A 57,671-nucleotide genomic window follows, 5' to 3' on the forward strand; every position below is an offset into this window, starting at 1 on the left:
ATTAAACTATTTGACACCAAAACAATATAAGGAGTACTATGCTCAGTTTTGAGTGTATAAAAAATGAAAAAAGTGTCTACTTTTTGTTGACTAGTGCAAAAAAATGAAATTTGGGCAGATGGAAATATTGATATTGAAAATGCCCACAAAATAAAGCAGATTTTGGCAGAGAAGGGGAGATACTTTCTATCTGCCCAATATGGGATTACAGCATTTGAAATCTGGAAGATTTTACGGAAAAAGAGCCTGTTATTGGGTATCAGGAAATAGTTATGATCTATCTGCCCAATCTCCGGGACAGCACATAACAACTGGCACTTCAAAACCGGCATAGTAAGATTGCGGAATTTCCCGTTACATCTGCCACTGGGACTTTGGAGTGTTGACAAAATTACAATTCCCCATAGACAATCGTTCAAAATTACGCTACAATAGAACATACGGCAAGTAAGACAGACAATCGCGGCTGATTTTATCAGGTGAGGAAAGTCCGGGCTTCACAGGGCAGGATGCCGGATAACGTCCGGTGGAGGTGACTCCAAGGCCAGTGCAACAGAGATATACCGCCAGCACCGCAAGGAGCTGGTAAGGGTGGAAAGGCAGTGTAAGAGACTACCGCCCGACTGGTAACAGGCGGGGCACATGTAAACCCCATCCGAAGCAAGACCAAGCAGAAGCATATGGTGGCCCGCCAGCTTCAGGTAGGTTGCTTGAACGTGCCGGTAACGGTACGTCTAGATAGATGATTGTCCAACGACATAACCCGGCTTATCGTTTTGCTTGCTGTAAAAATAAGATTGATAAAGACGCAGGGCGGCTTCTACAAAAGGAAGTTCCCTGCGTTTTTTATATCAGGAGAGGAAGAATATCCATGGTACGATTACGTCCATATAAGAAATGTGATGCGGCCACGATTGTGGGATGGCTTACCGATGAAGCCGGATTCTGGAAATGGTGTGCTGGAAGATATGATCACTATCCGATTACAGCAGAGGATATGAATGCTTTTTACAACCAGTTTGAACAGAATCCCCGCCATTTTCAGATGACGATGCTGGATGGAACAGAAGTAAAGGGGCATCTCATCATGCAGTTCCTCGATGAGGAGATGAAAAATCTGAAATTTGGCTGTATTATCGTGGATTCTGCAGTCCGTGGAAAAGGGTATGGTTACCGGATGCTGGCACAGGCACTTGATTATGCATTTGGAATTCTGAAAGTGGATCGGGTATCACTGGGTGTCTTTGAAAATAATCCGGCGGCAAAGCGGTGCTATGAGAGACTGGGACTTACTGCAACCGGAAAATATGAAGTGTATCATCTGATGGGAGAGGACTGGAACTTTCATGAGATGGAAATCAGCAGAGAAAAATGGACAGGGGGAGAACAGCGATGACAAAATTATATTCCTGGAATGTAAATGGCCTGCGTGCCTGTATGGAAAAAGGTTTTCGGGAGTTTTTAGAGAGGGAACAGCCGGATGTGCTGTGCCTGCAGGAAACCAAGATGCAGCCGCATCAGGCAGAGTTTGAGTTTCCGGGCTATGAGATCTACTGGAACAGTGCAGTGAAAAAAGGATACTCCGGAACAGCAGTGCTTACGAAAGAAAAGCCGGTAAGTGTCTCCTATGACCTTGGATTTGAAGACAGGCATAACACGGAAGGACGTGCCATTACAGTAGAGTACCCGGATTATTATCTGGTGTGTGTCTATGTTCCCAATGCCCAGGACGGATTAAAACGAATTGACTATCGGATGGAATGGGAAGATGATTTCCGCGCCTACGTGGGTGGCCTGAAAGAAAAGAAGCCGGTCATCATTACCGGTGATATGAACGTGGCAAAGGAAGAGATCGATCTGAAAAACCCCAAGAGTAATCGTGGAAATGCAGGATTTTCCGATCAGGAGCGGGATAAAATGAGGGAGCTTCTGGCATCCGGTTTTGTGGATTCCTTCCGGTATCTCTATCCGGATCTGAAAGATGCCTACAGCTGGTGGTCTTACCGCTTTAAGGCAAGAGAGCGGAACGCAGGCTGGCGGATTGACTATTTTTTAGTATCTGAGGGAATGGAAGAAAGAATCGAAGACAGTAGAATCCTTTCTGAGCAACTAGGCAGTGACCATTGTCCGGTGGAACTGATTTTGAAATCATAAAGAAATGGAACGATTGATTTTTCATGTGGATGTAAATAGTGCCTTTCTGTCCTGGGAGGCGGCAAGACGTGTGAAGGAGGGTCTGCCGGATCTTCGGGAGATTCCTTCCTGCATTGGCGGAGATCCGAAATCCCGCCGGGGAATTGTGGTGGCAAAATCCATTCCTGCGAAAAAATACGGAGTTATCACAGGAGAACCCGTATCTATGGCACTTCGAAAATGTCCGGAACTGGTATGCGTCCCGGGGGATTTTGTGCTGTTTGAAACTTGTTCCCGGGCATTTAAAAAAATATGCGCATCCTATGCGCCGGTTATGGAGTCTTTCTCCATCGATGAAGTTTTTCTTGATATGAGCGGCACAGAGAAAATTTATCCGGATCCTGTAAAGCTGGCTCACGAGATCAAGGATCGAATCCGGGAGGAACTGGGTTTTACCGTCAATATCGGAATTGGGACCAACAAGCTTCTGGCAAAGATGGCATCAGATTTCGAGAAACCGGATAAAGTCCATACGCTGTTTCCGGCGGAAATTCCAACCAAAATGTGGCCGCTTCCGGTGAGGGATCTTCTGTTTCTCGGAAAAGCATCGGAACAGAAGCTGATAAAGGCGGGGATTAAGACCATAGGAGAGATGGCACGTTATCCGGAAACGGAGATTCAGCGGCTGCTGGGAGAAAAGACAGGACATCAGTTATATGAGTACGCCAACGGCAGAGATGATTCTCCGGTGCGGGGAGAACGGGAAGAAGCAAAAGGATACAGTGCGGAGACCACGACGGAAGAAGATATTGTGACCTATGAGCAGGCATTTTCCCTGTTGCTGGCACAGTGTGATGTGGTAGCGGCCAGAATGCGGAAAGACGGTAAGAAATGCAGCTGTATATCGGTTACTTACCGGATGCTGGATTTCAGAACTAGGTCTCATCAGAAGAAGCTGGAAAATCCGACGGATGTGACGGAAGAAATTTTTGCCCAGATAAAGAATCTGCTGCGTGAATGCTGGCAGTGCCAGCCGCTGCGCCTGATTGGTGTGGCATTGACAGATCTGACATCAGATGATTTCCGACAGATGTCTCTTTTTGAAAATACAGAGAACCATGAGAAACAGAAAAAAGTGGACGGAGTGGTGGATGATATCCGCAAGCGTTTTGGAAATGGAATGATTGTGCGGGGAAGTACCATGAAGACAGCAGATAAAGTGGCGCGAAAAGCAAAGGCGCAGATGGATTTGCATTAAAAAAAGCCTGTCACCGGTTTTACAACCGGGGCAGGCTTTCGATATGTCAGAGTTTATTTAATAATAGTTCCGGCTTTCTCTTCCAATGCTTCTTTTGCATCATCGAGGTCAGCAATGACGGTAACGCGGCCCGGTTTTCCGGATACAAAGGAAACAGCAGCAACGACTTTCGGAAGGATGGATTTCTCAGCGAACTGTCCTTCTGCAATGTAGCTGCGGGCTTTCTCCACGCTGATGGTGTCAAGAGGTTCGCAGTTATCCTTGCCGTAGTTCAGATAAAGCTTCTTCTCGCCGGTGAGCAGGAGCAGCATATCGGCATCCAGAAGTTCTGCCAGCTTACCGCTTGCAAGGTCTTTTTCGATCACGGCACTGGCACCTTTGAGGCGGTTGGCCTGTTTCAGTACCGGGATTCCGCCGCCGCCGCAGGCAATGACAACCTGTCCTGCATCGGAAAGGGTGCGGATGGCATCGATCTCAACAATGTCTTCCGGCTTCGGAGCGGAGACGATTCGTCTGTATCCGCCTTCGACTTTCGTTACATAATTTCCTTTTTCTTCTTCGGCATCTGCCTCTTCACGGGTCATAACACGTCCAATAACTTTAACCGGTTTGTAGAAGGAGTCATCGTAAGGATTTACCACAACCTGAGTCAGAATGGTGGTAACCGGGCGCCCGATACCGCGGTTTAACAGTTCCTCACGAATGGCATTCTGCAGGTCATAGCCAATGTATCCCTGGCTCATGGCAGAGCAGACAGACATAGGTGCGAAGGTGTAATCTGGATGCTGTTTTCCAAACTCGTTCATGGCGGTATGGATCATGCCCACCTGGGGTGCGTTGCTGTGGGAGATAACAACCTGGCAGTCAGCCTCCACAAGATCAGCAATTGCCTTTGCGGCATTTTTTACAGCGGTCTGCTGTTGGGGAAGCGTAGCTCCCAGCGCTTTGTGCCCTAAGGCAACGACAACTTTTTTTTTGCTCATAGATGGGTCCTCGTTTCTGTCAGAATTTACTCAGGAACTCCTGTCCTGAATTGTTTCTTTAATTATAATTGCATTACAGGAAAATTGCAAGGGCGTGACAAATATGTTATACTATTTAAAGCTATGCACATGCCAGTGATGGTGTGCCCATACTTGCAGGGTGCACATTGTTACTGGCATGCATATGGCGAACAGCCATACAGGAGTAATAATCAGCGAAGAAGGAGGTTCTTCATGAAAACAATTACCGGATTACTGGAGAAATTAAATTACAGAGTGATAGATGGTGCCTTGGACGGAGAGGTCAGCGCACTGGTATACGATTCCAGAAAAGTAACAAAGGACTGTATGTTTGTCTGCATCAAAGGTGCGGTATACGACAGCCATGAGCATACGGAAGAGATTGCATCAGCAGGTGCGAAAGTTATTGTGGCAGAGCGTCCGGTGAAAGTACCGGCGGGTGTGACACTGGTACTGGTGGATGACAGCCGCTATGCACTGGCACTTCTGTCAGCGGCATGGTTTGATTATCCGGCGGAAAAAATGAAAGTGATCGGTATCACCGGAACCAAAGGAAAGACAACAACCACCTTCATGGTGAAGGGCATCCTGGAGCATGCAGGCTACAAAGTAGGTCTTATGGGCACCATTGAAACGATTATTGGAGAGAAACATATTCCGGCATGCAATACCACACCGGAATCCTATCTCATTCAGGAATATTTTGCACAGATGGTAGAGGCAGGCTGTGAGATCTGCGTCATGGAAGTGTCCTCCCAGGGACTTATGATGCACCGGACTGCCGGTATTCCCTTTGAAATCGGCATTTTTACCAACCTGGCACCGGATCATATCGGTCCTAACGAGCATGCCAGTTTCGAAGAATATGCAGCTTGTAAAGGGATGCTGTTCAAACAGTGTCGTCTGGGTATCGCAAATATTGATGATGAGCATTTTCAGATGGTGCTGGAAGGTCATACCTGCAAGTTGGAAACGATTGGATTTTCGGAAAATGCAGACTATCGCGCTTCCAATGTGGAACTGATCGGCAGACCGGGTTATCTGGGAGTGAAATATCATGTATCCGGAAAACTCAACATGGATGTGGAGATCGATATTCCGGGACGGTTCAGCGTGTATAATTCTCTGGTGGCTATTGCCGTATGTGAGCATTTTAAAGTATCCGAGGAGGATTTGAAAGCAGCGCTCAAAATCGTAAAGACCAAGGGAAGAATTGAACTGGTCAAAGTATCCGATGATTTTATCCTGATGATCGATTATGCACACAATGCCATGGCACTGGAAAGCCTTCTTTCTACTCTGCGGGAGTATCATCCGCAGCGTCTGGTATGTGTCTTCGGATGCGGCGGCAACCGTTCCAAGCTTCGCCGTTATGAGATGGGTGAAGTATCCGGAAAGCTGGCGGATTTGACTGTGATTACCTCTGACAATCCGCGTTTTGAGGAGCCCCAGGATATTATCAACGATATTAAGATCGGTATGGAAAAGACCGATGGAAAATATATCGAAATCTGTGACCGTAAAGAAGCCATCCGTTATGTAATCGAGCATGGTCAGAAAGGCGACGTTATCGTTCTGGCAGGAAAAGGCCATGAAGATTATCAGGAGATCAAAGGGGTAAAATATCCCATGGACGAGAGAGTGCTGATTCAGGAAGTGCTGAAGGAGCTGTCGGAGAAATAGATGGAGTATGCCAATGTGATCGTGGATATTTCCCACGAGAAACTGGATAAAATTTTTCAGTACCGGATTCCGGAACATATGAAAAGCACACTGCAGACCGGCATGCAGGTAACATTTCCCTTTGGAAACGGTAACCGGCCGATGAAGGGCTATGTGGTGGGATTTGCAGAGACACCGGATTATCCGCCGGAGCGGGTGAAAGAATTGACCGGAGTGGCAGAGGGCAGTGTACGTGCAGAATCCCAACTGATTGCTATTGCATCATGGATGCGGAACATGTATGGATCCACCATGAATCAGGCATTAAAGACGGTGCTCCCGGTCAGACAACAGGTGGCAGAAAAAAGAGAAGTAACCCTGCGGCTTCATGTGAGCAGTGAGCAGGCAAAAACGTTATTAGAAGAAGCACTTCATAAAAATTACCGGGCAAAAGCAAGACTTCTGGCAGCGCTTCTTGATCATGGAGGAAGTCTTGATAAGCGGGAAGCGATGGACCGGTACCAGATTACTGCCCCGGTTATTAAAAAATTTGAAGAGGATGGGGTACTCCTTCAGGAGACAAAGACACGTTACCGGAATCCTTTCGAGGGACATTTTCAAAGGATGCATGAACATCCGCCGCTGACGATGGAGCAGCAGCAAGTGGTAGATGGTATCTGGCAGGAATACGAGCAGGGAATTGGTAAGACCTATCTTCTGCAGGGGGTAACCGGCAGTGGTAAGACGGAAGTGTATATGGAGCTCATTTCCCGGGTGATTGCAAAAGGGAAGCAGGCCATTGTGCTGATTCCGGAGATTGCCCTGACAATCCAGACGGTGCGCCGGTTCTATGAACGCTTTGGTGACCGGGTATCGGTTATGCATTCCCGATTGTCGGAAGGCGAGAAATATGACCAGTTTGTCCGGGCAAAAGAAGGCCGGATCGATGTGATGATCGGACCAAGATCTGCGTTATTTACACCATTTTCACAAATAGGTGTTATGATTATCGATGAGGAACACGAAGGGGCATACAAAAGTGAGACGGTGCCGCGGTATGATGCCAGAGAAGCGGCAATTTACCGGGCGTCTCTGAGTGGAGCTTCTGTTATTCTTGGAAGCGCAACTCCATCTCTGGAGAGCAGTTATCGCGCCAGAAAGGGTATGTATGGCTGGTATCGGCTGGATCACCGGATTGGAACGGCCATGCTTCCGGAAGTATCAGTGGTGGATTTGAGGGAAGAGCTGAAAGCAGGAAACAGGAGCATTTTCAGCAGACGACTGTATTCTGCCATGGATGACCGACTGAAAAAAAGAGAACAGATCATGCTGTTCCTGAATCGAAGAGGATTGTCCGGATTTGTGTCCTGCCGCTCCTGCGGTAAAGCGGTACGGTGTCCTCATTGTGATGTGACGTTATCCTTACATCAGGATGGATGGCTTCGTTGTCATTACTGTGGTTATCAGATCCGGATGCCGGAACAATGCCCGTCCTGCGGGTCTCCTTATATTTCCGGATTCCGGGCAGGAACCCAGCAGATTGAACAGGAAGTGAAAAAATATTTTCCGGGAGCACGGGTTCTGAGGATGGATTATGATACTACCCGAACAAAGGAAAGTTATGAGAAGATTCTGACCGCATTTGGAAAAGGGGAAGCCGATGTGCTGGTAGGAACCCAGATGATTGTAAAAGGACATGATTTTCCAAATGTGACACTGGTGGGTGTCATTGCTGCAGATATTTCCCTGTATGCACCGGATTACCGGGCATCGGAGCGGACATTCCAGCTTCTGACTCAGGCGGTGGGAAGAGCCGGCCGCGGGAAAAAAGCAGGTGAGGCAGTGATTCAGACCTATATGCCGGAACATTACAGTATTGAGACAGCAGCCAAGCAGGACTATGAAGCCTTTTACCGGCAGGAAATTTCTTACCGGAGTCTCATGGGGTACCCACCCGTGGAAAATATGATGGGTATTTACTTATCCTGTGAAGCACCGGAACTTTTAGAACAGCAGGCAGAGGTTATAGGAGAACGAATCCGGGCGGCGGGCAGGCAGCAGCTACAGATGATTGGTCCGGCAGATGCAGCGCTGTCAAAGAAAAATGACCGTTATCGCAAAGTAATTTATATCAAACACAGAGATACAGAACAATTATTATATATCAAAGAGCAGCTGGAACAGCAGATAGAAAAGGAAACGGTCTGGGAAAAGGTCCGGATCCAGTTTGACCTGAATCCGTTCCAGGCTTATTAAGGAGGAAATTATGGCAATTCGTAATCTGAGAATTGAAGGAGATCCCATTCTTCGAAAAACAAGCAAAGAGGTAAAGGAGATTACTCCGAAAATTGTGGAACTGGTAGATGACATGCTGGAGACCATGTATGAAGCAAATGGCGTGGGACTGGCAGCACCTCAGGTAGGGGTTTTAAAAAGAATCGTTGTGATTGATGTGGGAGAGGGACCGATTGTTCTCATCAACCCGGAGATTACCAGAACGGAAGGCAGCCAGACCGGAGATGAGGGATGTTTAAGTGTGCCGGGAAAGGCAGGCACCGTAACCAGACCGAATGAAGTGACGGTCCGCTTTATGGGCGAAGACGGAGAGTGGTATGAACTGGAGGGAACCGAACTTCTGGCAAGAGCCATCTGCCATGAGTGTGACCATCTGGATGGAAAGCTTTATGTGGATCTGGTAGAAGGAGATCTCCATGACGTGACCTATACGGATGATGAGGAGGAATAAGATTCATGAAAATTATTTTTATGGGAACGCCGGATTTTGCGGTGGGAACACTGGAAGCACTTCATGAGGCAGGACATGAGGTTACGCTTGTGGTCAGTCAGCCGGATAAACCCAAAGGACGTGGCCATGAACTTCAGCCAACTCCGGTGAAAGCAGCAGCAGAACGTTTGGGACTGCCGGTATTTCAGCCGGTAAAAGTACGGGAAGCGACAGAAGTTCTGGAACAGACAGAAGCTGATGTGATGGTGGTGGCTGCTTTTGGACAGCTGATTCCTTCAGGCATTCTTCATATGAAAAAATACGGGTGTATCAATGTGCATGCCTCTCTGCTGCCTAAATATCGTGGAGCAGCACCGATTCAGTGGGCGGTTATTGATGGAGAAAAAGAATCCGGTGTGACGATCATGCAGATGGACGAGGGACTGGATACAGGTGATATGCTGGCGAAGGCGGTCGTTCCACTGGATGAAAAAGAGACAGGCGGCAGCCTTTTTGACAAATTAAGCATTGCAGGAGCAAAGCTTTGCGTGGAAACACTTGCAAAACTGGAGAAGGGTGAGATCACAGCAGAAAAACAGGGAGAATCCCCGACCGCTTATGCTTCCATGCTGAAAAAGAGTATGGGAAATATTGACTGGACAAAAGATGCAGTGTCTATCGAGCGTCTGGTCAGAGGTCTGAACCCGTGGCCCAGTGCCTATACCACATTGAACGGAAAGACTATGAAGATCTGGCAGTGTGATGTACTGCCGGATGAAGAGGGAGCATCAAAAGGAACCTGTGGTGAAATACTGGAAGTAACAAAGAAAGCCATGATTGTTAAGACCGGTGATGGAAGACTGGCGCTGACAGAGATTCAGCTGGCAGGCAAAGCGCGGATGGATGCAGGTGCATTTTTACGCGGTTACAAGGTAGAACCGGGCACAATGCTGAAGGCAGAACAGGAGTAAATGATGTTTGGTTATTATTATGATCCTACGTACATTCTGGTACTGATTGGAGCGCTGTTGTCCCTTTGGGCATCAGCAAGAGTGAACAGTACCTACAACAGATATGCAAAAGTATACAGCCGTTCCGGGCTGACCGGTGCCGAGGCAGCCCAGCAGATTTTGAAAAATGCCGGGATTTACGGTGTCCGGGTGGAACATGTCAGTGGAAATCTTACTGACCACTATGATCCGAAAGCGAAAGTTCTTCGCCTTTCCGACAGTGTTTATGGCTCCCGTTCTGTAGCAGCGGTCGGTGTGGCAGCCCATGAGTGCGGTCATGCCATTCAGGATGATGTGGATTATGTGCCGCTTCGTTTCCGCAGTGCTTTTGTGCCAGTTGCCAATATCGGAACCCAGATTGCATGGCCGATTCTGCTGATCGGACTTTTATTTACAAAGTCTTATCTGTTAATCCAGATCGGATTGCTGTGCTTCTTCTTTGGCGTACTGTTCCAGCTCATTACCCTTCCGGTAGAGTTTAACGCTTCCGCAAGAGCGGTACGGATTCTGGAGAATACCGGAATGCTGGATCAGGAGGAATTAAGAGGTACCAGAAAAGTGCTCTCTGCAGCAGCTATGACTTACGTGGCAGCAGCGGCTGCTTCTATCCTGTCCATGCTGCGTCTGATTCTTCTTTTCGGAGGTAACAGAAGACGTGACTGATCAGGGAACAAAGGTAAATACCAGGGCACTGGCACTGGATTTTTTGTTGGAAACAGCGGAAAAAGGCGGCTACAGCCATGTGGTGATGAGAGGCATGCTGGAAAAATACCAGTATCTCGACAAAAAAGAACGGGCATTTCTGACCAGGCTTAGCGAAGGAACTCTGGAGCGAATGCTGGAGCTGGATGCCATTATCGACAAATTTTCCAAAGTTCCTGTGAAGAAAATGAAACCGGTGATTCGGAACCTGTTAAGACTGTCGGTTTATCAGCTGAAATACATGGATCAGATTCCGGATTCTGCTGTCTGTAATGAGGCAGTGAAGCTGGCGCAGAAGAAAGGCTTTTCCAGCCTGAAAGGCTTTGTCAACGGCGTGCTTCGGAATATTGCAAGAGAACTTCCGAATGTAAAGTTTGAGGACTTATCCATTCAGTATTCCACACCCCGGTGGATTGTGGATCAGTGGATTTCCGAATATGGGGAAGAAAAAGCAGCCCTGATGCTGGCAGACCAGTATCAGGAGAAGCCAACGACCATCCGGGTCAATCTGTCAAAAATCAGCCGGGAGGCGCTGACAGAGCGACTGAAAAAAGAGGGAGTGCAGGTGCAGGCGGTAGAGGATGTAGACTGTGCACTGGCCATCAGCGGATATGATTATCTGCGGGCATTGACTTCTTTTCGCGAAGGTCTGTTTCAGGTGCAGGATGTAAGCTCCATGAAAGCAGCATTGGCAGCAGATCCAAAGGAGGGAGACAACTGTATTGATGTCTGCGCAGCGCCGGGAGGCAAGAGTCTTCATCTGGCAGAACTTCTTCACGGTACAGGAATGGTAGAAGCAAGAGATCTGACTGAATATAAAGTAGGATTGATTCAGGATAATATTGACCGGACAGGAGCGAAAAATATCCAGGCGGTGCAGATGGATGCCACGGTACTGGATGAGGCATCTGTCAAAAAAGCGGATGTGGTGCTGGCAGATCTTCCGTGTTCAGGACTTGGTGTGCTCAGTAAGAAGACTGATCTCAAATACCGGATGACACCGGAGCAGCAGGAAGAATTAGTGGATTTGCAGCAGCGGATTTTGTCGGTTGTGTGGCAGTATGTAAAACCGGGCGGTACGTTGGTCTATAGTACCTGTACCGTGCATAAAGAAGAAAATGAAGGAAATGTGGATTGGTTCCTTGAGAACTATCCGTTTACATTAAAAGAACAGATACAGATGCTTCCGGGTGTGGATGCCTGGGATGGCTTCTTTATCGCAAAACTGGAGAGAAAGAGAAATGACTGATATCAAATCTCTGACGCTGGATGAGCTGACAAAGGAAATGGAAGCCATCGGCGAGAAAAAGTTCCGTGCAGCACAGATTTACAGCTGGATGCACGAGCGTCTCGCAGACGATTTTGATCAGATGACCAATCTGTCAAAGAACTTAAGAGAAAAGTTAAAAGAAAATTATGAGCTGACCCGCCTGGAGCTGGTACGGGTGCAGACTTCCAAAATCGATGGAACCAGCAAATTTTTGTTCCGTCTGTCTGATGGCAATGTTATCGAGAGTGTTTTGATGAAGTATCACCATGGCAATTCTGTCTGCATCTCTTCTCAGGTAGGATGCCGTATGGGATGCCGCTTCTGTGCATCTACTCTGGATGGGTTGGAGCGCGGCTTAAAGCCTTCTGAAATGCTGGATCAGATTTATCAGATTCAGAAATGGTCCCAGGAGCGCGTTCACAATGTAGTAGTCATGGGGACGGGAGAACCGTTGGACAACTATGATTCCCTGCTCCGTTTTATTCATCTTCTGACCTGCGAGGGAGGACTTCATATCAGTCAGAGAAACCTGACGGTATCTACCTGCGGTATTGTACCGAATATGAGACGGCTGGCAGATGAAAAACTGCAGATTACCCTGGCACTTTCCCTGCATGCCTCCAGTCAGGAGAAGAGAAAGACATTGATGCCTGTGGCGAATAAATATGCCCTGGATGATGTATTGGATGCCTGCCGGTACTATTTTGAGCAGACGGGCAGACGGATTACCTTTGAGTACAGCCTGGTAGGAGGTGTCAACGACAGTGCGGAGGATGCCAGAGAACTGGCAGCACTGGTACATGATATAAACTGCCATATCAATCTGATTCCGGTCAATCCCATCAAAGAACGGGATTATGTCCAGTCAGATAACAGTGCCATTCAGAGCTTTAAAAATAAACTTGAAAAATCAGGGATAAATGTTACCATTAGAAGAGAAATGGGACGAGATATTGACGGCGCATGCGGACAGCTGCGCAAGAGCTATATGGATACGGAAAAAGAGAGAGGTGAGTAGAAGGTGCAGACATCGGTTGCAATGACGGATATCGGCCGGGTGAGAGTGGTAAATCAGGATTATGTATATGCTTCAGATCTTCCGGTCGGAAATCTCCCGAATCTGTACATCGTTGCGGATGGAATGGGAGGACATAAAGCCGGAGATCTGGCATCCTCCTACGCGGTGCAGACCATTGTGGAAGCGGTACAGAGGAGCACGGAGAGCCGCCCGGCACTGATTCTGCAGAAAGCAGTCCGGTATGCTAATTACCGGCTGTATGAAAAATCCGGGGAACGGGAGGAATATAACGGCATGGGAACCACATTGGTGGTTCTGACTGTATGCGGAGAGGAAGCGTTGGCTGTGAATGTAGGCGACAGCCGCCTCTATGAGATTGCAGAGGGCAGCATCGTACAGATTTCCGAGGATCACTCTCTGGTGGCAGAACTGGTGCGAAAAGGAGAACTGACCCAGGGAGAAGCCAGAAAACATCCGGATAAAAATATTATTACAAGAGCGCTGGGTATTCAGGAAGAAACGCAGATGGATCTGTTTCCTTTTCATGTGGAGCCGGGAAACCGGTATCTGCTCTGCTCAGACGGACTGAGCAATATGGTGGAGGATGAAGATCTCTGCCGGATTATCAGTGAGAAAGCAGATCTTGCAGAGATTGGAAGCCGACTGATCAGGGAAGCCAACACGAATGGCGGACTGGATAATATAGCGGTCGTACTGGTAGAAATTGGACAGCGTGAGGTAGGATTATGATAAAAGTTGGAACGATTGTGGGAGACCGCTATGAGATTCTGGAGAAGATCGGAGTCGGCGGTATGGCGGAGGTCTTTAAAGGAAAAGACCATAAACTCAACCGTTTTGTTGCAGTAAAAGTTTTGAAAGAAGAGTTCCGCGGGAATGAAGGCTTTGTAAAAAAATTCAAAGAAGAAGCTCAGGCGGCTGCAAGGCTTGCCCATCCCAATATTGTCAACGTCTATGATGTCGGCGATGAAAATGGAATTTACTATATTGTCATGGAGCTGGTAGAGGGTATCACCCTGAAGAATTATATTGAGCGGAAGGGAAACCTGACGATTAAGGAAGCAACCAGCATTGCTATCCAGGTCTGTGCAGGACTGGAAGTGGCCCATAATAACAACATCGTACACAGAGATATTAAACCTCAGAATATTATTATTTCCAGAGAAGGAAAAGTGAAGGTGACGGACTTTGGAATTGCCAAGGCAACCACATCCCAGACTACCACAGCCAATGCCATGGGTTCTGTGCATTATGCATCCCCGGAACAGGCACGAGGCGGCTATGTGGACGGCAGAAGCGACATCTATTCTCTGGGTATTGTGTTATATGAAATGGTAACCGGACGGGTTCCCTTTGACGGCGAGACAGCAGTGACAGTAGCAGTGAAACATTTGCAGGAAGAAATGGTTCCGCCTAGCGTATACTGCAAAAATATTCCCTTCAGCCTGGAGCAGATCATTAAGAAATGTACCCAGAAGAGTCCGGACCGCAGATATCAGGATATCGGAGATCTGCTGGCAGATCTGAAACAGTCCCTGATGGATCCGGAGGGGGACTTTGTCCAGATGGTAAATGTGGATGAGCAGGCCCGCACGGTTGTCATGACAAAAGGAACAGCCTCTAAAATCAAAGAATCCAGAAAGATAGACATTCCGGTGATGAACCTGGATGATGAAGAAGAGGATGAAGATGATGAGGACGAATACGACGAAGATGAAGATGATGAGGACGACGAGGATGATGAAGAACTGAGTCCGGCAGTGGAAAAAGCGATGACGATTGCAGGTGTGGTACTGGCGATTATCATTGCGCTGATTGTTGTTCTTCTCGTATTTAAGACCTTGGGACTTGGAAAGAATCATTCCGATGATACGTCTGATGTTCAGCAGACAGAGCAGACAGCGGATACAGATGCGGACAATAGCTCCGACAGTACTTCCTCTGACAGCACGGAAAATACGGTGGTGATGCCGAATCTTCTGGGCAAGACCATGACGGAAGCAAAGATTGAACTGAAAGATCTGAGCATCAGTATTACATTAAAAGGCAGTGAGAACTCCAGCCAGTATGCAGCCGGACAGATTATCAGCCAGAGCGTGGACAGCGGTACCCGCGTGGCAGTCGGAAGCTCTGTGGAGGTAACCATTGCAGGAAGCGGATCCACAGGAACCTCTTCTTCTGACAGCAGTTCCAGTACCAGCAGTACCACTACGACTACGGACAGTGAGGTGACAGTTCCCAATGTAGTAGGAAAAGATGAGGCTACAGCGAAGAGTGCCATCACGGCAGCGGGACTTACCGTTGGAACGGTATCAGAATCAGCCAGTGATACAGTGACGGCCGGTCTGGTTATCAGCCAGACAGTGGCAGCCAACACAAAAGTAGCAAAAGGAACTACCGTGAGTATTGTGCTCAGCAGTGGTCCCAGCAGTGTGAAAGTAACGGATGTCGTCGGTCATGAGCAGAGCCGTGCAGAACAGGAGCTTGCGGCCGCAGGATTTCAAGTGTCAGTGAAGGAAGCCTATTCTTCCGATGTCCGTTCGGGCCTGGTCATCAGTACGACGCCGGACAGAGGAACCCCTGCAAAGCCAGGAAGCACCGTAACCATGACCGTCAGCCAGGGAAAAGAAAAAGTGACGATTCCTTCGGTCAGTGTAGGTATGACCTATGAAGCAGCGGCAGAAAAGCTGGAAGACGCAGGATTTACCGGAACCATCAGTGAGGCAACGGAATCCAGCAATTCTGTGGGAAGCGGATTTGTCACCCGGTACAGCCCAAGCGGAGCCGTAGATCCGGATGGAACGGTAACGATCTATGTGAGCACTGGTTCTGCATCTGGTACGGGAACAGACGGAACTGAAGGAATGCCGGCGAATTAAACTATGACAGGAAGAATTATAAAAGGAATTGCAGGCTTCTACTATGTGTATGTGGAAGGCTGCGGAGTATACGAATGTAAGGCAAAAGGCGTATTCCGGAACCGAAAGGTAAAGCCATTGGTTGGTGACCGGGTGGAAATCCAGGTGATCGATGAGGCGGAACACAAGGGCAATATGGAAGAAATTCTTCCAAGAACCAGTGAGCTGATCCGTCCTGCAGTGGCAAATGTAGATCAGGCAATGGTCATTTTTGCAGCGGCAAAACCAAAGCCAAACCTGTCTCTTCTGGATCGTTTCCTGATCTCCATGGAACAAAAAGAGGTTCCTTCCATCATCTGCTTTAACAAAATCGATGAAGCGTCCGAAGAAGAACTTCAGCGATTAAAAGAGATTTATGGTGGATGCGGCAGCAGGCTTTTGTTCATCAGCGCCAGATATGAGCAGGGAGTAGAGGAAATCCGGGACCTGCTTCGGGGAAAGACCACGACAGTGGCAGGCCCATCAGGTGTTGGAAAATCAACACTTATCAATCTGCTGGTGCCGGACGCAGAGATGGAGACGGGACAGATCAGCCAGAAGATTGACAGAGGAAAACATACCACACGGCACAGTGAACTGTTCCGCGTGGAAGAAGACAGCTATATTTTTGATACTCCGGGCTTCAGTTCACTGGAACTGATGGGGATGGAAAAAGAAGAATTACGGTATTATTTTCCTGAATTTACGCCCTATGAGGGCAGCTGCCGGTTTCAGGGCTGCGTCCACGGACAGGAGCCGGGCTGTGCGGTAAAGGAAGCAGTGGAGCAGGGGAAGATTAACAGGGAACGGTATGAAAGTTACCGTCTGCTCTTTGGAGAGCTTCAGGAAAAAGAGAAGAGGAGATACAATTAGATTATGAAAAGATATTTATCACCATCCATTTTATCAGCAGATTTCGCGCATCTGGGAGAGGATATTCAGCATGCGGCAGCAGCAGGTACCCAGTATCTGCACTATGATGTCATGGACGGTATGTTTGTACCAAGTATTTCTTTCGGAATGCCGGTACTGGAATCCGTCAGAAAAGTAACAGATCTGGTGCTGGATGTACATCTGATGATCGAAGATCCGGATCGTTATATTGATGATTTTGTAAAATGCGGTGCCGATATCATTACCGTACATTATGAGGCATGCAAGGATGTGAAGAAAACGCTGGAGTTCATTAAAAGCAAAGGGGTGAAAGCAGGTGTAACCATCAAACCAAAGACCCCAAACAGTGTTTTGGCCGACGTACTGGATATGGCAGATATGATCCTTCTCATGACGGTAGAACCGGGCTTCGGCGGACAGGCTTATATTCCCGAATCCACCGGGAAGATCAAAGAGCTTCGTCAGATACTGAATGAGAAAGGGCTGGATACCGATATCGAAGTAGACGGCGGCATCAAGAAGGATAACCTCCAGATGGTTCTGGATGCAGGCGCGAACGTCATCGTAGCCGGAAGTGCCATCTTTAAAGGTGACATTGAGCAGAATGTCAAAGATTTCCTGCGCATTATGGGAGAATAATACATTGCATACACTGATTATCAGCGGGGGCACAATCGATACCGATTTTGCCCTCGATTTATTAAAAAAAGAGAAATATGATCACATTATCGGCGTGGATGGTGCGCTGAAATTCTGTAAAGAACAGAATATTGTCCCTACCCGTATTGTGGGAGATTTTGATACCCTGGATCCGGAGATTCTGACCTGGTATCAGACCCATACCCAGATCGAGATCCGGCAGTTTAATCCGGTGAAAGATGCTACCGACACCCAGATTGCCATCGAACTTGCCATGGAGCTGGGCAGTAGGAAAATCACCCTGGTCGGCGGTACCGGAACCCGGCTTGACCATGTGCTGGGAAATATTCAGACCCTGTATCTGCCTTTTGCAAAAGGCATCGACTGCCGAATCGTGGATGCTCATAACCGGATCCGGCTGGTATCAGGGGAACTGCATCTGAAGATGGCAGAACAGTGGGGCAAATATGTGTCCCTGATCCCGTTCACAACGGATGTGGAAGGTGTGGATCTGATTGGTTTTAAATACCCGTTGGAAAAATTTAATTTTACCGTTCTTGGTACCGGCAGCAGAGGTGTTTCCAATGAGATTGCGGAAGAAGAAGCGGTGATTCGCATAGAAAAAGGAATCATGATATTGGTGGAGTCGAAAGACTGAAATAATCAAAAAATGCAAAATTTTCCTTGACTTCTCAGCTTTTTCTATGCTATATTAGATAAGGCTTTTTGCGGGCAAAGTATGTCCAATGAGCCGGGTGTGTCAGATAACTGACGACCCGTTACGCAAAAATCACGCGGACGGATTCCGGAAGAGGTGCCTGTATACAGGTCCTTCTGGGAGTAGAAGGTCACGCGGAAGAAAAAAACCAAAACGGAGGAAGAACAATGAGCGTAATTTCAATGAAACAGTTACTGGAAGCCGGCGTACACTTCGGTCATCAGACCAGAAGATGGAACCCGAAAATGGCAGAGTACATCTACACCGAGAGAAACGGTATTTACATCATCGACCTGCAGAAATCTGTAGGAAAAGTTGATGAGGCTTACAAAGCAGTTGCAGATATCGCAGCTGAGGGTGGAAAGATCCTTTTCGTTGGTACTAAGAAACAGGCTCAGGATGCTATCGCAGTAGAGGCAGAGCGTTGCGGAATGTACTATGTAAACGAGAGATGGCTCGGTGGTATGCTGACCAACTTCAAGACTATCCAGGGACGTATTGCAAGACTGAAAGCAATCGAGACCATGGAGGAAGACGGAACCTTCGACGTACTGCCGAAGAAAGAAGTCATCGCTCTGAGAAAAGAGATGGATAAACTTCAGAAGAACCTTGGCGGTATCAAAGAGATGAAGACCCTTCCGGATGCTATCTTTGTAGTAGATCCGAAGAAAGAGAAGATCTGTGTACAGGAAGCTCATACTCTGGGAATCCCGCTGATCGGTATCTGCGATACCAACTGCGATCCGGAAGAGCTTGACTACGTAATCCCGGGTAACGATGACGCTATCCGTGCCGTAAAACTGATCGTTTCCAAGATGGCAGATGCTGTTATCGAGGCAAATCAGGGCGAAGCTGAGGAGTATGCTGAGGAAGCATATGAGGAGCAGCCGGTAGAAGAGTAATTTACAGGTAAAGGCCGTCCGGGACAGTATTGTTCCGGACGTGCTGTAAACACACATCCCACAGGAGGAATCAGATCATGGCTATTACAGCATCTATGGTAAAAGAGTTAAGAGAGATGACCGGTGCAGGAATGATGGATTGTAAGAAAGCACTTGCAGCTACCGAGGGTAACATGGAAGCAGCAGTGGATTTCCTGCGTGAGAAAGGTCTTGCTACCGCACAGAAGAAAGCAAGCCGTATTGCAGCAGAGGGTATCGTAGCTACCGCTCTGTCTGAGGACGGAAAGAAAGCAGTTGCTGTCGAAGTAAATGCAGAGACTGACTTCGTTGCTAAGAACGAGAAATTCCGCAACTACGTTGCAGATGTTGCTGCACAGGCACTGAACACTACTGCAGCAGATATCGACGCATTCCTGGCAGAGCCGTGGGCACAGGATACCACCAAGACTGTAAAAGAGGCTCTTGCAGCTCAGATCGCAGTGATCGGTGAGAACATGAACATTCGTCGTTTCAAACAGGTTGAGGAGCAGAACGGATTTGTAGCTTCTTACATCCATGCAGAAGGAAAGATCGGTGTTCTCGTTGACGTTGAGACCGACGTAGTAAACGATGAGATCAAAGAGATGGCTAAGAACATCGCTATGCAGATCACCGCTATGAAACCGGTATACACCAACGACAGCGAAGTTGATGAAGAGTACAAAGCTCATGAACTTGAGATCATCAAATCTCAGATCGAGAACGATCCGAAGATGGCAGGAAAGCCGGAGAAAGTTATCAACGGCGCTATCATGGGACGTCTGAACAAACAGCTCAAAGAGATCTGTCTGCTTGATCAGGTATATGTAAAAGCAGAGGATGGAAAACAGAGCGTAGCAGCTTATGTAGCTCAGGTTGCAAAAGCTAACGGCGCTAACGTTACTGTTAAAGGATTTGTTCGTTTCGAGACCGGTGAAGGTATGGAGAAAAAGAACGAGGATTTCGCAGCAGAGGTTGCAGCTCAGCTTGGTAAATAAGCCGTTTGTAAATAACGCTGATAAAGGGACATGGAAACGATTGGTTTTCGTGTCTCTTTTTTTATAAACTTTTTACCTTTCGGAAATAATAAAATCATTGACAAATCAGAATAATAGATTTATTATCGAAACATATTGTATGTAGTATTTAATACTATATCAAATAGTAATAAAAAGAAAGGTAAAGAAAATATGGGAAAATCAAAGTGGAAAGTGGGAATGGCATCTGCGCTGGCTGTAGGGGCAGGAGCTGCGGCTGTCGTGGCAGGCAGAAAGAAGAAGTCTAAGACGCTTAAAGAGAGCAATTATCGGAATACGGAGCGCGGAAAACAGGCGAAGAACAGCAAGGGGATCTATTATTCCAGCGGAAACTATGAGGCTTTTGCGCGGCCGGAGAAGCCGGAAGGTATTGAAGGAAAATCTGCATACCTGGTTGGAAGTGGTTTGGCTTCATTAGCAGCAGCCTGTTTTCTGGTAAGAGATGCCAGAATGCCGGGAGAGAATATTCACATTCTGGAGGCTATGGACGTTGCAGGAGGTGCATGTGACGGTATTAACGACCCTTCCAGGGGCTATGTCATGCGTGGCGGCCGCGAGATGGAGGATCATTTTGAATGTCTGTGGGACCTGTTCCGAAGTATTCCGTCTCTGGAAGTACCGGATGCATCGGTGCTGGATGAATATTATTGGCTGAACAAACATGATCCTAACTATTCTCTGTGCCGTGCAACAGTGAACCGTGGAGAGGATGCTCATACCGATGGCAAATTCCGTCTGAGTCAGAAGGGCAGCATGGAGATCATGAAACTGTTCTTTATGAAAGACGAAGATCTCTATGATAAGACGATTGAGGATGTCTTTGATGACGAAGTATTTCGTTCGGATTTCTGGCTCTACTGGCGTACGATGTTTGCATTTGAAAACTGGCACAGTGCCTTAGAGATGAAGCGATATTTCCAGAGATTTATTCACCATATCGGTGGACTGCCGGATTTTTCTGCATTGAAATTTACCAGGTATAATCAGTATGAATCTCTCATTCTTCCTATGCAGAAATATCTGGAAGAGGCAGGTGTGCAGTTTCAGTTCGGAACGGAAGTGACCAATGTCCGTTTTGAGATGGAGGGCGAAAAGAAGACAGCCAGAGCCATTGAATGCAAGGTGCATGGCGAGGTACAGGAAATCCCTCTGACAGAAGATGATTTTGTATTTATTACCAATGGAAGCTGTACAGAAGGAACGATTTACGGCGATCAGAATCATGCTCCGACAGGAGATGCGGAAATTAGAAACAGCGGATGCTGGTCTCTCTGGAAAAATGTTGCCCGTCAGGATCCGGCATTTGGACATCCGGAGAAATTCTGCTCCAATATTGAAAAGACCAACTGGGAATCCGCCACAGTGACCACTTCCAATGAGAAAATCATTTCCTATATCACAAAGATCTGCAAACGTGATCCGAGAACAGGAAAAGTCGTGACCGGTGGTATTGTCAGCTGCAGAGATTCCAGCTGGCTCTTAAGCTGGACGATCAATCGGCAGGGACAGTTCAAAGGGCAGAAGAAAGATGAGATCTGTGTATGGGTTTACAGCCTCTTTACAGACGTACCGGGCAATTATGTGAAGAAACCTATGAAAGAGTGTACGGGTAAGGAAATTACGGAAGAATGGCTCTATCATCTGGGCATCCCGGTAGAAGAAATCCCGGAACTGGCAGAACATCATGCGAACTGTACACCGACCATGATGCCTTATATTACGGCATTCTTTATGCCGAGAAGCGCCGGAGACCGGCCGGATGTCATTCCGGATGGCTGTGTCAACGCAGCCTTCTTAGGACAGTTTGCTGAAACCCCGCGGGATACCATTTTCACCACGGAATATTCTGTGCGGACAGCTATGGAGGCGGTCTATGGCCTCTGTGGTGTGGATCGTGGTGTTCCGGAGGTATGGGGCAGTGTCTATGACGTAAGGGAACTGTTGGACAGCACCGTAAAACTCATGGATGGCAAATCCCCATTGGAGATGCCGCTGCCCAAACCATTGGAAATGCTAAAAAAACCATTATTAAAGAAAGCAGATAAAACTATTATCGGGAAATTATTACGCGATCATGGTGTTCTGAAAGATGGAATGATCTAGAAATAGAATTTTAGCCGTTACGTAAAAAAGACAACCGACAACCTGTGAGCGGTTCCTCTCACAGTTTGCCGGTTGTCGGTTTTATGCCGTAGAATGGCTTACAGCTTAATATTTTTCAGAAGAGAACCAAGACTGGTAGCAATATTCTCAGACTTCGGAATCTCATAATGCTCGTTAGCATCCTCTTCCTGGGCACTTTCCAGAAGTGCTTTCATACTGAGGGAAAGCTTACCGTCTTTGATAGCGGTAACTTTCACTTTTACTTCCTGACCTTCTTTGAGTACTTTGTCAGGGCTTACCACGCGTTTGTCAGAGATCTGGGATACGTGAACCAGACCGGAGAGACCGTTGGACAGGCGGACAAATGCGCCATAATCTTTCAGAGTCTCTACGGTGCCGTCCATGACGTCACCTACATGTACCTGCTCAAAAGCAGCTTTCTTTTTCTCGTCTTCTGCGGCTCTTGCTTCTGCTCTCAAAATCTCTCTTGCGGAGAGAACCAGACGTTTTTTCTCAGGATCTACTGTGATGACGCGAACGCGTACTTTTTTGTTCAGCCACTCGTTCAGGTCGTCTACATGCTCCAGAGAAAGACGGGATGCCGGGATAAATCCGCGGATACCCTCTACATATGCGATAACACCACCGTTTACCACACCGCCGATTTTAACAGTCAGGACGGTTTTGTCATCCATCTGCTGTTTTAACTCTGCCCATACCGGATCTGCTTCGTCGTCTGCTTCCGGAGCAGCTTCCTCAGCAGCTTTGTAGGATGCTTCCAGCTCCTCTGCAAAGTCATCCATGGTTTTCTTTTCTTCTTCCATTGTGTAAATACCTCCCGTAAAGATTTAAGTCCATATGTCCTTATTATATGGGAATTCGTCGGTAAAATCAATTATTTACTGTAGGTTTTACAGATCTTTGCAACAACTCCGCTCAAAGCAAGCAGTGCCAGTGCATTCGGGATAACCATCAGTCCGTTGAAGAAATCAGCCAGGGACCATACCAGGTCTACTTTCAGTGTAGAACCAACGATGATGAAGATGACAACAATCAGTGAATAGATTTTTGTCGCTTTTACACCGAAGAGATGCTTTACATTGATAGAACCGAAGAAATGCCAGCCCAGAATGGTGGAGAAAGCAAAAAACAGAAGGCAGACAGCAATGAAAATATCACCGAAGCGTCCGAATACGGTGGAAAATGCATACTGGGTCAGTGCGGTGCCGTTCTTTCCGCTGCTCATAGCGCCGGTGGTCAGAACGGAGAAGACGGTAAGGTTCAGGATAATAAAAGTATCAATGAAAACGCTGATCATAGCAGTCAGACCTTGCTGATGCGGATTCTCAGCGGTTGCACGTGCATGTGCATGGGGAGTGGAACCCATACCCGCTTCATTGGAGAAGAGTCCTCTTGCAACACCATAGCGGATCGCTTCTCTTACAGTGATACCTGCAGCACCACCCATGATAGCAGACGGCTGGAATGCGCCTACCAGAATCTGGCGAAATGCTTCCGGGATCATGGTGAAGTTGCATCCGATTACAATCAGGCTGCCGATGATATAGATGCAGGCCATGAAGGGTACCAGTTTTTCAACAACAGCTGCCAGACGATCGGTTCCGCCGATGAAAATGAAGGCTGCAAACACAGCAAGGATAATGCCCACAGCTACCGGCGGTACGTTGATATTTCTGGATGCGAATACTTCAGAGAAGGCAGCGCCGATGGAATTGGACTGCACCATATTTCCCATAAAGCCAAGGGCCAGGATGATAAATACAGAGAACAGACCTCCCAGAACTTTACCAAAGGTTCCTTTAAATGCTGCGTGGATATAGTAAACCGGACCTCCGGTTACCTCTCCGTGTTTTACAACTTTATATTCCTGTGCAAGGGTAGCCTCGGCATAGATGGTAGCCATTCCGAAGAATGCGCTGAGCCACATCCAGAAGATGGCTCCGGGGCCGCCGCCGAAAAGTGCAGTTGCAGCACCGGCCAGATTACCGGTACCTACCTGAGCGGCAATTGCGGTTGCAACAGACTGGAAGGGGGTCATTTCGCCCGCTTTCTTCTCACCCTTGTGACCAAGGTTGCCAAAGAGAAGCTTGAAGCCCTCTCCAAATTTTCTTACCTGAATGAACTTGAGTTTTATGGTGTAGAAGATACCCGTACCACATAATAGTACGATCAGTACCACATTCCATAAAAATCCATTTGCGTTGTCCACCAGTTGTAACAGTGATTCCATTTCTTAGTTCCTCCTACTCGTTATATGCTTGAACATAAAAATAAGAGCTGATAAACTATCAGCCCTCCAAAGAGTAGAACAATCTGCATGTAAAATATGCCCTGTCCTTTTGCCTGAGAGATTGGCGGAAGATACGTTTCCGCTGTACACCTTCGGCGCTCGTCCATCGAGACTCTCCAGAGTGCCTGTCGGGTGTCCGGCCCGACAAGACGTAGAAGACTATATCATATCTCTGGAGTAAATACAATAGTCCGCGTGGAAAAAACAGAAAAATTTTTAATCGGCGGTTTACTTCGTCCTTCCGGAACCGGATACCCAGTCATCGGAGGGGCTGGTATTCCAGGTGAGGGTGGAACCATCGGAGGTGACGGTAATGGTACCCTGGTCGTCGGTACGGAAAAGCTGCACACCTGCCGCGCGAAGTTTGTTCAGAGTCTCTGCATGGGGATGTCCGTAGGAATTGCCGGTTTCGCAGCTGATGACGGCATAGGTGGGAGAGACTGCATCAAGAAATGCATCACTGGTGGAAGTGTGGCTTCCGTGATGACCGACTTTCAGCACATCCGCAGACAGGTCCATGCCGGAAGCGAGCATATCATTTTCGGCTTCTTCCTCAGCATCTCCTGTAAAGAGGAAGGTATTGCTGCCGTGGGTCAGGCGCAGGACAATAGAACAGTCATTGCTGTCTTCATAATTTCTTGCAGGAGAGAGAATCGTAAAGGAAGATTCTCCAAAGGCATAACTGTCGCCCACTTCCGGGTGAATAGCTGTGTAATCCTTGGATTTCATAGCCTGAATGACATCGTCGTAAGTTCTGGTATCGGCTTTTCGTTCCGGCATGAGAATGGTATTGCAGTCAAATTTATAGATTACCACATCTGCACCACCGATATGATCAGCGTCAGGATGGGTCAGCACCAGATAGTCAAGGGAAGAAATACCAAGATATTCCAGATAGGACTGTACTTTTGTACCCTGGTCATTGTCTCCGGCGTCGATCAGCATGGCGTGTCCGCCCTGGGTCAGAAGGGTACAGTCACCCTGACCAATGTCGAGAAAATGAACGGTCAGATCTTCTGTAACGTCCGAAGGTGCGTAGGCAGTCTGTATCTCTGCACCGGAGGCAAGGTCAGAAGCGGCGGTAAGGATGGTGTTCAGTGCGGATGATATGGAATCAGCCTGCCCATTTCCATATCCGGCAATACCAAGGATCAGCACAACCAGTGCGAGGAGCACCGGGACAGTCCGTTTTCTTCGTTTTTTGCGGTAATAATGTTTTTTTCTGCTCATAAAATGTCTCCAGTCTGTCATTGTAGTTTTCGAACATATGATCTATCTTAGCACAGCCGGAGAAAAAAGAAAAGCGATAAAAAGGAGACATTATGCACAAAACTTATTTTACAAAGTTGGAAAAAATATGATATAATATACAAAAGAAATGGAGGTGTTTCTATGAGTAAACGTATTATCACAATTAGCCGTGAGTTTGGAAGCGGTGGAAGAACCATTGGTAAGATGGTGGCAGAGAAACTCGGAATCGCTTTCTATGACAAGGAACTGATTGAGAAGATCGCGGAGGAGACTGGATTTTCCCAAAAGTTTATTGAGGAATACGGCGAGCATGCACCGGGAACCAACGTATTTTCTTATTCTTTTCTTGGAAGGGATGCCAATGGAATTTCCATGCAGGATAAGATCTGGATGCAGCAGAGAAAGCTGATTCTGGATCTGGCAGAAAAAGAGCCCTGCGTGATTGTCGGACGGTGTGCAGACTATATCTTACGTGACCGGACAGACTGTCTGAATGTATTTATCCATGCATCCACGGAAAAGAAAGTAGAGCGAATCGTGAAACTCTATGGAGAGACTGCAGACAAACCGGAAAAGCGTCTGGCAGATAAGGATAAGAAGCGTCGTGTAAATTATCGGTATTATACAGACCGGGAATGGGGAGCAGCACAGAATTATCATCTCTGCCTGGACAGCGGTGAGTTTGGAATTGAGGGCTGCGCAGATCTCATTGCGGATCTGGCAAAATAAAATGGACTTGAAGGAGTTTTAGAAAAACCATGGCGAAGTATATAATGGCATTGGATGCCGGTACCACCAGTAACCGCTGTATCCTTTTTGACAAACAGGGCCATATCGTAAGTATGGCTCAGAAGGAATTTACCCAGTATTTCCCGAAGCCAGGCTGGGTGGAGCATGATGCCAATGAAATCTGGTCCACTCAGCTGGGAGTTGCGGTGGAAGCCATGCAGAAGGCAGGTGCATCCGCGGCAGATATTGCGGCCATCGGAATTACCAATCAAAGAGAAACGGTGGTAGTGTGGGATAAGAAGACCGGAGAACCGGTGTATCATGCCATTGTCTGGCAATGCCGCAGAACTTCTGCCTATTGTGATGAACTGAAAAGACAGGGGCTGGCGGGAATGATCCGGGAGAAGACAGGTCTTATGGTGGATGCTTATTTCTCGGGTACTAAATTAAAGTGGATTCTGGATCATGTAGAAGGTGCGAGAACACGGGCAGAAAGGGGAGAACTTCTCTTTGGAACCATTGAGACCTGGCTCATCTGGAAACTGACCAAAGGAACAGTCCATGTGACGGACTATTCCAATGCATCCCGCACCATGCTTTTTGATATTCAGACATTACAGTGGGATCCGGACATTCTGGAACTTCTTCAGATTCCGGCTTCCATGCTGCCCATGCCTGTTCCATCAAGCGGTGTTTGCGGAATGACGGATCCCAGCTATCTTGGCGGAGCAATTCCCATTGCGGGTGCGGCTGGTGACCAGCAGGCGGCACTGTTCGGACAGACATGTTTTGAGGCGGGAGAGGCAAAAAATACTTATGGAACCGGCTGTTTCCTTCTTATGAATACAGGGGAAAAGCCTGTCTTTTCGGAAAATGGACTGGTTACTACCATTGCCTGGGGACTTGATGGAAAAGTAAACTATGCACTGGAGGGCTCCATCTTCGTGGCAGGAGCCGCTATCCAGTGGTTAAGAGATGAATTGAAGATCATTGATTCTTCTGCGGATTCCGAATATATGGCACAGAAAGTCAAAGACACCAATGGATGCTACGTAGTACCGGCCTTTACCGGACTGGGAGCACCCTACTGGGATCAGTATGCCCGCGGTACCATCGTAGGACTTACCCGTGGCGTAAATAAATGTCATATCATCCGGGCAACACTTGAATCCATTGCCTGTCAGGTGCACGATGTGTTGGAAGCCATGGAAGCAGATTCCGGCATCCAGCTGTCTGCACTGAAAGTAGACGGCGGCGCCAGTGCCAATAATTTTCTTATGCAGACACAGGCGGATCTCATTGATGCGCCGGTCAACCGTCCATGCTGTGTGGAATCCACGGCCATGGGTGCAGCTTATCTGGCAGGACTGGCAGTCCGCTACTGGAAAGATGTGGACGAAGTTCGCAAAAACTGGGCTATTGATCAGACCTTCTACCCGCAGATGAGCATGGAAGAACGTAAGAAAAAATTGTCCGGCTGGAAGAAAGCTGTGAAATACGCCTGTGGCTGGGCGAAAGAAGAATAACCCAATAAAATAAAGCAGATAAGCTGTGAAAAGGAACCGCTCGCGCTAAGTCCTCGATCCAGCGGTACTAACATTCGAACGTCGCTGATTGCTCGTTCTCATGAAGTACCGGGACTGCGGACGTTCCTTTCACAGGTTATCTGCTTTTTTGCTGTCTGCTTCACAAACACCGGTGTCTATTGTCAGTGTCAGCTATTAATTTTCCAGCGCCAGCTTTGTAAACACATCGCCGCGTTCTTCAAAATTCTTAAAAATTCCATAACTTGCAGCGGCCGGTGACAGGACGCAGGCGTAACCTGCAGGAGTCACTTCTTTTGCAAATGCAACCGCTTCTTCCAGCGTATCCACCAGATGAAGCCGTTCCGGCTGATGGAAATCCGGGTAGGAAGCATGAATCTCTTCATAAATCCTTTTTCCGGTGGCAGCCATAAGAATAATATGGGGTACCGGGTCAACGGACAGGTAGGAGATCAGATCCTGGTAGTCAATGCCCCGGTCCATGCCGCCGATGAGGACGGAGCCGACGGAAGAGACGCTTTTTAATGCCTGAATGGTCGTATCACAAATCGTGGAGATAGAGTCATCATAAAAGCGGATACTGTTCTTTTCACCGACCAGGCGCAGACGGTGGGGAAGTGGTTCATAACTGATCAGTCCCTGCTCGATCTGGCGGTCACTGATGCCCAGTGTGCGGCAGATTGCATATACAAATGCAATATCCAGATGGTTGTGGTGCCCCAGCAGCGGAATTTTATCTGTGGGAATCTGATAATCATGGTCTTCAAAATGAATGCGGCTTCCGGATAACAAGACGTCTGCCTCGAAATTCTGGTCAGATACAGAATAAATCCGGGAACGGCAGGTTCCAGCTGCCGGAATCACATCCGTGCCGCAAAACAGAAGATCCTGCGGTTTCTGGTGCAGGTAAATCTGTTGTTTGGAGTGGATGTATTTTTCCATGGTGCCATAATGATCCAGATGTTCTTCATGAATGTTCAGAAGCACGCCAATATGTGGGGATACGTGAGTGTATTCCAGCTGATGGCAGGACAGCTCACAGACCAGACGGGTATCCGGATGAATTTCTTCCAGAATATCAAAGGCCGGTATACCGATATTTCCGGCAAGCACGGTGTCTTGACCGGATTTCTTCAAAATATGATAGAGAAGAGTGGTGGTCGTGCTCTTTCCCTTGGTTCCCGTAATTCCGATGATCCGGTCACGGTAAGCTTCAAAGAATACTTCCATCTGTGAAGTGAAGCGGCAGGAATACTGTTCCGGATCTTTGGGCAGGACTACACCGGGACTTTTGAAAATCAGGTCATAATCATCCAGCGTGTCCATATAATGCTCGCCGCATAATGCTTTGACAGAATCCAGAAGCTGAACCTGATTCTTATCTGCAACCGTGACGGAAGCAAATCCTCCCACTTCCAGAATTCGATGGAGAGTAGAATGTCCTTCTCTGCCATATCCCAGGATCAGGATATGGTTGTCTTTTATCTGTTCTTTTAAAATATTCAGCATATTTGATCTCCTTGTATAGGATGCATAAATGTCATTCTGTGGTTATTTTATCACAGACCTTTTTAAATGGAAAGGGGATTTCCCCCTTCCCATCATTCACAGTCCTTTTTTAGCTGTTCTTCGCACAGGGGAGGACCAAGCTCTAATGGCTTAATATTCAGGTTCAGAAGATCCCCGTTGACGAAGTTCAGGCACAGACTGTCATCGGCAGTTTCCAGGCTTCCCTTTGGTACCCGTACCTTGCCCTGGTGAGGGATTAGATACTGGGAGAAGAAGACACTGCTGACGATGAGCGTCAGGCCCACGGTGATCTCGCTGTTTGCCACATCCAGATTCAGTACCTTCGGATAGGCGATGGCATTTAAACCCTGAGTCATGGAATGATTAGCAGCGGTAAATCCCAGATAGGAAATGAGTGGTGTAACTGCAGTTCCGGCCGTATCCAGCGTATAGGAAATGCCATAAGGAGTGAAAAGTTCCAGCGTGACGGAGCTGGGATTGGTATCCTCATTGTAGCCCGCGTCCGTAGCCGGAGGCAGATAGGTAAATGATTGGACAAAGGTGCCGAGCAGCTGGCCAGAGCAGCTGTAGAGCCGGATGAGCAGCGTGACGGCAATGTTCTGCAGGGTAATTTCCGTACAGTTGGGACGGCCGCTGATGGGTGTGATTTCACTGTTGGTAAAATCAATGTTCAGCACCTGGACAAAGGCCTTTTCTGCTGTGGTAAGGGTTGGAAATGTGGTGCCGTCCACGGTGAGGGTCTGACAGATGTTGATGCCAATCTCATCATAGACTACGGGCGCATAGACCGCCAGCAGGTTCGGATCCCCACATAAGGGGGAGGAACACAGATCCGTACAGGGATCATCCAGATGGCAGGAGATGCTTTTACGACAACATTTTGGCATGAAAAAGGCTCCTTTCTGTAAAGATATTCTCCTTATAGAGTATGTATCTGGTTCATTTTTGCTTTTCTCAATCATATATATGGGTAGGAAAAGGAGGAGATCCGGATGAATGAAGTCTTTGAGCAGGGAGCGCAGCAGAAACTGGTGCTGTACACAGAAGGAAATGAGATTATTGCGGTCCGGCTGCCCCTGCGGACAGGTGGTGAATATGTGCTGCGGGATGGGTACCTGGCAGATCTGACTGCAGTTGTTTTGGAAAATACCATCCGTTTTGCCTGGCATTCATTGGAGCATCGGATTATACTGTCGGATATTCATGGAAGACGGGATCAGGTGGTGTTAAGCGACGCTATGAATGCGAGCCAGTATGGAGGACTGCGGCTTGTGAACCGGGAAGGAAAACTCTGGCTGTTCTATACAGCGAAGGAACCTGCAGAATCAGTCTGGAAAGGGTATCTGTTCCAACCAGAGGAGGAAGAGGCTGCCCGGGAACTTCCGGGAGTTTATGATAAACGACCGGTGTTGGAGATTCACAGGCTAGGTGTATGGTGGATTCTGGAAATGGGATTGCCCGGAAAGTTTTCTTATTTTATATGGGAAGAGAACGGAAAAATAGTGTCCGCCAGGGAGCAGGCAGTGCGGGAAGAGCAAAAGAAAATAAAAGAGCAGGAGCAGCAGATTGCCTATATTTCTGAGCAATATGAGCAGCTACGGAAAATTACGATAGAGCTTCAGGAGGATGGAAGACGGATGATGGATTATATTCGGCAGAAAAAAAGCGGGCACCCTCCGAAGAAGGTGCCCTGAAAAGGTTTAATATAATTTCTTGGCATGAACGACGAAACGTTTTGCACCCTTGTTGGTACAGGTGGAAAGGGTGAGGACAGAATCATTGGTTCCCACAGACACGCCTGTATTATAGAGAGAGGAAGCAGTCAGTTCATCCAGAAAAGCAGCATAGGTATCGTCAGAATGATATCCGATAGTGTAAGTAATATCGGTTACATCTGCCTCATGGCAGGAAAAGATCTGATAGCAGTGTGTGCCATCTTCCTGATCCAGATAAACGTACGGATGTGCTTCATAATAATTTTTCTTTCCGTAATTCTTCAGACCTGCAAACATGGAGCCATTCTTCATATTGTGACCATAAACAATGGTGTGAAGATCGGAAAAATCTCCGGCATTGCTTGCTTCCACAAAGATAGCGCCGGATTTATTTTCCTGACGGCGGAAGGTGTGGGTCAGATAGTAAACATTGTCCGTCGTATGAACCACCGGATAACTGATTTCGGTTCCTGGAATCTCAATCCAGCCAACTGCCTCTTCATTGATCTTTTTCAGAGAAGCAAAATCAATACGCTCTTCTTTTGAGGAAGCGGCTTCGGGCGCTTCTTCTGATGTATCATCAGAAGTGTTATCAGAAGAGGAAGAAGCCTGATCCGGTGTTTCCGGCTCCGAGAGCACATACTGCTGCAGGTCTTTGTATTCCTTATCACCGGAACTGTATCCGATGAAAATAGTTGCTAATTTCCAGATGCTGAAGGCCAGCAGGCAAATACAAAATCCAAGAAACAGTCCCTGGAGCAGAGACTGAAGGGGAGTGCTTCTGCGGCGTCCGTGTTTTTTCTGTTTTCTTTTCTTGTTGTGCATAGTTTTTACCGTCCCATATCATGATTGATTTTTGATATACATTAACCATATTTTATCAGATTCCAGGAATAAATACCAGAGGAATAAAATATATCGCCAATCATCGGATTTTTGTTGCCTGCCCGGAAAATATGGATATAATAATGAATAGAAAACAAAGGAGAAAAGAAATGATTCAGGATATTGCACCAAAGAAATATGTCAATCACTATGAAGAGCAGAGTCCGGCAGCAGAAGACTGGATGCTGGTATACCGGGACGGCAAAGTGCTCTGTCGGTTTGACAATGAGAAAATGTATTTTCCAAAAGTAAAAGAAATTACCCAGGAAGAGCAGGATGTGACCTATCTTTTCACCATCAGCGACGAGCGTTTCTTCCTTCTGAAAAATGGACTTGATGGGGAATTGGAAGGCTATGGCTGGGAGAAACCGGTGGTTTTCAGAAATGCCAGACCTCAATATCGTGGATTTGCGGGAATTACGGGCATGCAGCTTTTTGACTGGTATCGTTCCAATAAGTTCTGTGGCCGCTGCGGTAAATCGATGGTTCCGGATCATAAAGAGAGAATGGTTCATTGTGAATGCTGCGGTAATATGGTGTATCCGAAGATCTGCCCGGGAGTTATTGTAGCTGTAACCAATGGAAATAAAATTCTGCTTACGAAATATGCACCGACACCGGGAAGAACTGCCAGTTATGCACTGATTGCCGGATTTACGGAGATCGGTGAGACTCTGGAAGAGACGGTACAGCGGGAAGTTATGGAAGAAGTTGGTCTCAAAGTCAAAAATATTCGTTATTACAAGAGCCAGCCCTGGTCCTTCTCCTCTACTCTGCTCTGCGGATTTTTCTGTGATGTGGATGGAGATACGGATATCACGCTGGATACGGAGGAATTGTCCGTGGGAGAGTGGTTTGAACGGGAAGATATTCCGCTGGAAGATGATGGCATCAGCCTGACCAGAGAGATGATCGGAGTCTTCAAGACCGGCGGTGAGAAGAATCTTTAAAAGAAGACAGCACATAAAAACGGCAGATCAGTTCGATCTGCCGTTTTTAACGTTCATTTATGGACGTTATTTCTTATATAATACCCGGATGGAGTTCAGCACGCACAGCATGGCAACACCGGTGTCCGCAAATACTGCCATCCACATGGAAGCGAATCCACACAGACCGAGGATCATAACGATAACCTTGATAGCAAGTGCAAATACGATGTTCTGCCAGGAAATGCTGACAGCTGCTTTTGCAATTCTCATGGAATCCGGAATTGCAGTCATGCTGGAGGTCATGTAAACCACGTCTGCTGCTTCAATGGCTGCATCAGCGCCGCTTCCCATAGCAGCACCAACATCAGCGCCTGCCAGTACCGGAGCATCGTTGATACCGTCGCCGACGAACATCACATGCTCATGCTGGGAACGGATTTTCTGAAGCTCGCTCAACTTATCCTGCGGAAGCAGTTTTGCGTGTACTTCATCAATTCCAGTTTCTTTTGCAACAGCCTCTGCACTGTTCTGAGCGTCACCGGTCAGCATAGCGGTGGTGATACCCTGTTTCTTCAGTGCTGCGATAGCGGATTTTGCATCTGCTTTGATCGTATCGGAGATGGTCAGGTATCCGGCGTAGTCACCTTCTACTGCAACCAGAACCTCGGTTCCGAATACATCATTTTCGTAAGCAGAAAGGTTGACACTGTGATGTTCCATGAGCTTTCTGTTGCCACAGAGAACCACATTTCCATCGATGATGGCCAGAATTCCCTCGCCGGCGATTTCTTTTAAAGTAGAAGGTTTGCTTAACTGCAGGCCTTTTTCTTTTGCTGCGGTTACAATGCTGACTGCAATCGGGTGAGTAGAGTTCTGTTCACAGCTTGCAGTGATCTGAAGAAGTTCATCCTCGGAAAGTTTTCCTGCGGATACGGTTTTCTGAAGAACGAAGTTTCCTTCGGTGATGGTTCCAGTCTTATCCATAACGACTGCTTTGACATCAGCAAGTGCTTCCAGAGCAACGCCGCCTTTGAACAGGATACCTTTCTTGGAACCTGCACCGATACCTGAGAAGAATGCCAGCGGTACACTTAATACCAGAGCACACGGGCAGCTCATAACCAGGAAGGACAGTGCGGTGTAAATCCAGTAATGCCAGTCGCCGCCGCCAACCAACGGAGGAAGCAGAGCAGTACCAAGTGCCAGAAATACAACGATCGGGGTGTATACTCTGGAGAATTTGGTAATGAAACGGTCTACCTTCGGCTTGCTTGCTGCTGCGTTCTCTACGGAATCCAGGATTCTGGTAACCATGGACTCGCCAAGGGGTTTCTCAACACGGATGGTCAGCTGACCGGAAGTGTTGACACAACCGGAAGTGACTTCATCATTGACTGCTACATGGACCGGTACCGGCTCGCCGGTGATCGGTGAAGTGTCGATACGGCTGTCACCGTCGATGACAATGCCATCCAGCGGGATACGGTCGCCAGGACGAACCAGGATGATGTCACCCGGAACAGCATCCTCTGCCGGAATCACTTTTGTTTCGCCATTCTCTACAAGGTTTACTGTCTCCGGACGAAGGTCAACGGCCTCCATGATCTGTCCGCGGCTTCTCTCAACGGCTTTCTCCTCGAAGAACTCGCCGATACGATAGAATAGCATAACGCCGACCGCTTCCGGATAGGACTTGATTGCGAAAGCACCGAGGGTTGCAATACTCATAAGGAAGTTCTCGTCAAAGATCTGGCCTTTTCCTATGTTGCGGACAGCGGTCAGAACAACTTTCCATCCAAGAACTGCGTAAGCGATGACATAGAACGGAAGCAGAACTGTCATATCCATGTTCACATGCTCCAGAACTTCCATCAAAATGAAGAGAATGGCACCGACAGCAATGCTGACAACGGTACGCTGTTCCGCGGTCATGCCGAATTTCTTCTCTTCCTCTTTTTTAACGGAAGGTTTGCGTTCCATCTCTTTGATCACTGCATTCGGCTCTACAATGGCACAGACTTCTTTGATTTTCGGGAGAATGCGATCCGGGTTGGCAGCGGTAATACGAAGCTGCTGCGTTGTATAGGTAAGAACTGCTTCGCTTACTTCATCCAGCTCATTGATCTTACGCTCGATCTTTGCGGCACAGTTGGCACAGTCCAGATTTTCCACGATGTAGATTTTGGTCTTTAATCCGTTGGAAGTTTCCTTCGGAACAACCTTTACTTCAGATTCAATGGAAGAACAGATATCCTGAATCTGCGGAAGGAGTGCATCATAGTTTTCAGCAGTAATACGAAGCTGTTTGGTGGCGTAGGTGATGGTTGCCTCTGCAACGCCCGGCAGCTCATTGATACGCTTCTCCATCTTTGCGGCACAGTTTGCGCATCCCAGGTTTTCCAGAATGTATACACGTTTTCCATGGGCATTGACACCTTCGTGATGATGTCCGCATCCACACTCATCGCCGTGTTCGTGATGGTGATGCTCGTGCTCGTGATCATGGCCGTGGTCATGACCGCATCCGCAGCTGTCGCCATGTTCGTGATGATGATGCTCATGCTCCTCATGGCCGTGGTCATGACCGCATCCGCAACTGTCGCCATGTTCGTGATGATGATGCTCATGCTCTTCGTGGCTATGCTCCTGTACATGTTCTTCATGATCGTGATCGTGACTACATCCGCAGCCGCACTCATCGTCGTGCTGGTGTTCTAATAACATCAGGAATTCTTTTTTCATAACTTTATAACCTCCAGAAATCATGGTAGTGATTATTTGGTTCATTTAAACGTATGAACATTTGCTCATATGAAGACTATAGCATACAAGTTAAGAAAGCGCAAGAGTTTTATGATAACTTTTTCGGCTTCTTGACATCCCAATAAAGGTATATTATTGTTAGTCTTGAATGACTGGAAATCTAAGACATACGATTGCAGAACAGGAGAATGTAACATGGGAGAAACAGAAAAAACACTGAAAAAAAATACCATGACGAAAGAGTGTATTTTTACAGCGCTTCTGATCCTGATGGAAAAGAAACCTTATGAGGAAATTACCATTACAGATATTGCAAAAAAAGCGGGCGTATCCAGGATGTCCTATTATCGGTTATATAAATCGAAGGATGATATTCTTATCCAATATTTTAATGAAGTCTTTGAAGAATTGCTGGAACGGGCAAAAGCGATAGGCAGTATTACCCGATATCAGTTTGGACTGATGATTTTCCAGACAACCAAGGAAAATGATCGTCTCCTGAAGGCAGTGCTGAAAGCACAGCTTTATGAACTGGTACTTCGCCGGCTCATTAAGTTCTGCTATTATCTGGCAGAACATATTGTACAGATGGATATGAGCGACAAGCGAACAGATTATTGGGTCTATGAGGAGGCAGGGCGGTTCAGTCTTTTGCTGGTCTGCTGGATTGAGCGGGATCTGAAGGAATCGCCGGAGGAGATGGCGCATATTCTGTTTGAAAATCCATTGCGTTATACGGAATCCAGGGTACTGGAAAACGGACTGAGAACAGAAAAAACAAAATTGTCACATTAAATATGAGAATTCTTGTGATTTTCGAATTCCTATATTATGATACGATACAGCATAAAATGAAGTTACATGTGTAACATTTAAATAAGGAGGAAGAAACTTGAGAAAACTGGCAGAGTTTATCGTAGACAAAAGAAAGTTTCTGCTGATCATTTTCATTGCTGCAGCGATTGGCAGCGTGATCATGTCCAGTCATATTAACGTCATTCAGGAACTGACGGATTACCTTCCGGATGATACCGAGACGAGTATTGGTCTGGATGTGATGGATGAACAGTTCACCACCTTTGGCACAGCAAAGGTGATGGTACAGAATGTTACCTATGATCAGGCAAAAGCGATTGCAGATCAGCTGAAAGACATCAAGGGTGTATCTGCTGTGGACTTTTATGAAGAAGACGAGGATGATGAAAACAATGACACCGAGGAAAAAGAGTTCACAAACAGTGAAGATATGAGAGACTCCTATCAGGATCTGGCAGCTCTATATTCTATTTCCTTTGAGACACCGGAAGATGACAGTCTGGCCCAGGCAGCGATCGCAGATGTAAGAACTGCGTTGAAAGATTATGATGCCTGGTTCTATACAACAGTCGATAAAGATGATGCAGCGGATCTGCAGGATGACATGAAAGTCATTCTGGTGATTGCGGTTATCATTATTGTAGGTGTTTTGTTGTTTACGTCCGGTACTTATATGGAGATTGCCATCTTCATGCTGGTATTTGGTATGGCAGCACTCCTGAATATGGGAACAAACTTTATCTTCTATAATATATCTTTCGTGACGAATGCGGTGGCAACGGTGCTGCAGCTGGCGATGGCCATTGACTATGCGATTATTCTGTTTCACCGTTTTATGGAAGAAAAAGGAAAGGTAGATACCAGAGAGGCTCTGGTACGTGCCCTGGAAAAAGGTATTCCGGAGATTTCTTCCAGCTCCCTGACCACCATGGCAGGTATGGTGGCCCTGATGTTTATGCAGTTTGGTATCGGTCTTGATCTGGGACGTGTCATGATTAAGGCAATTCTTTTGAGTATGCTTTCTGTATTTGGCTTCATGCCGGGCCTGATTATGCTGTGGGAGAAACAGATTGACAGAACGTTACATAAAAGCTTTGTACCAAACATTGAATTCTGGGGAAAAATCGTTCTGGCCATACGGCATGTAACGCTGCCTGTTTTTGCGGTTGTCATGGTAGTGGCATGTTTCCTTTCTGTTAACTGTAATTATGTTTATGATAATAGCTCTGTAGAATCAGCGAAGATGAACGAATACATGACGGCCAAGAGGGAAATTTCCAAAGTCTTTGACCTTGATAATACGCTGGCGGTTGTTGTTCCAAAGGGTGACTACGACAGTGAAGCACGGATTATGGAAGAAGTAGAAAGCCTTCCCATGGTGGATTCGACACTGGGACTTGCCAACGTAACGGTGGATGATGATGAACAGTATGTATTAACCGATTCCCTGACACCCCAGGAACTGGCAGATATTACGGACATGGACATTGATACGATCCGTCTGCTGTATCGTTTTTATGCATGGAAAGAGGAGAAATACGGCGCGTTCCTCAATTCCATTGATGATTTTGAAATTCCGCTGCTCTCCATGATTGATTTTATTTATGGAGAGGAAGAAAATGAGACCTTTGATTTCTCTGCGGATTTCTCCCAGGATATCCAGGATATGCATAAGACCGTATCGGATGCCAGAGAGCAGCTGGAGGGAGACGAATACTCCCGTATGCTGGTCATGACCACCGGCCCCATTGAGGGAGATGAAATATTTCATACGATTGATCAGATCCGTGATATTGCATATCAGTACTATCATGAAGTCTATGTGGTGGGTGATTCTACCAGTGATTACGACTTAAGTAAATCCTTTACCCAGGATAACCTGATGGTAAGTATTATGACAGCGGTCTTTGTGGCAATCATCCTGTTATTTACCTTTACCAACTACAGTATTCCGCTGATTCTGGTAGCAACGATCCAGACCAGTATCTGGATTAACTTCTCTATCCCGGCAGTGACCGGAACGGGTATGTTTTTCTTGAGCTATCTGATTGTCAGCTCCATTCAGATGGGCGCGACCATTGACTACGCGATTGTCATTACCAGCCGTTATACGGCTTACCGGAAAGAAAATGTAGATAAGAGAACGGCAATTATTAAAACCTTGAATGAAAGTTTCCCGACGATTATTACGTCCGGAACAATCATGACCTCTGCCGGATTTGTGATCGGACAGATTACATCCAATCCGGTTATTGCTTCTCTTGGAACGACACTGGGAACCGGTACCTTGACTTCGATTATACTGGTTATGTTGATTCTGCCGCAGCTTCTGTACGCATTTGACGGAGTCATTAACAAGACCTATCGCAAGAGAAGAATTAATATCGGCAGTGGAGAAACACAGACGAATGGAGGGGCAGAATAATGAGAAGAAAAAGAAATTTACCATGGCGTATCATCGATTCCTGCCTTATTGTATCCCTGCTGGCTGCCCAGCCGAATGTTGCCGCATATGCGGCAGAAGGATCTGATCCTGGTATCGTTTCTATTACCAGTGAAGATGATTTTGTCCTGTTGACAGAGAACTGTAAGACAGAATCCTTCTCTACCGGGAAGACGTTCCGGCTGGATGCAGATCTTGATTTGTCCAATTACGAAAATCTGTTTCTTCCGGTAATGGACGGTACTTTTGATGGAAATGGTCATCAGATTATTGGGGTGACACTGAGTGAGGAAATGTCCGACTATGGACTGTTCCGTTACATAACGGAAAACGGAGTGGTTAAGAACCTGACCGTAGAAGGAGAAATTCTTGGCGGAGACGAGCAGGAAAATATCGGAATCCTGGCAGGAAGCAATGCCGGAGCTATTGAAAATTGTGTCACACGCGGTACTTTGAACGCAGAGACAGCAGTTGGCGGTATTACGGGAAAAAATGAGGAGACAGGATCTGTTTCCCGTTCTGAAAATGAGGCGGCGATTGACGGTAAAATGCAGACCGGAGGAATTGCCGGATTAAACGAAGGAAGCATTAGCGACTGTGTCAACAGCGGTAAAATTAATACCAACCAGAAAATAAAGAAACAGGCAGAAGGAGACGGAAGCAGTGTCAATATTTCCATTCCCAATGCAGTGACAGGTCTTACGGCAGATGAAAGAGCCAATGAGACTGGAGGAATTGCTGGAAATTCATCCGGAGATATCTCCTATTGTACCAATACAGCGACCATTGGATTCGAGCGTCTGGGAAGCTCTACCGGTGGTATCGTAGGAAGACAGCTTGGCAGTCTTAGTTACTGCGCTAATAAGGGTGTGGTTTACGGGCACAAAAATGTCGGAGGTATTTCCGGTGTACTGGAACCTTATGAGGAATCTTCCTATGACAGAGATTATCGCCAGGAGCTCTCTGATGAGCTGGACCGTCTGGGTGATCTCATCGATGATGTGTCCAATCAGGGTGAAAAACTGGGAGATAACCTGTCCGACAATGCAGATCTTCTGTCCGATCAGCTGAAAACCCTTCGAAATTCTCTTCGTGGTTATATGGATGATTACAGTGATATGGCAAGTGACGGAAAAGATGCCATCCACGACAATGTAAAATCCATGAAGAAGACGATCGATGGCATGCAGTATGATGTGAAGATCAAACAGCTGAATACGGCAATCGAGCAGATTTCCAATGATATTGCCCAGATGGAAAAGATCATGGAACAGTTGAAGCCCTATGTGGATCAGGGAAATGCAAAACTGGATGGGCTGTTCAAACAATATGAAGAGAAAATTCAGGGATGGATTGACTCAATTGACGATCTGAAGCAATATCAGGAGAATCTGCCTGATGAGGCACCGGATGAGGTCACACCGGCAGCACCGACGCCGGATGCGGGGGCAGCGGATACCGGAAGCGAGGATACTTCTCAGGAAGGAGCAGATTCAGGCAGCAGTGATGCACCTGCGGCAGACAATGGTTCAGGTAACAGTGATGCATCTGCGGCAGACAGTGGTTCAGGCAGCAGTGATGCACCTGCGGCAGACAGTGGTTCAGGTAACAGTGATGCACCTGCGGCAGACAGTGGTTCAGGCAGCAGTGATGCACCTGCGGCAGACAGTGGTTCAGGCAACAGTGATGCACCTGCGGCAAACAGCAGTTCAGACAGCAGCTCCTCCGACGACAACAGTGGTTCTTCCAATGACAGCAGTGCTTCAGGCGACGGCAATGATCAGGCAAGCACCGGAAGAATGATACCGGTTACTTATCGGGTAGTCACTTCCACTACCCTGCCGGATGGAACCCAGCTGCCGGATGTGAATATTCCGGATGTGCAGGTTCCGTCAGAACTGACAGCAGCATTACAGCAGCTGCAGGCACTCAGCAAGGATGTACGTACCCAGATGAGCACCATTGCAGGTCTGTTGGGCGAAATGCCGGGGCAGACCAATCAGCTGATGTCAGATATTAAATCCATCACCGGAAGCATGGATAAGATGACAGATGAACTGGATGACATTCTGGATGACTTTGATGATGAAATGGATACCATGAAGGATGATCTGCGTCAGAAAGGAAATACTATTTCTGATACACTGGACAATACATCCGATACCCTTCATGCCGATTTCGATGGAGTCAGGGATTCCCTTGACCGGGTGAAAGACCAGTTTGATGTGATTCGAGGAACCGTTTCTGATGCATTGGATGAACTGAAGAACCGGATTGATGATAAATCTATTTATGTCGATGTATCTGAACTGACGGATGCCACAGCAGGGGATGGAAAGATCATTTCCAGTACCAACTCTGGAGAGGTGTATGCAGATACCCAGGGAGGCGGTATTGCGGGAGCCATTGTGAAGACAAATCCGCAGAAAGCATCTGCCTGGTTCTTCCAGGATAAGAACGATGACGAGGATGATGACGAGGATGACAGTGACAGTATTACCCGTCATGTGCTGGCAGCCATTTTCTCCAGCTCCAATACAGCGGACATTACGGTAAAAGGTGATTATGCCGGCGGTATTGTGGGAAAAGCAGACTATGGAATTATCGTGGCAGCGGAAAACTACGGGGATATTCTGACTGACGGTGGAAAATATGCCGGAGGAATTGCCGGAAGATGCGACAATACCATTCGTGACAGTTATGTATTAAGTGGAGTCAGCGGAGATGGTTATGTAGGCGGTGTGGCCGGAAGAGGCGAAGATATCAGCGGCAACTATGTATGCGCTTACCTTGACATGGACAGCTATGTAAAATCCAGCGGTGCAGTCGTAGGAAAAGCGGACGGAGTTGTAAAGGATAATTATTTTGTAGATAACGGTTATGGTGCTGTGGATGGCGTGACCAGAAGCAGTGAGGCAGAGAGCATGGACTATGATTCTCTGATTCAGCTTGGAAATATGCCTCTTAATTTCACTCAGTTTACCGTTCGTTTCATGAACGGAGAGCAGGTAGTCTGGCAGAATACATTTGCTTATGGAGATGAACTTCCGGAGGAAAACTATCCTGACCTCCCGAAATCGAAAGACGGATATGTGTACTGGGAAGAAAAAGATGTGAGTCCCATTCACAGAAATGTAACGGTTCATGCGGTATATCGTGCCTATATGCCGGCATTGACAGCTGATGCAGAAGCAGAGAAGTCGCCGGTACTTATGGGCGGCGAATTCTATCCGGATACGAAGATTTCCGTGAGAGAAGCAACGGATGAAGAACTGGCACAGGTAAAAGCCAATATTGATAATGACAGTCCGTTCTATAAATATTATCTGAAGAAGGTATACTATTATGAAGTATCTCAGGCACAGCCGCTTAGGACAAACGCAATTGTGCGGGTACTGAACGATACCCGTCTGGCAGACAGTCTGATGACCATGGATGCAGAATATCAGACCGTGGGAGAAGCACAGAAAGCAGACACCATTGGAAGTTATCTCTCATCCGATACGCAGATCAGTTCTGCCGGATATATCGTAGTACTGAACCGCATGGATATCTGGGCGGAGATCCTGATTTCAGCAGCAGTGCTTGCACTGGCAATTCTGGTTGTCGTAGGACTTCATATCAGAAGACAAAAACGAAGAAATGCAGCAAAAGCAGCAGCGGAGGCGGCAGTGACCAAAGAAACAGATGATGAGACGGTAAAACCAGAAGAATAAGCAGTAAATAATTGCAGCAGTAGAGAAGCCTCTGCTGCTGTTTTTGTTTCAAAAAATAACCCCCCACCCGGCTTGTGAAGAATTTAACCATGTGCTAATCTGATATCATAAGTGGTCGGAAAGCAGATGAAAATCCGGCTGTATTTTGAAGAGACCCACAGGAGGATATGGGGATGATATTATCACAGATTGAACAGTACTGGACAGGAAGAGCGGAAGGCTATTCCCAGGTGAACCAGCATGAGCTGGCAACCGGGCAGGACCGGGTATGGCTTGAAGAGATCCGTCGTCATCTGCCGGAAGGGGCGCTGAAGATTCTGGATGTTGGAACTGGTCCTGGATTTTTTGCCATTCTGCTCACCAAAGCAGGATATGATGTGACGGCAGTAGATTATACAGAAGCTATGCTGGAGGAGGCAAAGAAAAATGCGGGGGCACTTGCCTCCAGTATCCATTTTCAGAGAATGGATGCACAGAAACTGGATTTTCCGGATGGATACTTTGACGTAGTCATTTCCAGAAATCTGACCTGGAATCTGGAAGAGCCGGGAAAAGCTTATGCAGAATGGATGCGCGTGCTGAAAAAAGGTGGCCGCCTTCTGAATTTTGATGCCAACTGGTATCATCATCTCTTCGATGAGGAGAAGAGAAAAGAATATGAAGAGGACCGGAAACGGGTAGAGAATCTTCATCTGGATGACCATTATACCTGCACGGATATTGACGCCATGGAGGATATTGCAAGACAGATTCCCATGAGCAGAACCATGCGTCCGGCGTGGGATGTACAGGTGTTAAGAGACCGCCTTGGAAATGAAGTGGAAGCAGATGAGAAGGTCTGGGAGAGAGTCTGGGATTCTACGGAAAAAGCCAACTATGGGTCTACACCGATGTTCCTCATCAGCGCCGTAAAAATGAGCGGAACAAAAGCTGTCTGTCCCAATAAGGAAGGATATACTTCATGATAGAAACCAAACAGCTGCAGTATCTGGTGGTCTGTGCCCAGCTTCGATCATTCAGTAAGGCAGCAGAAGCACTGTATACGACGCAGCCCAATGTGAGCAAAGTGATCCGCATGCTGGAAGATGAGCTGGGATTTCCGGTATTTGTCCGTCAGAGCAGAGGGATTACGCTTACGGCCAGAGGACAGCGTGTCTATGAATATGCAAGCAGGGCCGTAGAAAATATAGAACAGTTAAAATCATTTTCCCGGATGGATAAGGGAGAAGAACTGCTGGCATCCTGGAATCCCAGTTCCTGGATGGCCTCCTGTTTTGCTGCTTTTTATCAGGAGCATCGGCAGGAAGATGTCTGTTATCATGTAATGACGGCGGGAACGGAAGAAATACTGGAACGGTGCCAGGCGGGGAAAGATGATATTGGATTTGTCTATGTATTAGATGAGCAGATGCCATCTTTTCAGTACCGACTGGAATGTGCCGGACTCATTTTTCAGGAACTGAAACGGACGAAAGCATATCTTTATTTTGGAAAAGACCATCCATTGACTGGCAAATCCGGTATTGGGGAAATTGCACTGGATGAGGTACGCCTGGTGCAGTGTTATGAAGATGAGTATACACTGGGACGCAGGATGACGGAGGAAACAGACCGGATCTCACCGACAGACCGTATGAAGATCTCGGTTATTACTAACAGTGACTATGTTATGAATGAACTGCTTAGAAAGACAGACCTGGGCAATGTGAGCGGTGGTTATCTGAGCCGCGAAAAAGAATCCCGGGGATATCCCGGATATTCACTTTACGGAGAAGAAGAACCGATTCTGTTTGGCTGCGTCAGCCGTCAGGGAGAGCCGCTGGATGGATGGGCAGAACACTATCTGGAGTTTGTACGAAGCAGATTACAAGAATAATGTATAACAAATAACGCATAATCTATTCTAAAATGGAATATATCCATGTTCTTGCGAAGAAATGGAGATATTTCTTATTTTTAAGTTTTTTGAAAGGAAAAAAGGAAGAGGAAAAAGAGCGGAAATCAGATGAAATCGAAGCGGAATTGCAGAATGATCTTGATAAGATATAACGAAATAGAATACAAGATTCGTTGACAAAATGTGAAGAAAGTGTGAATATGAAAATACATGTTCATATGGTCGGCAATCGAGCCGCAAAAAATAAGTTCGAAGATGGATTCGATGAAAAGGGAATCCGGTGAAAGTCCGGAACGATCCCGTCACTGTAATAGTTAAGCTTGGAGCAGATGCCACTGGGGAGATGATTCCTGGGAAGGTGCTTTGGGTGTGGATGCTAAAGTCAGGAGACCTGCTTGTTTTTTGTCAGAAAGAGTTCTTGCGGAAGACGAGATAATTCTTACCTAGAAAAATCTATGTTTTAAGGGGATAGTGTGTAAAAAGGTGAGAGGAAAGTCGGATGTAGATCCGGCTTTTTTTATGCGTAATTTTTAAGTGGGAGACGAATTGATAGTGCAGACAGCGCTGGCAGATGAATGAAATGAGAAAGGATAGAGAATATGAAAAACACGAAGAAATGTATCAGTTTAACTCTGGCAGCAGCTTTGCTGCTGACTGGCTGCGGCGGTGGAGCATCCGATAACAGCGGAAGCACTTCTGCTGCGAATGATGGAGATAAGAAAGTACTTACTTTCGGATGCCAGATGTATACCGATGGTATTGTCAATACCGTTACCGATGAGAACGGTGGATGGAATGCTATGCGTTACGGTATCACCGAGGGACTGTTCAAGTTCAACGACAGCATGGAAGTAGAGCCGTGGCTTGCTGACAGCTACACTGTAAATGATGAGCATACCGAGTGGGTCATCACCCTGAAAGACGGCATCAAATTCTCTGACGGCTGTGATCTGACTCCGACTAAAGTAAAAGAGTGCTTTGAATATCTGAAAGAGATGGGACCGAGTGGATCTGCAAAACCGCAGAAATATCTGGAGTTCGAGGCAACCATTACTGCAGATGATGCAGCAAATACCCTGACCATCCAGACGACTCAGCCTTATGCCAACCTTCCGGGACAGCTGGCACATCCGACTATGGCAATTGTTGATGTGGCAGATACCGAGAACTTTGACAATGGCACGATCGGAACCGGTCCGTACATGGTTGAGACTTTCAATGGTGTAGGTGTAGGTTATGATCTGGCAGCGAATCCGAACTACCGTGAGGAAGTCCCCTATGACGAAGTAAAACTGATGTACATGGGGGATGCTTCTGCCAAGACCATGGCGCTGCAGAGCGGACAGGTTGATCTGGTAGAGAATATTACCAATGTATCTGATATCCAGGATTTCAAAGATAATCCTGATTTCACGGTAGATATTGCTTCTGGTGTTCGTTGTGGTTTCAGCTGGATGAACTTTGACGGCGTTCTTGGCAACAAGACTCTGCGTCAGGCAATCCTGATGGGCATTGACTATGATACCATTTGCAACTCCAAGACCATCGGAGGTCTGTATACTCCGGGATTCTCAGTACTGCCGTCTACTTTAAGCTATGGTTATGACAAACTGACCAACCCCTATACCTATGATCCGGAAGGCGCTAAGAAGCTCCTTGATGATGCAGGAATCGTAGATACTGATGGAGATGGAATCCGTGAGCTGGATGGACAGAATATCAATCTGCACTACGTTTCCTATGAGAACCGTCTGCTGAACGATTTCTCCAACGCACATATTCAGTATCTGGCAGAGATCGGTATCGGATGCACCGCAGACTACGGCAGCTCTGATGACCAGTGGAGCAAACTTGCTGCTGGAGATTATGACTTCAATAACAATAACTGGATCACCGTAGGTACCGGAGATCCCTATGCTTACATGGCAAACTGGGCAACCGATACTACTTACTGCGGATATTCCAATCCGGAATATGATGCACTGTTCGAGCAGCTGAAGAGCGAGATGGATGAAGAGAAACGTGCAGATCTGATCTTCCAGATGCAGCAGATTCTGGTAGATGATGCCGCTGTTCTGATCGACGGTTACTACAACTCTTCCATGATTTACTCTAAGAATGTAGGAAATGCACATATCCATACGGCAGACTACTACTGGCTGACCACCGAGATTACCCCGGCTGAGTAAGATTAAGTATTCATTACCCCCATCCGTGCCCCTTGCGGCGGCCAGGGTGGGGGTTCCTGTTTTGTTCACTTTTAGAAAGGAGCCATTGTCTTGAATAAGAAACAGATTCTTCGCCGAATCTTACAGATTGCAATTGTATTGATTGGTATCAGTTTCGTAACGTTTTTACTGACCTACCTGTCTCCTGGAGATCCGGTCCGCAACATGTTCTCCGCTACCGGCGTGATGCCGACGGAAGAACTGGTACAGCAGACCAGGGATGAGATGGGACTGAACGACCCGTTTTTCACCCAGTATTTCCGCTGGCTGTTTAACTGCCTGCATGGTGATTTTGGAAAATCCTACAGCCTCAACAAACCGGTAGTGGAGCTTCTGGCAGCCCGTGTATTGCCGACCCTGAAGCTGACCCTCATGTCACTGATTCTGATGTTGATCATAGCAGTGCCGCTGGGTGTTGCTTCCGCATTACATAAAGACGGTATCATCGACTATATCTGCCGTGCGGTAACCTTCATTGGATGTGCGATGCCGAACTTCTGGGTAGGACTTCTCCTGATGATGCTGCTGTGTGTACAGATTCAGGTTTTCCCTGTTATCGCTTCCGGCGGTGACTTCAAGAGTCTGTTTCTGCCGGCACTGACGCTGGCCATTGCAATGGCATCTAAATATACCAGACAGGTCCGGACTGCAGTTCTGGAGGAATTAAGTCAGGATTATGTGATCGGAGCAGAAGCCAGAGGTGTGAAACGTTCCACGATTATTTGGAAAAATGTATTTCCGAATGCATTGCTTCCGCTGATTACCATGCTGGGACTTTCCGTCGGAAGCCTTCTTGGTGGTACCAGTGTTGTAGAGGTGATCTTCTCTTATCCTGGACTTGGTAACCTGGCCGTTACTGCGATTACTTCCAGTGACTACAACCTGATTCAGGGGTATGTACTCTGGATGGCGCTGATTTATATGGTCATTAACCTGATTGTGGATGCATCCTATGTCTATATTGATCCCCGGATGCGCTTGAAGAGGTAAGAAGATGAAGAAGACGTTAAAATTTGTGAAAGAACATAAGCAGTTTACCTTTTTTGGAATTCTTGCCATTTTGATTATTCTGGCAGCTGTTTTTGCACCGGTACTGACCGGAGGTGTTGACCCGCTGAAAGGTTCCCTGACAGATGCCCTGGAGGCACCGAGCAAAGCTCATATTTTCGGTACTGATAAAATGGGACGTGATATTTATGCCCGTGTGATTTACGGAGCCCGTGCATCCCTCACTTCTACCTTTGGTGTGGTTGTTCTTATTTTTCTGGTGGGAAGTGTAGTAGGTGTCATTGCCGGTTATTTCGGCGGAGCCGTTGATGCGGTTCTCATGCGGATTGCAGATATGATGCTGGCTTTCCCAGGCCTGGTTCTGGCACTGGCTGTGGCAGGTATCATGGGTGCAAGTATCCGTAATGCCATCATCGCAATCGTAGCTGTCAACTGGACCAAATATGCCCGTCTGGCACGAAGCCTGGTTATGAAAATCCGTGACCGTGACTATGTATCCGCAGCCATTGTAACTGGTTCTAAAACACCCTACATGTTGCTTCGTTATATGCTGCCCAATGCACTGCCGACGCTGATTATCACAGCAGCTACGGATGTAGGCGGTATGATGCTGGAGATCGCAGCCCTGTCCTTCCTGGGATTTGGTGCAAAGCCGCCGACACCGGAATGGGGCTATATGCTGAATGAAGGTCGTGCCTGTATGCAGTCCGCACCCTGGATGATGCTATATCCGGGTCTTGCAATTTTCTTTGTCGTTGTTGTATTTAACATGTTGGGAGATTCCATTCGGGATATCCTGGATCCGAGAGCAGAGTAAGGAGGTAGGAATATGCTGAAAATTGATAATATTACGATTGCGTATAAAGATGTTCCTACCGTTGTAGATTTCAGTCTCGACATGGCTCCGGGTCAGATCGTCAGTCTGGTAGGAGAGAGCGGAAGCGGTAAGACTACCGTGATTCGTGCGGTCTTAGGACTGCTTGCAGGCGGCGGTAAAGTAACCAAGGGAGATATTCTTTTTCATGGTACTTCCCTTCTTAAAAATACACCGGAGCAGTGGAGAAAACTGCGCGGCAGCGAGATTTCCATGATTTTCCAGGACAGCGGTGCCATGATGAACCCGACCCGGAAGATTGGATCTGTATTTACAGAGTATCTGCAGACCCATGAAAAGATTTCCAAAAAGGATGCATGGGCAAAGGGGGAAGAGATGCTTGGAAAAATGCGCCTTCCGAGTCCGGATAATATCATGCGTTCTTATCCGTTCCAATTATCCGGCGGTATGCGTCAGCGTGTCGGTATTGCCATGGGTATGACTTATCAGCCGAAGCTTCTGCTGGCAGATGAGCCGACGAGTGCACTGGATGTAACTACTCAGGCACAGATTGTTCGCCAGATGATGGAATTAAGAGAAGATTATGGCACCGGTATTATTGTTGTTACCCATAATCTGGGTGTGGCAGCCTATATGTCCGACTATGTTGTGGTCATGAAAGATGGTCATATAGAAGATCAGGGAGACCGAGACCATATCCTGCATCATTCAGAAAATGAATACACCCGCAGGCTGTTAAGCGCAGTACCTTCGATGGGAGGGGAATCTTATGTTTGAACATGATGAAGTTATATTGGAGGCAAAGCATGTTACAAGACGTTTTCCGGCATCTGACGGACGGACTTTGGTTGCCAATGATGATATTAACCTGAAATTTTATAAAGGAAAGACATTAGGACTGGTAGGAGAATCCGGTTGCGGAAAATCCACCTTCATGCGGTTCCTGGTGTCTCTGGACACCCCTTCTGAAGGAGAAATTCTTTATCGGGGCAAAGATATTACTAAACTGAAGGGAGAGGAACTGCGTCAGAACCGACAGAATATTCAGATGGTATTCCAGGATCCGACTTCTTCCTTTAACCCGAAGATGAAGATCCGGGATATCGTATGCGAACCCCTTCTGAATTTTAACCGGATTAAGAAGAACGAAAAGGATGCAGCCTGCCGGCGTCTTCTGGAAATGGTAGAGCTGCCGGGAGATTTCGCAGACCGTTATCCCCACAATATGTCCGGCGGACAGCGGCAGCGTGTGGCAATTGCCCGTGCGCTGGCTCTGGAACCGGAGATTTTGATTCTGGATGAGGCAACTTCTGCACTGGATGTGTCCGTACAGCAGACGATTATTGAACTGATTGTAAAGCTTCAGAAAGAGAAGAATATTACTATCGGATTTATCTGCCATGATATTTCCCTGATCCAGTCCTGCGCTCATGAGGTGGCAGTGATGTATCTTGGAAATGTAGTGGAGGTATTGCCTGCGGAGGATCTGGCAGAGCATGCAGTTCATCCCTACACGAGAGCACTGATTGGCTCCATTTTTGATATTGGAATGGATTTCTCCAAACCGATTGAGGAAATCAAAGGAGAAGCTCCCAGTCCGCTGGATGTGCCGGCAGGATGCCCCTTCCGGGGACGCTGCCCGAAGGCAACAGAGCGGTGTGGGGCTGAAAAACCAAAACTTCAGCAGATCGGAGCAGATCATGAAGTGGCTTGTCATCTGTTTGACAAGGAGGACAAATAATTGAAAAAAGCAAAGAAAATCATCGCTTTACTGCTTGCATTGACTATGATGTTAGCTATGACTTCCTGCGCACAAAAAACCGAGGAGCGGGAGCACATCCATAAGATCGGGGTAATTGTTTATGATCTGAAGGATGAACAGGTACAGGCGTTCCGTGAGTATATGGAAGGCTATCTGGGGGAGAATTTTTCTGATGTGGATTTCCTGTATTCCGCAGGGGTAACCACAGATGTAGAGGAGATGGAGTTCCTGAACAATGCCATTGCGGCAGGTGTGGAAGGAATTATCGCATTTAACAGTTTTGATATTGAGAAAGAAGTATCACTCTGTGCATCCCATGGAGTGTATTATCTCCGTCCCTCCAGTACGACAGATCCGGAAACCTTTGCGAAAGTAGAAGATAATCCATATTTCCTGGGATATTTCGGACCGGGAAATGAGATGGAGTATCAGGCCGGATATGATATGGCTGCTTATTTCGCCAAAGAGCAGATTACGGACAATTATCTTCTTTTAAGCGGAGGTGCGGGCACCAATGTGATGCACGAACAGCGCGCAGAAGGAATGCTTGACGCCCTGCAGGAAGCCTACGGCGTTCAGTTTGACCAGAGCAGTACCGAGCTTGCATCGGCTTCTGAACCGGTCAGCGTGGAAGCAGGAAACTTAAAAGTCACTGTATTTCCGGGCTATATTGGGGTGCCGGATGTAGGACAGCAGGCAGTTGCAGAGTTTGAAAAAGATCAGGCAGGTGTGGTTATGAGTTCCATTCCAGTACAGGCCATTGCAGATTCTCTGGGAGATGCAAGCCTTGGAACGGTTGACTGTTATACGGAAACTAATGGAAAACTTTTTAAAAACGGTAACTTGAAATATCTGTGTGGTAAATATGAATCCATCATTGGACCGGCCTTTGCAGCTATGTACAATGCGGTAACCGGATACAGTGAGGATTTTCGGGAAGATGGAAAAGCATTTGCCATTCAGCAGGGCTTTTGGACTTCCACCGATTATCAGGATTTCCAGGAAAAATATGAGCTGTCTTCCGGCATTACTTTGAATGCCTACAGCTATGAGGATCTTCTGGAAGTGTGCAAAGCACATAATCCGAATGCAACCTTAGACGATCTGAAGGAACTTGCAGGTGCGTGGGACTTTGATTCCGCAGTACAGAGAAGGAAATAAAGATGAAGGAACACACACTCACGAAGGGCAGCGTTGGAAGAGGAATTTTGCTGTTTGTACTGCCGATTATTGTGGGCAGTCTGATTCAGCAGCTTTATGTCACGATTGATGCGGTCGTGGTAGGTCAGTTTACCGGAAAACTGGGACTGGCAGCCATCGATTCCGTGCATACGCTGTTTAAGTTTCCATTGAATTTCATGAATGGTCTGGCTTCAGGCGCGACGATTCTCATTTCCGGACATTGCGGGTCCGGAGATGAGCGGCAGATGCACTGCTCCATCCGTACAGCTTGTACGGTGGCAGTAATTCTGGGTGTGGTCTGCTCCATCGGAGGTGTCCTTTTGACACCGTGGATGTTACATATCATGTCCGTGCCGGAGGAAGTCTATGGCAGGGCACTGATCTATACCTGTATTTATTTTGGCGGTATCTGGTCCATGGTGCTCTATAATATGGCAGCTGGCATTCTGCGTGCATATGGAGATTCCAAACGACCGCTGTATGTATTGATTTGTTGTGCAGTCATTAATATTGTGGGTGACCTTGTGCTGGTAGGCGTGCTGCATCTGGGAGTCGCTGGCGCGGCTCTGGCAACGGTATTTTCACAGATTGTCAGTGTGGTACTTACCTTCGCTATGCTCCGAAAGACGTTGAAAATTAGTAAAGATGAGAGGCCGCTCTGGTGGCCCCATTTCTGTGCAGAGCATATGAGCCAGATGATCAGGATGGGATTCCCGCTGGCTCTGCAGGCCATGTTGTTCCCCATTGCCAACAGCATTGTACAGGCAGGTGTCAACACTATGGGTACAGATCAGATTGCAGCCTGGGGAATTTGTGATAAACTGAATATGTTGATCTGGCTGATGTCTGATTCTATGGGACCGGCGCTGACCACCTTTGTGGCACAGAACCTGGGTGCGAAGAATCCAGAGCGAATCCGCAAGGGAGTTATCATGGGAACTTCCATGTCGGTTGGCGCAGTGGCACTGATCAGTGTGGGACTGTTCTTCTTTGCCCGGATACTGACACCGCTTTTTGTCTCTTCACAGGATGCAGCTTCCCTTGGGGTTCTGGTTGGAACCTACAGTCGGATGATGGCGCCGTTCTTTTTCTTCTATGCCATTGCGGAAGCTCTTTCCGGTGCCTGCTGCGGTACAGGAGATACCGTGCGGCCCATGATTACTACGCTGCTGGCTATCTGCCTGCTTCGTGTGATTGGTATTCTGGCGGTACTTCCGATATATGGAACCATGGAATGTATTGTTGTAATTTATATTGCGTCATGGTTTGCGGCAGGAGTTTCTTTCCTAGCACTCTGGCGCTTTGATGTAGCATATATTTCTAAATAGCAGAATTGCTGAAAGGTGGGGTAATCATGGATCTGAAACAGTTGCAGTATTTTGTGGTCAGTGTGGAAAGCGGAAGCTTCAAGAAAGCAGCAGATATTCTCTATACCACACAGCCGCATATCAGTAAATCCATCAAGGCACTGGAAACAGAGCTGGATGTACAGATTCTGGAACGGAAAGCGCGGGGCGTGGAAGTGACAGAGGCTGGTAAGAAGATCTATGAATACGCCTGCAATATGCTGGTGGATGCGGCAAAGATCCATGCAGTAGAGGAAGAAGAGGAGAGAGTCCTGCATGTGGCTTCGGCTGCCGGTGACCGGTTTGCAGCACTGTTTGGCACTTACTGTGAAGAAAGAGTGGAGAATGGATTGAAAGTCTGGTATCAGGACAGTACAGTGGAAGAAATTTTTCCGGCGCTGCATCATCATACCATTGATATTGGATTTTTCTATGCGGACCAGAGACGGATGACCGCATATCTGCAAATGATTGAGCGGAAACATCTGGAATTTGTGGAGCTCTGTCAGACGGAACCATTTCTTTACGTAGGGCCTGGAAATCCACTTTATTGTGCAGAAAGCGTAACAGACCGTGATCTGAAATCGTTGAAATATGTGCAGAGCCAGGATTCTTACAGCAGACCGGATATGCATCTCATGGAAGGCAGCATGAATTCTTTATGCTATCAGAATCAGGGCCAGGTGATGGTGACTAATAATCGAAGTCTTCTGACACAGATCATTCGGACAACGCCTCTTGCGAATATCAGCAGCGGTCTGTTTCCGGATATTTTGAATGGACAGGGAGATATTCATGCGATTCCCATTCACGGTATGAAGAACAGTATGATTTTTGGATATGTGAAACGTCTTCGTGGCGGTCTGCCGGAAGAAACGGAACAATTTGTGGAGTATGTGAAAGAATATTTGAAATGATATAACGAGTAGAAATATTAGAATAACAAAATGGTATGATTCGTTATCCCCCGCCCCGGCTTGTGGCAAAGATATTCATTTGTTAAAGTAATAACCAGAGGAGGAAAGTCTCCGATATAAATCCCAAATAAATACTCTATCAACAAAAATGGCCGCTTGGTGGGAGTGGCTGTTTTTGCGTTATAGAAATGTAAAAATAAAAAACTAATTGGAGGGATACAGATGGAGGTAAATATTCTTTTGTTTGATGACTTTGATACGATGGATGCATTTGGACCAGCAGAAGTGTTTGGATCGTCACCGCAGCATTTTCACGTGAATTATCTGTCAGTTCCTGGAAATATCGTGAACAGTATGCAGGGGGTGAAGGTGTGGACAGAACCGCTGGAACCGGAAGAGCTGCAGGGGATTGTTGTAATACCAGGGGGACGGGGAGCAAGACGGCTGTTATATCAGGATACAGAAAGCCTGCGCCTTTTGAAGAAAATGGCGGAACGATCTGAAATCTGTATGATGATTGGCAGCGGATCCTTGCTGCTGATGCAGACAGGATCCCTGTTCCGGAGAAAGATAGCAGAATGTAAAACAGATGAAAACTGGAAACGTATGTTTACCGCAGGAGTTTCTACAGTTGTTGACGCAAGCTGGGTTGCAGATGGAAAATACTATTCCTCTTCCTGTACGATGACAGGAATTGACATGGCACTTAGCGTTGTAGCAGACATGGTAGATTTGGAAGTGGCAGAACGTATCGCCCAGAAATTAGGGCATGCCTGGGATGCCGAGGATGAAAATGTATATCAGTAAATGAAAATGATATTCCAAAATACAATAGCTTCATAATAAAACGGTATGTTTAGATATCCCCCGCGGTGGGTTGTGAAGGGCGTGATCCCTCTGTTATAGTAAAGAAGGTCTTTACTATGTCAGAGGGATTTTTTCGTAGTACGGAACAATACAATCATAAGGGAGATAAAGAAACATGAAAAAGTTTAACAGAACAGTCGGATTGTTCCTGAGCGCGGTCATGCTGGCAGCAGCGGTCAGCGGATGCGGCGCAAAGGAGACAGCAGATACAACAGACGCAGTCGCAAGCGAGACCACAGGGAAAGCGGCTCCGGCTGGTGAAATGTCCAGAGACAATACGATGATCTATGGCGCAGAGTTTATGGTGGAGAAGTTCAATCCGATTTTGGGATCTGAGTACTGTGATGCCATGATTTTCAGAGGTCTGATGAAAACAGATGTAGATTGTCAGCCCCAGTGTGACATAGCAACCGATTATGAGATCAGCGATGATCTCCTGACTTATACGTTCAATATCCGCGATGATGTAAAATTTCATGACGGAACGACATTGACAGCGGATGATGTTGTATTTACGATCAGCAGCATCCTGGATGAGAATGTGAATTCTTCGATCCGCTCTGATTTCCTGCTGGTAGATAAAGTAGAAAAACTGAGTGATACTTCACTGAGTATTACTTTGAAAGAGCCGTTCCCGGCACTGCTTGACAAGCTGACCGTTGGAATCGTTCCGGAGCATTGCTTTGAAGGACAGGATATCAATACCGCTGATTTTAATGTAAACCCGGTTGGCTGCGGCCCGTATAAGCTGGTATCGCTGGAAGCAGGTACAAAGTGTATCATGACCAGATTTGATGATTACTATGGAGATAAAGCACAGATTGAAAATATCATTTATCTGTATCTGCCGGATTACAACACAAGAGCACTGCAGCTTAAAAATAATGAGATCGACTTTACGTTTGTAGAGCCAAGTCAGATCAAAGAGCTGGAAGCAGATGAGAACTTAAATGTGTATGTGATCGGTTCTGCAGATTATCGTTGTGTTATGTATAATTTCCAGGTATGTGATCTGTTTGAGGATGTAAGAGTCCGTCAGGCACTGAATTATGCAACGGATAGTCAGGCAGTAGTAGATGCCATTGCTCATGGCTATGGACAGCCTGCTTATTCACCCCTTCAGAAGAATAAATTCAACTGTGAAGATGTAGTAAGATATGATTATGATCCGGAAAAAGCAGCAGCGTTTCTGAAAGAGGCTGGATGGGCTGATACAGACGGAGACGGAATCCTTGATAAAGATGGTGAAAAACTTGCCTTTACCCTGACTGCTCCGGTTGACGATGAAGTTCGTGTGAATATTGGAACCTACCTGTCATCTGAATGGAAAAAGCTGGGTGTGGACTGTACCATGTCAGCCCTTGGATGGGATGCGATCGATATCGCAAAATGTGAGACCTTCCTGCTTGGATGGGGAAGCCCGTTTGATGCAGATAATGATACATATCGTCTGTTTACCACAGGCAGTGCAGATAATTATGGCTTTTACAGTAATGCAGAAGTTGATAAAGCGCTGACGGATGCCCGTATAAAGACAGAAGACGCAGAAAGAGCAGAATGCTATGCAGAATTCCAGAAAGCGTTTGCTGAGGATCCGGCATATGACCTGATTTGTTATCTGGATGCATTGTATGCAGGTAACAAACGGATCAGTGGACCGACAGACAAGGTACTTGGACATCATGGAGCAGGTATCTTCTGGAATATCGAAGACTGGACGATTTCTGAATAAAAGTGGGTTTGATGCAGAATGAAACGATATGTTTTGAAAAGACTGATTCAAAGCATTGTGGTTATGTTTATCATGAGCATCTGCTCATTTGCACTTATAAATGCGGCACCGGGGGAACCGGCTGCCGCAATTTATGGTGGTCAGATGGATAAACTGACACAAGCTGAAAAAGACAGAATTAATGAAAATCTGGGACTGAATCAGCCGGTTGTAGTACGGTATGGCAACTGGCTGTCGGAAGTGTCTCGTGGAAATTTTGGATATTCTTATGCAAATGGACAAAATGTAGGTAAGATGATTAGTGAGCGAATGCCGAACACGATGACCTTGTTTTTGTCTTCTTTTATTTTAACGGTTGTCTTGTCCATTGCGGTCGGGTTGTTTGCAGGACTTCATCCGGATTCTGTGATTGACAGAGTGATTACCATTATCAGCATTACACTGAATGGAATTCCCAGCGTACTGGTTGGAATTATTTTAATCCTTCTGTTCTCTGTGGTGCTTGGATGGCTGCCATCCTCAGGGGTGACCTCTATGTTCTCGGATACGCTTCAGGACCGGGTGATTCATCTGATTCTGCCCACGGTAACAGTCATGTTCAGCCATATCGGTTCCTTTTCCCGTTTTATACAGGAAGGAATGAAAGAAGAACTGGACAGTTACTATGTGTATGTGGCCAAAGCAAACCATATGTCGAAATGGGATATTTACCGGGGTGCCATGAAAAATGCACTGGTTCCCTTTGTGAATTATGTGGGAACCCACGTGCCGTCATTTTTTTCCGGATTTGTTGTAATTGAGACGGTATTTGCATATCCGGGTCTTGGAAATATGATCGTAAACGCTATCCCTGTAAAAGATTATCCGGTATTGATGGGAGGAATCCTGATAACGGGCGTGGTTGTAATTGTGTCCATGCTTATAGTAGATTTGATTGATCTGGCATTGAATCCTAAGCTTCGGAAGGCGGTGGCCAGATGAAAAAGAAGGTAAGAAAAAACGGTCTCTGGGTATTGCTGTTTCTGGTGATCGTATTACTTTGTATAACAGCACCTTTGTATGCAGTATATTCGCCTACAGAAGTAGATCTGGGCAGCGTACTGCAAAAACCGAATGCAGCACACTGGTTTGGAACGGACAGCTCCGGAAGGGATGTATTTACACGTACCATGTATGGCGGAATGGTATCACTGGCAGTGGCGGCAGCCAGCAGTCTGTGCGCTTTGCTGTTTGGAATTATATACGGGGGAATCA

47 protein-coding genes, 1 other RNA gene and 2 riboswitches (1 of these 50 running past the window's edge) are annotated in these 57,671 nt (G+C 47.0%); of the genes, 40 read left to right on the forward strand and 8 right to left on the reverse strand.

The genetic code is table 11. The annotated features are described in order from the left end of the window. Window positions 1–444: 444 nt before the first annotated feature. The 4 genes from rnpB to ACZMB2_RS09840 all read left to right on the forward strand — a co-directional run bounded on the left by rnpB (window position 445) and on the right by ACZMB2_RS09840 (window position 3,391). Window positions 445–787: RNase P RNA component class A (gene rnpB / locus ACZMB2_RS09825), an RNA gene on the forward strand. An 84-nt stretch (window positions 788–871) separates the two neighbouring features. Beyond that, window positions 872–1,396, forward strand: a complete 525-nt coding sequence (locus ACZMB2_RS09830) for a GNAT family N-acetyltransferase (RefSeq protein ID WP_487596607.1) — start codon at window positions 872–874, stop codon at window positions 1,394–1,396. Continuing rightward, window positions 1,393–2,154 carry an exodeoxyribonuclease III gene (locus ACZMB2_RS09835; RefSeq protein WP_487596608.1) on the forward strand — a complete coding sequence of 254 codons (762 nt, stop codon included), beginning with the start codon at window positions 1,393–1,395 and terminating at the stop codon, window positions 2,152–2,154. Before ACZMB2_RS09830 ends, ACZMB2_RS09835 begins: the two co-directional genes overlap by 4 nt. Window positions 2,155–2,158: 4 nt before the next feature. Next, window positions 2,159–3,391 (forward strand): DNA polymerase Y family protein, encoded by a 1,233-nt coding sequence (locus ACZMB2_RS09840; protein WP_487596609.1) that lies wholly within the window; start codon window positions 2,159–2,161, stop codon window positions 3,389–3,391. A 53-nt stretch (window positions 3,392–3,444) separates the two neighbouring features. On the opposite strand, the gene arcC is transcribed toward ACZMB2_RS09840, so the two are convergent. Then, on the reverse strand, window positions 3,445–4,374 hold the full coding sequence (arcC, locus tag ACZMB2_RS09845; RefSeq protein WP_118769170.1) for a carbamate kinase: 930 nt from the start codon (window positions 4,372–4,374) through the stop codon (window positions 3,445–3,447). 234 nt (window positions 4,375–4,608) lie between these two features. Between arcC and ACZMB2_RS09850 the strand changes: the two genes are divergently transcribed. The 15 genes from ACZMB2_RS09850 (at window position 4,609) to ACZMB2_RS09920 (ending at window position 22,008) form a co-directional block, all read left to right on the forward strand. Then, entirely contained in the window at window positions 4,609–6,078 is a 1,470-nt protein-coding gene (locus ACZMB2_RS09850) for a UDP-N-acetylmuramoyl-L-alanyl-D-glutamate--2,6-diaminopimelate ligase (protein ID WP_487596610.1), read from the forward strand. After that, window positions 6,079–8,313: a replication restart helicase PriA gene (gene priA, locus ACZMB2_RS09855; protein ID WP_487596611.1), complete on the forward strand. Its 2,235-nt coding sequence runs from the start codon at window positions 6,079–6,081 to the stop codon at window positions 8,311–8,313. It begins immediately after the preceding gene. Between the two features lie 10 nt (window positions 8,314–8,323). After that, complete coding sequence (gene def, locus ACZMB2_RS09860; RefSeq protein ID WP_487596612.1) at window positions 8,324–8,803, forward strand: peptide deformylase; 480 nt, start codon at window positions 8,324–8,326, stop codon at window positions 8,801–8,803. A gap of 5 nt (window positions 8,804–8,808) precedes the next feature. Then, complete coding sequence (gene fmt / locus ACZMB2_RS09865) at window positions 8,809–9,753, forward strand: methionyl-tRNA formyltransferase (protein ID WP_487596613.1); 945 nt, start codon at window positions 8,809–8,811, stop codon at window positions 9,751–9,753. After that, a complete protein-coding gene (locus tag ACZMB2_RS09870; protein WP_487596614.1) occupies window positions 9,754–10,455 on the forward strand; it encodes a zinc metallopeptidase in 702 nt (233 codons plus the stop codon). Beyond that, window positions 10,448–11,743, forward strand: coding sequence for a 16S rRNA (cytosine(967)-C(5))-methyltransferase RsmB (gene rsmB / locus ACZMB2_RS09875; RefSeq protein ID WP_487596615.1), 1,296 nt, complete (start codon window positions 10,448–10,450; stop codon window positions 11,741–11,743). The genes ACZMB2_RS09870 and rsmB overlap by 8 nt, the downstream gene beginning before the upstream one ends. Beyond that, window positions 11,736–12,782: a dual-specificity RNA methyltransferase RlmN gene (gene rlmN, locus ACZMB2_RS09880; RefSeq protein ID WP_487596616.1), complete on the forward strand. Its 1,047-nt coding sequence runs from the start codon at window positions 11,736–11,738 to the stop codon at window positions 12,780–12,782. Before rsmB ends, rlmN begins: the two co-directional genes overlap by 8 nt. Window positions 12,783–12,785: 3 nt before the next feature. Then, window positions 12,786–13,532 carry a Stp1/IreP family PP2C-type Ser/Thr phosphatase gene (locus ACZMB2_RS09885; protein WP_487596617.1) on the forward strand — a complete coding sequence of 249 codons (747 nt, stop codon included), beginning with the start codon at window positions 12,786–12,788 and terminating at the stop codon, window positions 13,530–13,532. Further along, complete coding sequence (pknB, locus tag ACZMB2_RS09890; protein WP_487596618.1) at window positions 13,529–15,679, forward strand: Stk1 family PASTA domain-containing Ser/Thr kinase; 2,151 nt, start codon at window positions 13,529–13,531, stop codon at window positions 15,677–15,679. Before ACZMB2_RS09885 ends, pknB begins: the two co-directional genes overlap by 4 nt. Window positions 15,680–15,682: 3 nt before the next feature. After that, window positions 15,683–16,570, forward strand: a complete 888-nt coding sequence (gene rsgA / locus ACZMB2_RS09895; RefSeq protein ID WP_487596619.1) for a ribosome small subunit-dependent GTPase A — start codon at window positions 15,683–15,685, stop codon at window positions 16,568–16,570. 3 nt (window positions 16,571–16,573) lie between these two features. Next, the gene (gene rpe, locus ACZMB2_RS09900) at window positions 16,574–17,230 is read left to right on the forward strand and encodes a ribulose-phosphate 3-epimerase (protein WP_487596620.1); all 657 of its coding nucleotides are present in this window, start codon (window positions 16,574–16,576) and stop codon (window positions 17,228–17,230) included. A gap of 4 nt (window positions 17,231–17,234) precedes the next feature. Next, on the forward strand, window positions 17,235–17,888 hold the full coding sequence (locus ACZMB2_RS09905; RefSeq protein ID WP_487596621.1) for a thiamine diphosphokinase: 654 nt from the start codon (window positions 17,235–17,237) through the stop codon (window positions 17,886–17,888). 227 nt (window positions 17,889–18,115) lie between these two features. Beyond that, window positions 18,116–18,850 (forward strand): 30S ribosomal protein S2, encoded by a 735-nt coding sequence (rpsB, locus tag ACZMB2_RS09910; RefSeq protein ID WP_487596622.1) that lies wholly within the window; start codon window positions 18,116–18,118, stop codon window positions 18,848–18,850. A 74-nt stretch (window positions 18,851–18,924) separates the two neighbouring features. Beyond that, window positions 18,925–19,866: a translation elongation factor Ts gene (gene tsf, locus ACZMB2_RS09915; RefSeq protein ID WP_487596651.1), complete on the forward strand. Its 942-nt coding sequence runs from the start codon at window positions 18,925–18,927 to the stop codon at window positions 19,864–19,866. A gap of 192 nt (window positions 19,867–20,058) precedes the next feature. Then, complete coding sequence (locus ACZMB2_RS09920) at window positions 20,059–22,008, forward strand: oleate hydratase (protein ID WP_487596623.1); 1,950 nt, start codon at window positions 20,059–20,061, stop codon at window positions 22,006–22,008. 98 nt (window positions 22,009–22,106) lie between these two features. Here ACZMB2_RS09920 and ACZMB2_RS09925 read toward each other — a convergent pair whose 3' ends face one another. The 3 genes from ACZMB2_RS09925 to ACZMB2_RS09935 form a co-directional block, all read right to left on the reverse strand. Continuing rightward, window positions 22,107–22,832, reverse strand: coding sequence for a S1 RNA-binding domain-containing protein (locus tag ACZMB2_RS09925; protein ID WP_487596624.1), 726 nt, complete (start codon window positions 22,830–22,832; stop codon window positions 22,107–22,109). A 71-nt stretch (window positions 22,833–22,903) separates the two neighbouring features. Then, window positions 22,904–24,259, reverse strand: a complete 1,356-nt coding sequence (locus ACZMB2_RS09930; RefSeq protein WP_487596625.1) for an alanine/glycine:cation symporter family protein — start codon at window positions 24,257–24,259, stop codon at window positions 22,904–22,906. 91 nt (window positions 24,260–24,350) lie between these two features. Further along, window positions 24,351–24,449: riboswitch (glycine riboswitch) on the reverse strand. 98 nt (window positions 24,450–24,547) lie between these two features. After that, on the reverse strand, window positions 24,548–25,549 hold the full coding sequence (locus ACZMB2_RS09935; protein ID WP_487596626.1) for a ComEC/Rec2 family competence protein: 1,002 nt from the start codon (window positions 25,547–25,549) through the stop codon (window positions 24,548–24,550). A 162-nt stretch (window positions 25,550–25,711) separates the two neighbouring features. Between ACZMB2_RS09935 and ACZMB2_RS09940 the strand changes: the two genes are divergently transcribed. Together ACZMB2_RS09940 and glpK are read left to right on the forward strand one after the other, a co-directional pair. Next, window positions 25,712–26,299, forward strand: a complete 588-nt coding sequence (locus tag ACZMB2_RS09940; protein WP_487596627.1) for a cytidylate kinase-like family protein — start codon at window positions 25,712–25,714, stop codon at window positions 26,297–26,299. Window positions 26,300–26,328: 29 nt separating this feature from the next. Continuing rightward, window positions 26,329–27,825 (forward strand): glycerol kinase GlpK, encoded by a 1,497-nt coding sequence (glpK, locus tag ACZMB2_RS09945; protein WP_487596628.1) that lies wholly within the window; start codon window positions 26,329–26,331, stop codon window positions 27,823–27,825. A 195-nt stretch (window positions 27,826–28,020) separates the two neighbouring features. Here glpK and murD read toward each other — a convergent pair whose 3' ends face one another. Continuing rightward, window positions 28,021–29,352 (reverse strand): UDP-N-acetylmuramoyl-L-alanine--D-glutamate ligase, encoded by a 1,332-nt coding sequence (gene murD / locus ACZMB2_RS09950; protein WP_487596629.1) that lies wholly within the window; start codon window positions 29,350–29,352, stop codon window positions 28,021–28,023. 92 nt (window positions 29,353–29,444) lie between these two features. Further along, a complete protein-coding gene (locus ACZMB2_RS09955) occupies window positions 29,445–30,260 on the reverse strand; it encodes a hypothetical protein (RefSeq protein WP_487596630.1) in 816 nt (271 codons plus the stop codon). A gap of 105 nt (window positions 30,261–30,365) precedes the next feature. On the opposite strand from ACZMB2_RS09955, the gene ACZMB2_RS09960 reads away from it, so the two are divergent. Continuing rightward, the gene (locus tag ACZMB2_RS09960; RefSeq protein ID WP_487596631.1) at window positions 30,366–31,067 is read left to right on the forward strand and encodes a hypothetical protein; all 702 of its coding nucleotides are present in this window, start codon (window positions 30,366–30,368) and stop codon (window positions 31,065–31,067) included. Between the two features lie 6 nt (window positions 31,068–31,073). Here ACZMB2_RS09960 and srtB read toward each other — a convergent pair whose 3' ends face one another. After that, window positions 31,074–31,913 (reverse strand): class B sortase, encoded by an 840-nt coding sequence (gene srtB, locus ACZMB2_RS09965; protein ID WP_487596632.1) that lies wholly within the window; start codon window positions 31,911–31,913, stop codon window positions 31,074–31,076. A 170-nt stretch (window positions 31,914–32,083) separates the two neighbouring features. Between srtB and nudC the strand changes: the two genes are divergently transcribed. Further along, window positions 32,084–32,923, forward strand: a complete 840-nt coding sequence (nudC, locus tag ACZMB2_RS09970; protein WP_487596633.1) for an NAD(+) diphosphatase — start codon at window positions 32,084–32,086, stop codon at window positions 32,921–32,923. 66 nt (window positions 32,924–32,989) lie between these two features. Here nudC and ACZMB2_RS09975 read toward each other — a convergent pair whose 3' ends face one another. After that, entirely contained in the window at window positions 32,990–35,647 is a 2,658-nt protein-coding gene (locus ACZMB2_RS09975) for a heavy metal translocating P-type ATPase (RefSeq protein WP_487596634.1), read from the reverse strand. 216 nt (window positions 35,648–35,863) lie between these two features. Between ACZMB2_RS09975 and ACZMB2_RS09980 the strand changes: the two genes are divergently transcribed. From ACZMB2_RS09980 to ACZMB2_RS10060, 17 genes are all read left to right on the forward strand, one after another. Beyond that, entirely contained in the window at window positions 35,864–36,463 is a 600-nt protein-coding gene (locus ACZMB2_RS09980; RefSeq protein WP_487596635.1) for a TetR/AcrR family transcriptional regulator, read from the forward strand. 97 nt (window positions 36,464–36,560) lie between these two features. Beyond that, on the forward strand, window positions 36,561–38,909 hold the full coding sequence (locus tag ACZMB2_RS09985; protein ID WP_487596636.1) for an efflux RND transporter permease subunit: 2,349 nt from the start codon (window positions 36,561–36,563) through the stop codon (window positions 38,907–38,909). Then, a complete protein-coding gene (locus tag ACZMB2_RS09990) occupies window positions 38,909–42,643 on the forward strand; it encodes a hypothetical protein (RefSeq protein WP_487596637.1) in 3,735 nt (1,244 codons plus the stop codon). Before ACZMB2_RS09985 ends, ACZMB2_RS09990 begins: the two co-directional genes overlap by 1 nt. A 173-nt stretch (window positions 42,644–42,816) precedes the next feature. After that, complete coding sequence (locus ACZMB2_RS09995; RefSeq protein WP_487596638.1) at window positions 42,817–43,608, forward strand: class I SAM-dependent methyltransferase; 792 nt, start codon at window positions 42,817–42,819, stop codon at window positions 43,606–43,608. Continuing rightward, entirely contained in the window at window positions 43,605–44,519 is a 915-nt protein-coding gene (locus ACZMB2_RS10000) for a LysR family transcriptional regulator (RefSeq protein WP_487596639.1), read from the forward strand. Before ACZMB2_RS09995 ends, ACZMB2_RS10000 begins: the two co-directional genes overlap by 4 nt. Before the next feature lie 249 nt (window positions 44,520–44,768). Continuing rightward, window positions 44,769–44,953: riboswitch (cobalamin riboswitch) on the forward strand. Between the two features lie 186 nt (window positions 44,954–45,139). Continuing rightward, a complete protein-coding gene (locus tag ACZMB2_RS10005; protein ID WP_487596640.1) occupies window positions 45,140–46,729 on the forward strand; it encodes an ABC transporter substrate-binding protein in 1,590 nt (529 codons plus the stop codon). A gap of 90 nt (window positions 46,730–46,819) precedes the next feature. Continuing rightward, the gene (gene nikB / locus ACZMB2_RS10010; RefSeq protein WP_118769202.1) at window positions 46,820–47,758 is read left to right on the forward strand and encodes a nickel ABC transporter permease; all 939 of its coding nucleotides are present in this window, start codon (window positions 46,820–46,822) and stop codon (window positions 47,756–47,758) included. 4 nt (window positions 47,759–47,762) lie between these two features. Beyond that, entirely contained in the window at window positions 47,763–48,593 is an 831-nt protein-coding gene (gene nikC / locus ACZMB2_RS10015) for a nickel transporter permease (protein WP_487596641.1), read from the forward strand. 12 nt (window positions 48,594–48,605) lie between these two features. Further along, window positions 48,606–49,388: an ABC transporter ATP-binding protein gene (locus ACZMB2_RS10020; protein ID WP_487596642.1), complete on the forward strand. Its 783-nt coding sequence runs from the start codon at window positions 48,606–48,608 to the stop codon at window positions 49,386–49,388. Next, complete coding sequence (locus tag ACZMB2_RS10025) at window positions 49,381–50,352, forward strand: ABC transporter ATP-binding protein (protein WP_487596643.1); 972 nt, start codon at window positions 49,381–49,383, stop codon at window positions 50,350–50,352. Before ACZMB2_RS10020 ends, ACZMB2_RS10025 begins: the two co-directional genes overlap by 8 nt. Continuing rightward, entirely contained in the window at window positions 50,353–51,534 is a 1,182-nt protein-coding gene (locus ACZMB2_RS10030) for a hypothetical protein (protein WP_487596644.1), read from the forward strand. Window positions 51,535–51,536: 2 nt separating this feature from the next. Beyond that, a complete protein-coding gene (locus ACZMB2_RS10035; RefSeq protein WP_487596645.1) occupies window positions 51,537–52,883 on the forward strand; it encodes an MATE family efflux transporter in 1,347 nt (448 codons plus the stop codon). A gap of 26 nt (window positions 52,884–52,909) precedes the next feature. Continuing rightward, on the forward strand, window positions 52,910–53,818 hold the full coding sequence (locus ACZMB2_RS10040; protein ID WP_487596646.1) for a LysR family transcriptional regulator: 909 nt from the start codon (window positions 52,910–52,912) through the stop codon (window positions 53,816–53,818). A gap of 222 nt (window positions 53,819–54,040) precedes the next feature. After that, complete coding sequence (locus ACZMB2_RS10045; protein WP_487596647.1) at window positions 54,041–54,625, forward strand: DJ-1/PfpI family protein; 585 nt, start codon at window positions 54,041–54,043, stop codon at window positions 54,623–54,625. 175 nt (window positions 54,626–54,800) lie between these two features. Further along, complete coding sequence (locus tag ACZMB2_RS10050; protein WP_487596648.1) at window positions 54,801–56,417, forward strand: ABC transporter substrate-binding protein; 1,617 nt, start codon at window positions 54,801–54,803, stop codon at window positions 56,415–56,417. Window positions 56,418–56,435: 18 nt separating this feature from the next. Further along, window positions 56,436–57,398 (forward strand): ABC transporter permease, encoded by a 963-nt coding sequence (locus tag ACZMB2_RS10055; protein ID WP_487596649.1) that lies wholly within the window; start codon window positions 56,436–56,438, stop codon window positions 57,396–57,398. Next, window positions 57,395–57,671: the beginning of an ABC transporter permease gene (locus ACZMB2_RS10060; RefSeq protein WP_487596650.1), read on the forward strand. 518 nt of this gene lie beyond the right edge of the window; the window shows 277 of its 795 coding nt (coding positions 1–277); the start codon lies at window positions 57,395–57,397; its stop codon lies off the right edge, out of view. The genes ACZMB2_RS10055 and ACZMB2_RS10060 overlap by 4 nt, the downstream gene beginning before the upstream one ends.

The organism is Hominiventricola sp. (assembly GCF_057604405.1).

Excerpts from the sequence above, each read along its gene's own strand:
- ACZMB2_RS09930 (WP_487596625.1), bottom strand. The coding sequence starts at position 24,259 with ATGGAATCACTGTTACAACTGGTGGACAACGCAAATGGATTTTTATGG.
- ACZMB2_RS09920 (WP_487596623.1), top strand. The coding sequence starts at position 20,059 with ATGGGAAAATCAAAGTGGAAAGTGGGAATGGCATCTGCGCTGGCTGTA.
- ACZMB2_RS09955 (WP_487596630.1), bottom strand. The coding sequence starts at position 30,260 with ATGCCAAAATGTTGTCGTAAAAGCATCTCCTGCCATCTGGATGATCCC.
- ACZMB2_RS09925 (WP_487596624.1), bottom strand. The coding sequence starts at position 22,832 with ATGGAAGAAGAAAAGAAAACCATGGATGACTTTGCAGAGGAGCTGGAA.
- ACZMB2_RS10005 (WP_487596640.1), top strand. The coding sequence starts at position 45,140 with ATGAAAAACACGAAGAAATGTATCAGTTTAACTCTGGCAGCAGCTTTG.
- ACZMB2_RS09995 (WP_487596638.1), top strand. The coding sequence starts at position 42,817 with ATGATATTATCACAGATTGAACAGTACTGGACAGGAAGAGCGGAAGGC.
- pknB (WP_487596618.1), top strand. The coding sequence starts at position 13,529 with ATGATAAAAGTTGGAACGATTGTGGGAGACCGCTATGAGATTCTGGAG.
- rlmN (WP_487596616.1), top strand. The coding sequence starts at position 11,736 with ATGACTGATATCAAATCTCTGACGCTGGATGAGCTGACAAAGGAAATG.
- srtB (WP_487596632.1), bottom strand. The coding sequence starts at position 31,913 with ATGCACAACAAGAAAAGAAAACAGAAAAAACACGGACGCCGCAGAAGC.
- ACZMB2_RS09960 (WP_487596631.1), top strand. The coding sequence starts at position 30,366 with ATGAATGAAGTCTTTGAGCAGGGAGCGCAGCAGAAACTGGTGCTGTAC.
- rpe (WP_487596620.1), top strand. The coding sequence starts at position 16,574 with ATGAAAAGATATTTATCACCATCCATTTTATCAGCAGATTTCGCGCAT.
- nudC (WP_487596633.1), top strand. The coding sequence starts at position 32,084 with ATGATTCAGGATATTGCACCAAAGAAATATGTCAATCACTATGAAGAG.
- ACZMB2_RS09975 (WP_487596634.1), bottom strand. The coding sequence starts at position 35,647 with ATGAAAAAAGAATTCCTGATGTTATTAGAACACCAGCACGACGATGAG.
- ACZMB2_RS10055 (WP_487596649.1), top strand. The coding sequence starts at position 56,436 with ATGAAACGATATGTTTTGAAAAGACTGATTCAAAGCATTGTGGTTATG.
- ACZMB2_RS10035 (WP_487596645.1), top strand. The coding sequence starts at position 51,537 with ATGAAGGAACACACACTCACGAAGGGCAGCGTTGGAAGAGGAATTTTG.
- ACZMB2_RS10020 (WP_487596642.1), top strand. The coding sequence starts at position 48,606 with ATGCTGAAAATTGATAATATTACGATTGCGTATAAAGATGTTCCTACC.
- ACZMB2_RS09835 (WP_487596608.1), top strand. The coding sequence starts at position 1,393 with ATGACAAAATTATATTCCTGGAATGTAAATGGCCTGCGTGCCTGTATG.
- glpK (WP_487596628.1), top strand. The coding sequence starts at position 26,329 with ATGGCGAAGTATATAATGGCATTGGATGCCGGTACCACCAGTAACCGC.
- ACZMB2_RS10000 (WP_487596639.1), top strand. The coding sequence starts at position 43,605 with ATGATAGAAACCAAACAGCTGCAGTATCTGGTGGTCTGTGCCCAGCTT.
- ACZMB2_RS09840 (WP_487596609.1), top strand. The coding sequence starts at position 2,159 with ATGGAACGATTGATTTTTCATGTGGATGTAAATAGTGCCTTTCTGTCC.
- fmt (WP_487596613.1), top strand. The coding sequence starts at position 8,809 with ATGAAAATTATTTTTATGGGAACGCCGGATTTTGCGGTGGGAACACTG.
- ACZMB2_RS09980 (WP_487596635.1), top strand. The coding sequence starts at position 35,864 with ATGGGAGAAACAGAAAAAACACTGAAAAAAAATACCATGACGAAAGAG.
- arcC (WP_118769170.1), bottom strand. The coding sequence starts at position 4,374 with ATGAGCAAAAAAAAAGTTGTCGTTGCCTTAGGGCACAAAGCGCTGGGA.
- priA (WP_487596611.1), top strand. The coding sequence starts at position 6,079 with ATGGAGTATGCCAATGTGATCGTGGATATTTCCCACGAGAAACTGGAT.
- ACZMB2_RS09940 (WP_487596627.1), top strand. The coding sequence starts at position 25,712 with ATGAGTAAACGTATTATCACAATTAGCCGTGAGTTTGGAAGCGGTGGA.
- ACZMB2_RS09870 (WP_487596614.1), top strand. The coding sequence starts at position 9,754 with ATGATGTTTGGTTATTATTATGATCCTACGTACATTCTGGTACTGATT.
- ACZMB2_RS09935 (WP_487596626.1), bottom strand. The coding sequence starts at position 25,549 with ATGAGCAGAAAAAAACATTATTACCGCAAAAAACGAAGAAAACGGACT.
- ACZMB2_RS09830 (WP_487596607.1), top strand. The coding sequence starts at position 872 with ATGGTACGATTACGTCCATATAAGAAATGTGATGCGGCCACGATTGTG.
- ACZMB2_RS10045 (WP_487596647.1), top strand. The coding sequence starts at position 54,041 with ATGGAGGTAAATATTCTTTTGTTTGATGACTTTGATACGATGGATGCA.
- murD (WP_487596629.1), bottom strand. The coding sequence starts at position 29,352 with ATGCTGAATATTTTAAAAGAACAGATAAAAGACAACCATATCCTGATC.
- ACZMB2_RS09850 (WP_487596610.1), top strand. The coding sequence starts at position 4,609 with ATGAAAACAATTACCGGATTACTGGAGAAATTAAATTACAGAGTGATA.
- rsgA (WP_487596619.1), top strand. The coding sequence starts at position 15,683 with ATGACAGGAAGAATTATAAAAGGAATTGCAGGCTTCTACTATGTGTAT.
- ACZMB2_RS10040 (WP_487596646.1), top strand. The coding sequence starts at position 52,910 with ATGGATCTGAAACAGTTGCAGTATTTTGTGGTCAGTGTGGAAAGCGGA.
- rpsB (WP_487596622.1), top strand. The coding sequence starts at position 18,116 with ATGAGCGTAATTTCAATGAAACAGTTACTGGAAGCCGGCGTACACTTC.
- ACZMB2_RS09990 (WP_487596637.1), top strand. The coding sequence starts at position 38,909 with ATGAGAAGAAAAAGAAATTTACCATGGCGTATCATCGATTCCTGCCTT.
- nikC (WP_487596641.1), top strand. The coding sequence starts at position 47,763 with ATGAAGAAGACGTTAAAATTTGTGAAAGAACATAAGCAGTTTACCTTT.
- ACZMB2_RS10025 (WP_487596643.1), top strand. The coding sequence starts at position 49,381 with ATGTTTGAACATGATGAAGTTATATTGGAGGCAAAGCATGTTACAAGA.
- ACZMB2_RS10050 (WP_487596648.1), top strand. The coding sequence starts at position 54,801 with ATGAAAAAGTTTAACAGAACAGTCGGATTGTTCCTGAGCGCGGTCATG.
- def (WP_487596612.1), top strand. The coding sequence starts at position 8,324 with ATGGCAATTCGTAATCTGAGAATTGAAGGAGATCCCATTCTTCGAAAA.